Raw genomic sequence first — 57,671 nt, forward strand, 5'->3', positions numbered from 1 at the left:
GTTACCAACGACTGCACCACCATCACCGCGCCGAATGTTAGTTTCGGCAGCGCACCTTTGGTGGGCAGTTTCTCAACCGTGCAGCAGACGATTAACGTGGTGTGTTCGAAGGGCAGCACTTATACCGTGGGCCTGAGCAACGGCAGTTACTACAGCGGCACCACGCGGCAGATGGCGAGCGGAACCAACCGGTTGGCGTATGACATCTACAAAGGCACCACCACCACCTCGCGCTGGGGACCGACCGGCACCGATCGCTGGAGCAGCACCACCTCGACCTCGTTGAATGCGGATACCGTGACGCGCAACTTTACCTATACGGCGCAGATTTTGACGACGCAGAATACGCCAGCGGCGGGGAATTACACCGATAGCGTGGTGGTGGATGTGTCGTTTTGAGAGAGGAGGTCGCCATGAATGGCGACCCTACGGTTATGCGCTGACTGCCGCGGTATTATGTCGTGACTGATATTGCTTCACCATACGACCAATCAGCAGCGTACCGACCAGCCCGCACACTGCCGCAAATGACAGCCACACGCCCGGCATCGCTTTATCACCGGTGGCATGAATCAGGTAGCTCGACACCGCTGGCGTAAAGCCGCCAAACAGCGCGGTTGCCAGGCTGTAGGCGAGTGAGAAGCCCGAAGCACGCACTTCTGCCGGCATGATCTCAGCCAGATAAACCACCATCGCGCCGTTGTAGCTGGCATACAGGAATGACAGCCACAGCTCGGCCTCAACCAGACGGGCAAAGGTCGGCGCGCCCACCAGCCAATGCAGCACCGGCCAGGTGGTAAGAATCATCAAGATAGTGCAGACAATCAGCAGCGGACGACGGCCAACGCGGTCCGACAAAGAACCCATCACCGGCAGCCAGAACAGGTTGGAGATGCCGACAAACAGCGTCACCAGGAAGCTCTCCTTGTCGCTCATCATCAGCACCGTTTTGCCGAATGTCGGGGTAAACGCGGTGATCATGTAGAACATCACGGTGGTGGTGACCACCATCAACATCCCCGCCAGCACTAACGCCCAATTCTGCCCGACTGAACGCATAATCTGGCTCATGGAAGGATGATGTTTGCGCTGGCTGAAGGCTTCGGTCTCTTCCAGCATGCGACGAATGTAGAACAGGAACGGCACGATCATACATCCCACCACAAACGGAATACGCCAGCCCCATTCGGTGACGGCGTCTTTCGCCAACAGATGATTTAGACCCAAACCGAGCAGTGCAGCGAAGATTACCGCAACCTGCTGGCTGCCCGATTGCCAGCTGACATAAAAGCCTTTGCGCCCTTTCGGCGCCACTTCGGCCAAATAAACCGACACGCCGCCCAGCTCAACACCCGCTGAGAAACCCTGTAATAAACGACCGAGCAGAATCAGAATCGGCGCGGCAGCACCCAACGTGGCGTATCCGGGCACCAACGCAATGGTTAAGGTACCAATCGCCATTAAGCCGAGCGTTAACAGCAAGCCTTTACGACGGCCGTGATGGTCGATGTAAGCGCCGAGAATAATCGCGCCGAGCGGGCGCATCAGGAAGCCTGCGCCGAAGGTCATCAGCGTGAGCATTAAAGAGGCAAAGGGATCATCGCCGGGGAAAAAGGTTTTGGCGATCGCGGTAGCGTAATAGCCAAATACCATGAAATCGTACATCTCAAGGAAGTTACCGCTGGTAACGCTAAAGATGGTTTTGGCACCGCCTTGCGACGACTTTTGTAAAGAGTGACTCGAGCTCATATTGTCCTTCCTGGTTTTTCTTCCGTTTTAACGTGCCGGGCCAGGAATAAACGTGATCTTCTTCACCATTGCAGTTTACAAATGCATGACCAATAGTAACCAAAGATTAACAAATTCATTTAACTAGCAATAGGAATATGTTTAAAAAATTTATATATTTACTTATCAAAAACCTGATAATAATCAGCGATATTATATTTAAAAGTACTATTAATCATAATTTAACAATTTAAATACCAAAAAATGGTCAATTCATTCCCCACAGAAATAAGTTAACAAAACAAATGAATTCGAGACTTGTCTCGTTTGAGGTTATCCCTTCCACTTTTAAGCTTGAACCGCTCAACGGCAATTAGGCCGTGGCTAACTTAGGTGGAGAATATTTATGCCAACACCCCTCAGCCCTAATCCCCTCTCAGGTACTAATGCAACTCGCGCCAGTACGCCTAATCATTCAGCACCAAGGGTTCCCGCGACCATCAGCTATGCGCAGGACGATGTGGGCACCGTACAGGGTAAGCTGGCCTCCGGCGCAAGCACCGATGACTTCGCTCCGATGATTGTCGGAAAGGCTGAACCCAACAGCATCGTCTATCTTTATGCGCAGAATAACCACGGCGGTATCGGTTATAAAGGCAGCGTCATTGCAGATGCCAATGGCGACTGGTCGATTCAGTCACGCTCGATGATCAGTGGTGACGGTCTTTACAGTTTCCACGCGACCTACGTCAACAGCATCGCCGATTACCGCCCGGACTTTGTCCTCAATTTGCAGGCGCTGAAAGACATTCAGCCGGTGATTGATTTCGCGCGAGATGACAGCGGCGCGAACACCGGCCAGGTTTATCATCGCGGCACGACCGATGACAAAACGCCGGTGCTGGAAGGCAAAGGTGCGCCGGGCAGCATGGTAGAAGTGGAAATCAAACTCAGCAACGGCAGCTGGCAAAGCGTTGGGCGCGTACCTGTTGATGAGCAAGGCAACTGGCAGCTGAGTGCGATTGAGCTCAGCAATTACGGCGAATGGAGCTTCCGTGCACGTGGTGTCGCCGGTGAGCAAACCAGCGCCTGGAGCGAGAGCTTTCAGTTGGTGATGATCCCGGCGATACCGCTGGTTCCAACCATCAACTTTGCCAGCGACGATGTCGGCCTGGTGCAGGATCCGGTCTATCAAAACGGTACCACCGACGATGCCACGCCAACGCTGCAAGGCGCGGGAACGCCCGGTCAGGTGATTGAAATTGTGTTTGGCCTGCAGGGCGAAAGCCTGCGCAGCAGCGGCAGCGTTATGGTCGGCGAGGATGGCAAATGGAGCTTCACGTCGCCAGAACTTCATCAGCCAGGCGTCTGGGAATATCAGGCGCGCGCCTCTAACGGTGAGATGAAAAGCGACTGGAGCGACACATTCCTGCTCAACCTGGTGAGTGAAGACTTTGCCGGTTCTGAGCTGGACGTTGATGACGCGCCGCGGATCCCCGCCACCATCAGCTATGCCATTGATGATGTGGGCACCGTACAGGGCAAGCTGGCCTCCGGCGCAAGCACCGATGACTTTGCTCCGATGATTGTCGGAAAGGCTGAACCTAACAGCATCGTCTATCTGTATGCGCAGAACAACCACGGCGGTATCGGTTATAAAGGCAGCGTCATTGCAGATGCCAATGGCGACTGGTCGATTCAGTCACGCTCGATGATCAGTGGTAATGGCCTTTACAGTTTCCACGCGACCTACGTCAATAGCATCGCCGATTACCGCCCGGACTTTGTCCTCAATATGCAGGCGCTGAAAGACATCCAGCCGGTGATTGATTTCGCGCGTGATGACAGCGGCGCGAACACCGGCCAGGTTTATCATCGCGGCACCACCGATGACAAAACCCCGGTGCTGGAGGGCAAAGGTGCGCCGGGCAGCATGGTAGAAGTGGAATTCAAACTCAGCAACGGCAGCTGGCAAAGCGTCGGCCGCGTTCCGGTTGATGAGCAGGGCAACTGGCAGTTGAGTTCGATTGAGCTCAGCAATTATGGCGAATGGAGCTTCCGTGCGCGTGGTGTCGCCGGCGAGCAAACCAGCGCCTGGAGCGAGAGCTTCCAGTTGGTGATGATCCCGGCCATACCGCTGGTTCCAACCATCAATTTTGCCAGCGACGATGTCGGCCTGGTGCAGGATCCGGTCTATCACAACGGTACCACCGACGATGCCACACCAACGCTACAAGGTGCGGGAACGCCAGGCCAGGTGATTGAAATTGTGTTTGGCCTGCAGGGCGAAAGCCTGCGCAGCAGCGGCAGCGTGGTAGTCGGCGAGGATGGCAAATGGAGCTTCACGTCGCCAGAGCTTCATCAGCCGGGCATCTGGGAATATCAGGCGCGCGCCTCTAACGGTGAGATGAAAAGCGACTGGAGCGACACCTTCAGCCTCAACCTGGCTGAGGATGTACAGACCGACAGTATCGAGCTGAATGAGAGCAGCAACCTGGCATTGCAACATCTGTTGCTCGACGAAAGCGAAGGTTTCTTTGTGGTTGAGGAGGTTCAAAGTCTGACACCCGCAACTATAGAGCTGGAGGATATCCTGCCGGCAGGCACTGCAATTAGCGATTGGCTGCAGCAAACCGGCAACGTGACAACTGTCGGCGCGCACTATCAGGTTTACGCTCAAGACAGTAACGAGTTGCTGAAGGAAGAGATTACATCTCAAGCCTACTAGGGTTCGATAGGCCATAAAAAGGGTCGCCATAAATGGCGCCCCTACAAAACGATATTATTTTTTGACCGTTTCCATGCCCATCAGGCCAATCTTCAGATAACCGGCTTCACGCAGCTGATCCATCACTTCCATCAGGGTGGCGTAATCAACCGATTTATCCGCCTGGAAGAAGATGGTGGTGTCTTTCTTGCCTTCGGTTTGTGCCGTCAGCGCATTCACCAGCGTCTCTTTGGTGACCGCATCGTTACCGATGAAGATCTGCTTATCTTCCTTGATGGAGAGATAAACCGGCTTTTCCGGACGCAGCTGCGGCGCGCTGGTCGATGCTGGCAGATTTACGCGCACATCGACGGTGGCTAATGGCGCGGCGACCATAAAGATGATCAGCAGAACTAACATGACGTCGATAAACGGCGTCACGTTGATTTCGTGCATTTCACCATCGCCGACCGAGTCATCGTTTAAACGCATCGCCATAATACTTATCCTACGCGCAGTTTCTGTGCCGCCGCTGGACGGTTGGCTTCTTTCGCGGTATCGACGTTGCCGAGATCCAGGTCGCGGCTCTGCAGCAGCATGACCTGCGCGGCGACATCGCCCAGCGACGCTTTGTAGCTGGCAATCATACGTGCGAAGACGTTGTAGATAACCACAGCTGGGATTGCTGCAACCAGACCAATCGCGGTGGCCAGCAGCGCTTCAGCGATGCCCGGCGCAACCACGGCGAGGTTGGTGGTTTGCGTTTTGGCAATACCGATGAAGCTGTTCATGATGCCCCATACGGTACCAAACAGACCGATAAACGGCGCAACGGAACCGATGGTAGCAAGGAAGCCATTACCGCGACCGGCATGACGGCTGAATGCGGCCACACGGCGATCGAGACGGAAGCTGGTACGCTCTTTAATGCCATCCAGATCTTCGGTGCCGGCAGACAGCTCCAGCTCATTCTGCGCATCGTTAAGCAGCACAGCGCTGTGGCTGTTGGCTTTGAAGGTTTCAGCAGCACGGTAAGCATCGTTTAACGAGCGGGCTTCGCCCAGCGCTTGCTGCTCGCGTTTCAGGCGACGTTTCGCCCCGCTCAGCTCAGCAAACTTACCGAAGAAAATTGCCCAGGTGACAACGGAAGCCAGTAACAGGCCAATCATCACAATCTTTACCACGATATCGGCATGCTGATACATGCCCCAAACGGAGAGATCCGTTTGCATCAAATCACTGGCTACCACGCTGCATCTCCAACTTCTGTTGCACAGTTCACGATTGAAGCGCGGATCATAGCAAAAAAAACGACCGAAGTGATAGTGGTTCTCATTACTATTTACAAAGCAAAGAGGCCAGCAATTTCCACAATTTAGCTGATGTTATGCGCAATACTGGCCTCACTCTGATAATCCGCAATCAGGCTCAACCCACTACGCTGATTCGTGGTAACGTGGATGTTTTGTGGGAAATGTCAGGAAAGGCAGTGATGGCAACGAAGAAAATAGACACCACGCTTGTCAGCGCGGGACGCAGTAAACGTTACACTCAAGGCTCAGTTAACAGCGTAATTCAACGCGCTTCATCCCTGGTTTTTGACACGGTCGCCGACAAGAAACGTGCTACCGCCGGTCGCGCTTCAGGCGAGCTGTTTTATGGCCGTCGCGGCACCCTCACCCATTTCTCGCTGCAAGACGCCATGACCGAGCTGGAAGGCGGCGCAGGTTGCGCGCTTTATCCGTGCGGTGCGGCGGCGGTCTCTAATGCCATTTTGTCCTTTGTCGAAGCCGGCGACCATATTCTGGTCAGCGGCGCGGTCTATGAACCGACGCAGGATTTCTGCTCGAAAATTCTCAGTAAGCTGAACGTCACCACCACCTATTTCGACCACTGCATCGGCAGCGAAATTGGCGAGCTGGTGCAGCCGAATACGCGCGTGGTGTTCCTGGAATCCCCGGCGTCAATCACCATGGAAGTGCAGGATATTCCGGCGATTGTTGCCGCCGTGCGCGCCAAAGCGCCGGATGCGATCATCATGATCGATAATACCTGGGCGGCGGGCGTGCTATTTAACGCGCTGGAGCATGGCATCGATATTTCGATTCAGGCCGGCACCAAATACATCATTGGTCACAGCGATGCGATGATTGGCACTGCGGTAGCGAATGAACGTTGCTGGCCGCAGCTGCGCGAGAACTCCTATTTGATGGGCCAGATGGTCGATGCCGATACTGCCTATATGGCGAGCCGCGGCATTCGTACGCTGGGCACGCGTTTGCGTCAGCATGAAGAGAGCGGATTGCAGGTGGCCGAATGGCTGGCAACGCAGCCGGAAGTGGCGCGCGTGAATCATCCGGCGCTGGCGCAGTGTAAAGGCCACGAATTCTGGCAGCGTGATTTCAGCGGCAGCAGCGGTTTGTTCTCCTTCATCCTGCATGAAAAACTGAGTCGTGAGCAGTTGGCGAATTACCTCGATCACTTCCACCATTTCAGCATGGCGTATTCGTGGGGCGGCTATGAATCACTGATTCTGGCAAATCAGCCTGAAGAGCTGGCGGCAATTCGTCCGGCGGGCGGCGTGGATTTTGACGGCACTTTGGTGCGTCTGCATATCGGCCTCGAACATGTCGACGACTTGCTTGATGACCTTAAAGCCGGTTTTGCACGTTTAAGAAGTTAAACAGAAGATAAACCACGCTGTGGCGGCGATGAGAGATCAACGTATACGATGCCACAGAAGGTTAAAATTAGACTCCTTGTGACTCGATGGAATAGCTGATGGGTGTTTTACATGAGATTGTCCAGGCACTTTGGCATCAGGATTTTGCCGCGCTAGGCAATCCGGATGTCGTTTGGATTGTTTACGGCGTGATGTTTTTAACGCTGTTTCTGGAAAACGGTTTGCTGCCCGCGTCATTCCTGCCGGGCGATAGTCTGCTATTACTAGCGGGCGCGATGGTCGCCAAAGGTGTGATGGATTTCGTGCCGACGATTGTGATTTTGACCACGGCGGCCAGTCTCGGCTGCTGGCTCAGCTATCTGCAAGGGCGCTGGCTCGGCAACACCAAACTGGTGAAAAGCTGGTTACTGCATCTGCCCGCGCAATATCATCAGCGCGCGTGGAATATGTTTAACCGCCACGGTTTGATGGCGCTGCTGGTTGGGCGCTTCCTCGCTTTTGTACGCACCTTGCTGCCCACCATGGCCGGCATTTCCGGTTTGAACAATGGCCGCTTCCAGCTGTTTAACTGGTTGAGCGGCTTATTGTGGGTTGGGATTGTGGTGACGCTGGGCTACGGCATCAGCCATGTGCCCTTTATTAAACGGCACGAAGATCAGGTGATGGCGATCCTGATGATTCTGCCGATCGCGCTGCTGTTTATCGGCCTCGCCGGCAGCATTGTGGTGATCTGGAAAAAACGCCGCCAGAAAGTCTCCTGATTACTACGCGGCGTCAAACGGTAAGGTTTGACGCACGCGGCTCGCCTCTTCTCCCGGCGTCACGCCGAAATAGCGCTTAAACTCTCGCGAAAACTGCGACGGACTTTCATAACCGACGCGCACCGCCGCCGCGCTGGCTTTCATGCCATCCTGCAGCATCATCAGGCGCGCCTGATGCAGGCGATAGCGCTTGAGGTATTGCAGCGGCGAGGTTTGCGTCACCGCTTTGAAGTTGTGATGAAATGCCGAAACGCTCATGTTCACTTCGGCGGCCAGCATGTCGACGCTCAGGCTTTCCGCAAAGTGACTTTCGATGCGACGCAGCGCGCGCGCAATCTGGCTGAACTGCGTCTGCCGATTGACCAGCGACAGCAGCGCGCCGCCAATCGGTCCGGTTAAGACGTAGTAGATAATCTCGCGCACCAGCTGCGGACCGAGCACGCGGGCGTCGCGCGGATTGTTCATCACATCCAGCAAGCGTTCGGCCGCACACAGCATCTCTTCGCTCATAAACGCCGAATGGATGCCGGAGGTTTGCGCCTGCGGCTGGAACTGCTCGTCATCGCCGATATCCATCAGCAAATCCTGCAGGCTGGCGACATCCACGCTCAAACACATGCCGGCCAGCGGCTCCGTCAGCGTGGCTTCGGTTTCACACTCCACCGGCAGCGGCACGGTGAGCATCAGATATTTGGTGGCGTCGTAGTGAAAAACCGTGCTGCCGAGATAACCGGTTTTACGCCCCTGAAACAGAATCACAATGCCGGGTTGATACATCATCGGCGTACGTGGCAAGGTTTCGCAGGCGTAGATCAGCTTGACGTTTTCTACCGCGCACAGCGGCTTATGCAGGTCACTCATCAGCGCAACTACGCGCTGCGCCAGCTGGCGACAAAGGGCGTCGTTTGGCATGCATCTCTCTCGGGCAGCAAAAAAGTCAGTTTGCCGTAAGGCTGTGCAAAGCTCCACCATTCTGGAGAATCAGGCAAGATTCTTGCAGAAATCCATCAGGCAAAAGTGCCGTCCGCTTGCCACAATGATCCTGAGGTGAGGTTTGTTGACTAGACTTAAGCACATCTTTTCTACGGTAAGTCACTGCAACAGATAAGGAGCAACTATGGCAGAGCAACCCATTATTAAATTGCGCGACGGCAACATGATGCCGCAGCTTGGCCTCGGCGTGTGGCAAGCGAGCATTGAGGATGCGCGTAACGCCATCCTGGAAGCGTTGAAAGTCGGCTATCGCTCCATCGATACCGCCGCTATCTATAAAAATGAGGAAGCGGTTGGGCAAGCGCTGCAAGAGACCGACGTGCCGCGCGAAGATATTTTTATCACTACCAAGCTGTGGAATGACGATCAAACCAACTGGCAGCAGGCGATGGAAACCAGCCTGAAGAAGTTGCAGCTGGAGCAGGTGGATTTGTATCTGATGCACTGGCCGTGCCCGGAAAAAGATAACTACGTTGAAGCCTGGAAAGGCTTGATTGAGCTGCAGCAACAGGGCTTAACCAAGAGCATCGGCGTATGTAACTTCCACGAGGCGCACCTGAAGCGTTTGATCGATGAAACCGGTGTGTCGCCGGTGGTGAACCAGATTGAGCTGCATCCGATGCTGCAACAGCGCACGTTGCATGCGTGGAATGCGCTGCACCAGATTCAAACCGAATCCTGGAGCCCGCTGGCGCAAGGCGGCAAAGGCGTGTTCGATCAGGAAATTATCCGTGAGCTGGCGAAGAAGTACGGCAAGACGCCGGCACAAATCGTGATCCGCTGGCATCTGGATAGCGGCCTGGTGGTGATTCCGAAATCGATTACTCCGGAACGTATTCGTGAGAATTTCCAGGTATTTGATTTTAGGTTGGATAAAACTGAAGTGAGTGAGATCAGTAAGCTGGATAGCGGTAACCGTTTGGGGCCGGATCCGGAGGCTTTTAACGGGTAGTAATGTGAAAAGGTCGCCATGAATGGCGACCCTACGGTGCGCGGTTATGCGCACCGTTTTTATTAAGAGACCGAATTCACCAACAACTGCCCCGCCGTGCCGCGATCCGCCATCTCTAACGTCTGGCTGTAATAGACAAACGGGAAGTGATCCGATGAACTCTGCGGGAAGCTCACCAGCAACTCCACGCTGCCATCCACCCACACGGTATCTTTCCAGCCGCGATCTTCACCCATCGGCTGCGCACCGTTGACGTTCTTAATCAGGAACATCACGCCCTGAATATGCAGCGATTGTGGGCGATCGGCGTGGATAATCCAGCGCTCAAAGGTGCCCTGCTGCACGGTGGTATCGATGCGGTTCATGTCCCACAGCACGCCATTAATGCCCGGCTCGCTGTCGCCAATGCGGAATTCACGCGTACGTGTCGCTACGCCATCGAGAATCTGATCCGCCAGCAAACGCATCGGCAGATTGTCAGTTACCAGCGGCAACAAACCGGTTGGGCGTAGGCTCAGCACCAACGTATTGGTCAGAATCGATGACGGTTCAAACAGCCCGCGCAGACGATCCATCAAACCCGCCGCCGTTCCGGCCGTAATCGAGACTTCATCGCCCTGCGACATATCCACCAGCACTTCGCGACGCTCGCCGGGTGCCAGCGTTAGCAGCTGCACCGCCACCGGCGCAGGCAGGAAGCCCTGATCGCTGGCGATCACCGTAAAGGGACGATTATCGGAGAAGCTGAGATCGAAGCGACGCGCGTTCGAGCCGTTCAGCAAACGCAAACGCACCCAGCCGCGTGACACTTCGACATAGGGATTTTGCACGCCGTTTACCAGCAGCACGTCGCCGATAAAACCGCCGCTGGATGGCGGGTTATAAACCGGCGTGGCGAAGTTATCGAGGCGCTTGTCCTGAATAATCAGCGGGAAATCATCGACGCCATAATGCTTCGGCAGCGGCAGCGATTTACTGACGTCATCTTCCACCAGCCACATACCAGCGAGCCCGTTGTAGACGTGCGGTGCCATGCGGTTTGGCGTGTTGGCGTGATACCACAATGTGCCCGCGCCCTGACGAATCGGCAGCACCGGCGCCCAGTCAGCTCCCGCCGACATCATGCGCGGCGCACCGCCCATTAACGCGCCCGGCACCTGCAAACCGCTGACGGTCATCGATACCGGTTCGTTGAGGCGGTTGCTGTAGATCAGCTTCACATCGTCGCCGCTGTAAACGCGCACCGTTGGGCCGAGATACATGCCGTTAAAGCCCCACACCGGCACTTTATTGCTGTTGCCGCTGAACGACCAATGGCTGCGCTGCAAGGTGAGAAACAGCGGCTGACCGCGACGGGATTCAATCAGCGGTGGAATAGGAAGTGGCGTATCGCCCAATGGCGCGGCGGCGCGGGCGGCGAAAGGCATAGCACCGGAAGCCAGTGCGACACCGGCAGAAAGCTGAATAAACTGACGTCTGCTGCAAGACATAAAACTTCAGACCTTTTGAGCGTGGCGTGAGGACGCCGTGTCCATGTTGTTCTAATTAATTATTAGTTGCTGTGTGGCTTGAGAACGGGGCAGATGATCACCTGCCCCATTTTGGCTGGTCAGAGTTTACCGCTTTTTTCGCGTTCGGCGACTTCGGCGTTCAATTCTTCCAGTTTAGTCGACATTAATTCACGGCAGTGCGTGGCGAGCTTGCGCACCGAGGTGGTAGCGAACTGCGAGGTATCAACCGGCGGCAACATCTCGACAATCACCAGGCCGTTGTTCCAGCGGTTCAGCTTGATCTTGTCGTGGGTGTTAGAAACCACGATCGGAATGATCGGCACACCAGCCGCAACCGCTGCATGAAACGCGCCGGTTTTGAACGGCAGCAGACCACGTCCGCGACTGCGCGTCCCTTCCGGGAACATCCAGAACGAGATGCGCTTTTTGTTGAACTGATCCACTAACTCACCGATGGTGCCGTGCGCTTTGGAGCGGTTATCGCGGTCAATCAGCAGGTTACCTGTCAGCCAGTAGAGCTGGCCAAAGAACGGAATCCACAGCAGGCTTTTCTTGCCCACGGTCACCGTGGTCGGCTGCACGATTTTCGCTGCCGTGATCATGTCGTAGTTGTTCTGGTGGTTAGCGATATAGATCGCGTTACCGTAATGCGCGGCTTCCGCCGGTTTACGCAGTTCCACCTTGAGACCAAATACCGTCGACAGACGACCAAGCATATGGCCGAACGTCGCAACATGACGCGGGTTACGCGGTGAAAACAGACACCAGATACTGCCGAAGATGCAAACCAGAATCGAATAAACAATAACAATAATTGCTCGTAAAATTAGTAACATAGATTCCTCAAATTGGGCATTCCATCGCCTGAATAACAGCGTTACTCTTCACTCGCGTCGGCTTTCGGACGCGCTGGTGCATTCACTTCTACGCTATCGATACGTTGCAGGCCACGCGCCACGCTGCCGCGACGACCGCGATCGGCACGCACTTTCTGCAGATCTTCATCACGCATGATCAGCTTACGTTTACCGACATACACGGTGATCGACGCGCCTGGCGGCAGAATCAGCAACCATTGTAGTTTGTCGGTGCCCGCAGCGGCTTCCGCTGAAGGAATCGAGATGATCTTATTGCCTTTGCCTTTCGACATCTGCGGCAGGTCACCAACCGGGAACATCAACATGCGTCCGGCTTGGGTAATCGCCAGCAGCATATCATCGCCTGAGTGCACCGCCATTGGCGTCATCACTTTGGCATTTTCCGGCAGCGTCAGCAGCGCTTTACCGGCACGGTTGCGCGACACCAGATCGGCAAAGGTACAGATGAAGCCGTAACCAGCGTCAGAGGCCATCAACAGCTTCTGATCGTCGGGTTCCATCAGCACCTGTTCAATCACCGCGCCCGGCGGTGGCGTCAGTTTGCCGGTGAGCGGTTCGCCCTGCCCGCGCGCAGACGGCAATGACGTCGGATCCAGCGTGTAACTGCGTCCGGTGGAGTCGATAAAGGCCACCGGCTGATTGCTCTTACCGCGTGCGGCGGCCAGATAGCTGTCGCCCGCTTTGTAGCTCAGGCCCGCCGGATCGATATCGTGACCTTTGGCGCTGCGCACCCAACCCATCTGCGACAGCACGATGGTTACCGGCTCGGCGCTCACCAGCTCAGTTTCGCTCAGCGCTTTGGCTTCTTCGCGCTCGCGCAGAGGCGAACGGCGATCGTCGCCGTAGGTTTGGCTATCAGCCAGCAGCTCTTTCTTCAGCAGATTGCTCATCTTGCGTTCGGACGCCAGAATCGCCTGCAGTTGATCGCGCTCTTTTTCCAGATCCGCTTGCTCACCGCGAATCTTCATCTCTTCCAGTTTGGCGAGATGACGCAATTTCAGTTCGAGAATCGCTTCGGCCTGGGTTTCGCTGATGTCAAAGCGCGACATCAACACCGGCTTCGGCTCATCCTCGGTACGGATGATGTGGATCACTTCATCAATATTGAGGAACGCCACCAGCATACCTTCAAGGATATGCAGACGACGCAGCACGCGGTCTAAACGATAGTTGAGGCGGCGCGTCACGGTATCGCGACGATACACCAGCCACTCAGAAAGGATTTCCAGCAGGTTTTTCACCGCCGGACGGTTATCCAGTCCGATCATGTTCAGGTTAACGCGGTAGCTTTTTTCCAGATCGGTGGTGGCAAACAGATGATTCATCACCTGCTCGAGATCCACACGATTGGAGCGCGGCACAATCACTAAACGCGTTGGATTTTCGTGGTTGGACTCATCACGCAGATCTTCCACCATCGGCAGCTTTTTATTGCGCATCTGGTTAGCAATCTGCTCCAGCACGCGTGCGCCCGAAACCTGATGCGGCAGCGCGGTGATCACCACATCGCCATCTTCCTTTTTCCACACCGCGCGCTGGCGAATCGAACCACGTCCGCTTTCATAAATCTTACGGATTTCGTTGCGTGGCGTGATGATTTCCGCTTCGGTCGGGTAATCCGGACCTTGCACAATATCTAGCAGCTCATGCAGCGTGGTGTTCGGGTTGTCGATCAGCTTGACCGCCGCTTCCGCCACTTCGCGCAGGTTATGCGGCGGAATGTCCGTCGCCATGCCCACGGCGATGCCGGTGGTACCGTTCAGCAGAATGTTGGGTAGGCGCGCCGGCAACATCTTCGGCTCCTGCATGGTGCCGTCGAAGTTCGGGATGTAGTCGGACGTGCCCTGACCGAGCTCGCCCAGCAGGATTTCAGCGTATTTCGACAGGCGCGATTCGGTGTAACGCATCGCGGCGAAGGATTTGGGATCGTCCGGTGCACCCCAGTTTCCCTGGCCATCCACCAGCGGATAGCGGTAGGAGAACGGCTGCGCCATCAACACCATCGCTTCATAACAGGCGCTGTCGCCGTGCGGATGGTATTTACCCAGCACGTCACCGACGGTACGCGCCGATTTTTTGAATTTGGCATTGGAATTGAGGCCCAATTCCGACATGGCATACACAATACGGCGCTGCACTGGCTTGAGGCCATCGCCGATGTACGGCAGCGCGCGGTCCATGATCACGTACATGGAGTAGTTCAGGTACGCGTTTTCCGTAAACGTGTGCAGGGCAAGACGCTCTGCACCATCCTGCGTCAATTCGCTCATTCAGCTCGCATCCTCACTTCGTGGCCCGCAACGGCGGGACATCCGGCGGTCATTTGGCGAGGATATTACCTTATTCGTGCGGTTTAGTCACAGAGAAGCCCGTTCAGCAAACAGAAACGGCTTACATTTAATAACGTGATATTGGTTGAAAAATTAAAACGGAATGGGAGCCCTGTCACAGTGAATATCGCTAATAATATGTGAGCAACTTCGCAATTAATATCACGATGCGTTTAGCGTATTAATAGTGTCCGCAAGCTGGGACAACATTTAGTATTGTTGCTTACTGATTCCTCTCCTAAATTCATACTCCACAAGCACCACATTTTTGCGCTTCTGATTTCTGGCATGGAATAAATATAAACATCAATTAGCCATAAACGTTTTGCCAAAATAAGGGTGACCGAATGCAAATACTGACTTCGCGACAACACCGATTAGTAAAATTGCTGCTGCATCATGCCGCACCGCAGCCGATTAAAGCGTTAGCGACACAGCTTGGCGTGTCGGAGAAAACCATTCAGCGCGATTTACAGTGGCTGGAGAGCTGGCTGAGCGACTGGTCGCTGCAGCTGGAAAAAATGCCGGGACGCGGCGTGCGCCTGCGAGTGGACGATCTGCAACAGCGTCTGCAGCTAGAGCAGCAGCTTAACGGTGACGAAAGCAGCTCGGATGCGCTGAGCCACAACAGCCGACGGGTGAAGATTGCTTCGCAGCTATTGAGTGATGCACCACGCGCGACCTCAATCAGCAAATTGTCAGAGCGCTACTTTATCAGCCATGCGTCGATCGTGAATGACCTGAAAGTGATTGAAGAGTGGCTGCTGCCATTGGGTTTGGTACTGCAGCGCGGCCCCGGCGGCACGCACATTGAAGGCAATGAGCAGACGCTGCGCCAGGCGATGGTGTCGCTGATTAATGATGTGATGCAGCAGAACGTCGCCGGCACGCCGCTGCTACCGAGGCTCGATCCCGGCAGCCAGCAGGCCCTGGTGCACTATTTTGGCGATGAGGATGTGGCTTTTGTGCAGGCGCTGCTGCAACAGATGGAGCAGCAGCTGAGTTATCCGCTGGGCGATGCGTGGTACCTCAATCTCTGCACACATATTCTGATCATGATGCATCGCATGGCGCAAGGTAACGCGTTGGCGCTGGAAACGCTGACCAGCGCGCAGGATCTCGACCAGCGTATTCTCAACATTGCCCAGCAAATGGTGGTCCAGATTGAACAGCGCATGTGCTGCGCATTGCCAGCCGATGAAGTGGGTTTTATTTATCAATATATTGTCTCGTCCGGCATTGTGGTGGAAGAGCGTGGCGATAATGCGCCGCTGCATAATCAATTTTCCACCGCTGAATCGGTAAAAATAACCTGTGAATTAATCGATCGTTTCGCGTCATTTATTCAGCAGGACTTATCACAGGACCGATTATTATTTGAAGGGTTATTAGTCCATATAAAACCATTATTAAATCGACTCAAATATCACATTCATATTCGCAATCCGCTGCTGGAAGATATTCAGCAGGAGATGAAGGAAATATTTTCGTTAACTCAACAGGCGATGCAATTAACCGCGCGCAGCCAGGGACTTTCATCCGTCGCGGATGACGAAATAGGTTATCTGTGCGTGCATTTCCAGGCGGCGCTGGAGCGACAAATTGCCCACAAACGCATTCTGGTGGTGTGTTCAAGCGGCGTGGGGACTTCGCATCTGCTGAAAAGTCGCATTCTGCGCGCCTTCCCGGATTGGGCGATTGTCGGCGTGGTTTCCGCCAGCAATCACGCGGAGTTTTGCCAGCGAGAAACGGTGGATTTGGTGATTACCACTATTCACCTCAATGCCGGATCGGTTCCGGCGGTGTATGTCAGTGCCTTTTTTAACGATGACGATATTCGGCGGGTGACAGACGCCATGATTGGCAGCCAGCTGCCCGACGGCGCCTCCTGCGCTTTGGCTGAACATTAATTGAATGAGGATTGATCATGGATATTTCGCGCATTCTGACGCCACGCCGCGTTAACCTGGCGCTGACCGCCACCACCAAAGAACAAGCGATTAATGAACTGACCGATTTGCTCTACCACGACGGCGCCATCAGCGACCGCGCCGCCTTTATCGAAGACGTCTGGCTACGGGAAGCCGAAGGTTCCACCGGCTTCGAAAATCACATTGCCATTCCGCACGGTAAATCCGCCGCGGTGAAACAAACCACGCTCGCCATCGGCCGCACCCAGCACGACATTCCATGGGAAACGCTCGATGGCAGCCAGGTGCGCTGCATCATCCTGTTCGCGGTGCGACTGGAAGATCAGAACACCACTCATATTCGCCTGTTGTCGCAGGTGGCCAGTGCGCTGGCCGATGATGAGGTGATAGCCCAACTGCTGGTAGAAAACGATGCCAGCAATATCATCCGGCTGTTTAGTCAGTACGCCGAAACCGACCTCTGTTAACACCCTAACTCTCTGAGGTGACACATGAATATCGTCTGTGTAGCGGCCTGCACGGCAGGCATCGCGCATACCTATATTGCGCGCGAAAAACTGATTAAAGGGGCCCACGCGTTGGGCCACACCATCCACGTTGAAACCCAGGGCACCATCGGCACCGAAACGGCGCTGACGCAGGAAGACATCGCCGCAGCTGACGTGGTGATCCTCGCCGTTGACGTGAAGATAAAAGGTGAGGAGCGCTTTCAGGGCAAACCCATTGTGCGAGTGAAAACCGAAGTGGTGATCAAATCACCGGTGAAATTCCTCGAAAAAGTGGCGGATTCACTGGCGCGCGCCTGAGGAGATCCATCATGAGTGACAACAAACGTCAGTACGGCCAGGAGATCAAAGGGCATCTGCTCACCGGGATCTCGTGGATGATCCCGCTGATCGTCGCCGCCGGGATCTGCATCGCGCTCGGCCAGGTGATTGGCGGGCCGGATGTCGGCAAACAAACCGGCACTATCGCCTGGATGCTCAACCAGATCGGCGGCTGGGGCATGGGCTTGATCGTGCCGCTGATCAGTGCGGCGATCGCCTACTCAATTTCCGATCGTCCCGGCTTCGCACCTGGCCTGATCGTCGGTTTTATCTGCGGGCAGATCGGTACCGGCTTTATCGGCGGCATCTTCGGTGGCTTTCTGGTCGGTTACACGGTGTTGCTGCTGCGCCGCACCATTAAGTTACCGAAATCGATGCAGGGTTTGATGCCGATTATGGTGCTGCCGGTGCTGAGCACCATCATCGCCGGGCTGCTAATGATGACCTTTATCGGCCAGCCGATTGTCTGGCTGCAGAAGGCGCTGATTGCCCTGCTGGAATCGATGCAGGGCGGCTCAAAGTTTGTGATGGGCGCGATTCTCGGCGCGATGGCCACCTTCGATTTCGGCGGTCCGGTGAATAAAACCATGTCGCTGTTCGCCGACGGCATGCTGGTTGACGGGATTTACGGGCCGGAAGCGGTGAAGTTTGTCGGCTCAATGATTCCGCCGTTCGGCATCACGCTCTCTTATCTGCTGAGCCGCAACAAATACACCAAAGCGGAAAAAGAGGCGCTGAAAGCCGCCTTCCCGATGGGCATCTGCATGATTACCGAAGGGGTGATTCCGATTGCGGCGCGCGACCTGTTCCGTGTGGTCGGCAGCTGCGTGGTGGCCTCCGCCATCGCCGGTGGACTGATTATGGTGTGGGGCGTCGGCGCACCGGTGCCGCATGGCGGCATGTTTGTGGTGCCACTGTTCACCAAACCCTGGCTGTTCTGTCTGGCGCTCGGCATTGGCACCACGGTGTGCGGCGTGATGCTGTCGGTACTGAAAAAGCCAGTTACGCAGGCGGATGAAGAGTTCGATGACGTGGAGGCCCCTGGCGTCCGCGATGAAGAGATCAAATTCACTCTGGAATAAGGAGCCACCATGTTTGCCATGATGAACGACCTGATTCAGGCCGCCGCCCAACAGCGTTATGCGGTGCTGGCAATCAACTGCTTCAACCTGGAAACCGCGCGCGCCGCCATTCAGGCCGCCGAACAGCAGCGCGCCCCGCTGATCCTCAATGTGTATCAGGGACACAGCGCGCACTTCCCGCCCGCTGTCGCGGTGCCGTTAGTGCGAACGCTGGCTGATGCCGCCAGCGTGCCGGTGGCGCTGGCACTCGATCACGGCAAAGCCTTTCCGCTGATTGGTCAGGCGTTTCGCGCCGGTTTTACCGGCTTAATGATCGACGCTTCGTCTGAGCCGCTCGCCGAGAACATTCGCCAGACCGCCGCCGTAGTGAAAATGGCGCATACCGCCGGTGTGTGCGTCGAAGGCGAGCTGGGGCATATCGCCGATGCACCAACCTACGAGCTGACTGATGCCTCGGTGAAGATGACGCAGGTGGCCGATGTGCTGCCGTTTATCGAACAGACCAATATCGATCTGCTGGCGATCTCGGTTGGCACTGCGCACGGGCTCTATCCAGCTGGCGTGAAGCCGAAGATTGATTTTCAACGAGTTCAGGAGCTGCATGCGGTGTCCACGCGACCGTTGGCGCTGCATGGCGGATCGGGCACACCGGCCAAGGATATTCGCCGCGTCAGCGAGTTTGGTGTCGCCAAGATCAACGTCGGCGCTGCGGTGTTTGATGCCGGGAAAATGGCGGTTGAGCAGGCCCTGAAGCAGCATCCGCATGCTGAACTGGCCGACTTGCTTGGGCTGATGGAATCCGCCTGCCGTGAAGTGGTAGTCGAGTATCTGAGCTGGTCGGGATCGGCGGGCAAGGTTTAAGTGCGGCGTTAATTGGTGGTCGCCATGAATGGCGACCCTACAAAGCATTGTCAATTTCACATTCATATCCACTATCGGGTCGGCGCGTGCGTCGGCTCCAGTAAAACTCACGCTGAGGAAATATTAACATGTTGATTTCAATGAAAGAGATGTTGGCACCGACTCGTGAACACCGTTACGCGATTGGCGCATTTAACGTGGCGGACAGCTGCTTTATCCGCGCGGTAGTTGAAGAAGCCGAGGCCACCAATACGCCGGCGATCATCTCCATCCACCCGAGCGAACTGGAATTTGTCACCGATGAGTTCTTTGGCTACGTGCGCGAACGCACCCTAAAAAGCAAAGTGCCGTTCACCATTCACCTCGATCACGGCGCGTCTATCGCTCAGGTGCTGCGAGCCATTCAGTGCGGCTTTACTTCGGTGATGATCGATGGCTCGCTGCTGCCTTATGAAGAGAACGTGGCGCTGACCAAAGAAGTGGTGAAGCTGGCGCACGCGGTGGGCGTTTCAGTGGAAGGGGAACTCGGCACCATCGGCGATACCGGCACTTCAGTGGAAGGCGGTGTGAGTAAAGTGATCTACACCGAACCGGCGCAGGCTGAGGATTTCGTGCAGCGCACCGGCGTGGATACACTGGCGGTGGCGATTGGCACCGCGCACGGCATCTACCCGAAAAATATGAAGCCTGAGCTGCAGATGCATATCCTCAGAGACATTGCGCAGCGCACCACTATTCCGTTGGTGCTGCACGGCGGTTCAGCTAATCCGGATGCCGAGATCGCGGAAGCGGTAACGTTAGGCGTAGGGAAAATCAATATTTCCAGCGATATGAAGTTCGCCTATTTCGACAAGCTGCGTGAGATTCTGGCGCGCGAAACCTGGTGGGATCCGAACGTGATTTATCCGGATGCGATTGCTGCGGCGAAGTCAGTGATTCGTTACAAGATGAATCTGTTTGGTGGGCTGGGTAAGGCGAGTTTGTATCGCTGAGTTCTGCGGTAAGGTGCGCACTATTGCGCACCAGAAACACAGGTCGCCATGAATGGCGACCCTACTTAACGCCTAACCATTTCTTAGTAATCTGGGCGTATTCGCCGGTGGCGGTGCTGAGATGTAGCCACTGATCGACATACAGTTTCCAGCTCATATCATCGCGCGGGATCATGTAGGCCTTCTCGCCGTACTGCATCGGTTTATCCGGATTGATGGCGCACAGCGTTGGATAATGCTGCTGCTGGAACAGTGCTTCAGACGCATCGGTGATCATCACATCCGCTTTGTTATCCACCAACTGTTGAAAAATTCCGACGTTATCGGCCAGCTGCAGCGTTGCCTGCGGCAAGTGGCTGTGCACGAAGGCTTCATTGGTGCCGCCCGCCGGTTCAATCACCCGTACGCTGGCTTTATTGATCTGCTCAACCGTTTGGTATTTCGCTTTGTCACCGCAGCGTACCAGCGGGATTTTGCCATCGACGCCGAGCGGCTGCGCGAACCAGGCGATCTGCTGGCGCTTGAGCGTGACCGATACGCCGCCCAGTGCGATATCACACTGCTTCGCGACAAAATCATCACTCAGGGTTTTCCAGGTGGTTGGTACCCACTCGACTTTCGCGCCGAGGCTCGCCGCCAGCGATTGCGCCATGCTGATATCCAATCCTTCGTATTGGCCATCGCTGCGCAAATAGCTATAAGGCTTGTAATCGCCGGTGGTACAGACTTTTAAGGTCTTGCTTGCGCGGATGTCATCAAGATGGGATTGCGCCTGAGCAGCGCCAGTCACCAGAAGTAATACACTCAGTATCGCGGTTTTCATGGTTTCTTCTTTTTAGGGTTGATGTTGGTTTGCACGAGGATTGTTTCATAATCGTCCGCATTATTGCTTTATTAGCAAAAGTGTTGTGATCAATCACGCATTTTTCTCGCTCCTGCGCGCGCGTAGAGTGTGCGGCATCAACCAGAAACGGAGCGGATTAGATGAATTTTTTAATTATCGATGGCGGCAAAACCTTCGCCCATTCGAAAGGCGAGCTGAATCATACCTTAACTGACGTGGCTGCCAGCCAGCTGCGCGACCTTGGCCATCAAGTACAGGTGACTATCGCCGATAGCGATTACAACGTGACAGAAGAAGTGCAGAAGTATCTCGACAGCGATGTGGTGATTTATCAGATGCCGGGCTGGTGGATGGGCGAGCCGTGGACGGTGAAAAAATACATCGATGATGTCTTCACTGAAGGTCACGGTTCACTTTATGCCAGCGATGGTCGCACGCGTAGCGATGCCGGTAAAAAGTACGGTTCTGGCGGCCTGATTCAGGGCAAGAAATACATGTTGTCATTGACCTGGAACGCGCCGCTGGAAGCCTTTAACGATCCTGAGCAGTTCTTCGAAGGCGTGGGCGTGGATGGCTTATATCTGCACTTCCATAAAGCCAACCAGTTCCTCGGCATGGAAGGTTTGCCGACCTTTATCTGTAACGATGTGATTAAAATGCCGGACGTGCCGCGCGATATCGAACGTTATCGGACTCATCTCAGCCAGATCTTTGCTTAACTGTAAGCACCCAGGGAAAAAAGGAAGCGCTATGTTAACCGTCGTTGCAGAAATTTGTGTCAAACCGGGCCGCCGTCAGGTGGTGCTGGATGCGATTAATCAGCTGATTCCAACCGTGCTGGAAGAGGATGGCTGTCATCAATATGACGCATTAGTGGATCATCAGGCACAAGTGCCGTGGAAACAGAATTCACCCGATTCCATTTTTATGCTGGAACTGTGGGAATCACTGCGCCATCTGGAGCAGCATCAGCAGATGCCGCATATGGATGCGCATCGCGCGCTAATTAAAGATGAAGTAGTAGACGTGAAGATTCTGGTGCTGGAAGCGGCTAAATAAGTCGATTTCCTTTTTCGTTCAGCATGATGCATAAAAAAAGCCCCGATCTTGCGACCGGGGCTTTTGTTTAGCAGCTAATCAGGGATTAGTGCTGTTGTTCCTGCATCAGATGCTGTGGAACCATCACTTCAGCATCGCCACCGTTGTTCTGGTAAACGTTGTATTCAACGCCTGCCACGGTTACGGTGCCATTTGCCTGGCTCCAGTTGCTCACTTCTTCACCTTTCGGCAAGATGTCTTCCAGTTTCACCGCTTCGCCTTTATCAGCAACCAGCAACTGGGTTTTGCCGTTGTCGATGAACAGTGCTTCGTTACCCTGCGACAGAATGTCGTTCAGGGACATCTGCATCAAATCTTCATTCAGAGACATAACGCTGAAGAAATCGATGACTGGCGGTGGCGGCGGCGTGGTATCGATAACAATCGAGAAGGATGTATCGAGTGCCGTTTCATTACCCGCTGCATCACGGAAGCCGACATTAAACACGTACGGAATATCTGGATTTTCCGGGCTGTCTGGCAGCTCAGGAGTTAAGAAGCTCCACACACCATTGGTTACCACAGTACTACCAATCACATTGGTATGCGCTGCATCACCGTAAATTACTACGATGGTGCCGTTTACGCCTGTACCTTTCATGGTCAATGTGTTGTCATTTTCAAACGCAGCAGCTGGTCGTTCTCCGCCTTTATTATCAGAGAAGACGCCATCGAAGGTACCCACAGTTGGCGCAGTGGTATCAACGCTGAAGCTGATAGCATCGCTGATCGGGCCTTTAACGCCTGATGCGCTTTGCGGCTGAACGCTGATGTTATAGTTGCCTTCGGCAAGAGTAGGAACCTCGAAGCTGTATTCACCATTAGTAACAGTCACACGGCCGATTTCCACGCCATTTTGGAAAATGATGACCTGAGAACCGTTTTCACCGGTGCCACGTACGGTTGGCTTGGTGTCATCAGTCACATCGCCATCTTTGATCACATTCATATTCGGGCCGACGTCATCGTACAATTCAAAATCAGTCAGTGGCGCAGGCACTTTAGTATCAATGATCAGATCAATCGGATCCGATGGGCTTGAGGTGTTGCCAGCCGGATCGGTGATTTCCACAATCAGCTCGTAGCTACCGTCATCAATATCTTCGCCTGGCGTTACAGTCCAATCACCGTTTTCGTCAACGATACCGGTACCAATGACTTTCTTATCACCGTTCTCATCAATGATAACAATTTCAACGGTATCACCCGGACTAGCACCTTCACCACCGATAACTGGACGCTTGTCGTCAATCGGCGTGCCTGGGCTTACAGGACCCGGATTTTCACCTTGGTTATCTTCAATAGTTGGTACTGATGGTTTACCCGGCGGGGTAATATCTACTTTGATGATAATCGGGGTAGAACCTTCAGAGCGCTTATTTGAAACTGGATCTTCAACTTCTACCACCAGGCTGAGAGACTCCTCATCCTGTTCTTCAAGTTCGTATTCCCATTTGCCACCTACCACGACGGTGGAACCAACAACGTCGTCATTCACAATGATATATACGATATCACCATCGTTACCTGAGCCACGCAGTACTGGAGTAGTATCGTTGGTTGAATCACCATCCTTCAGAACACGTTCCTGATCACCATTGTTGGCAACCACTTCTTCAATCTGAATAGGTGGCAGAATGTTTGAATCAACGATCAGATTGAAGTTATCTGTTTTCTCAGAAACGGTGCCACCTAATGAGACGGAATCAACGCGCAGGTTGTGCACGCCATCTTCCAGATTCAGTTCGATGGTCCACTGACCACGGCGATCAGCCACAACGGATGCAATGATAGTGTCGCCATCCCAAATACGTACAATCGAACCAGAATCTGCGGTGCCTTTCAGCGTTGGTGTTTTATCATCAGTGGTATCTCCTGACTGCAAGAGTTCCTGAACACGACCTTCATTGTCTTCAACGGATTCCAGAGTCGGTTTGAATGGCGTGGAAGTATCCAGAATCAAGGTGAAGTTGTCAGATCTTGGGCTCTTAACCTTGAACTGATCCGTGTATTCTGCGCTGAACACATAGGTGCCATCTGCTGTTAAGGTCGGTGTGAAAGTCCAGCGACCATCATCACCCGCTACGACTGAACCGATTGGATCAGCACCGGTGTTGTAGATAAACACCAGACGTCCTGGCTGAGCAACGCCGCTCAGGCTTGGAGTATTATCATTGGTATATTGACCCAGGCTCAAATAATCTGTGCCGCCTACGTTGTCAACCACACGCATAATCTGAGGTGCATCAGGTGCCGAAGTATCAATAACAACAATAGTCTGGCGTGCATCGCCCCAGTTGCCTGCACGGTCCTGGGAACGCGTCTGGAAGGAGTACATACCATCAGCAAGTTCAGGTGATGTAAATGTCCATTCGCCTTTAGCATCTACGACATAAGTTGCTGACCAGTCGTTTATCACAACCTGAATAATTGAGCCTGGCTCTGCGCCTTTCTGTACTGTTCCTCCCAGAACGTTTGTATTACGGTAAGCGATGGGGGCACCTGCCGCCGCAAATGTTTCCAGGTCAGTTACATTGGCTGTCGGTGCAACTGCGCTTTCATTAACGTCAGAAACACCTTCATCAGCGGCAACAACTGCACCGCCTGAAATTGTCAGGTTGAAAGGTGCAGATTTAACGCTGGTATTTTTAGTGGCATCTTCAGAAACCACAGTCAGGCTATGTGTGCCATTGTCCAGTGTTGGGGTGATAGTCCATGCACCCATTTTGTCGGCTTTCACAGAACCGATTGCAGTGGTGCCCGCACCATCATAGAGATAAACAATCGAATGCGGCTCTGCTACACCTGACAGTACTGGTTTACGCTCATCAGTGGTAGCACCCGGATTCAGGTTACCTGTTTCGCTGCCAGTATTATCAACCACGCGCCAGATTTCTGGCTGTGCCGGTGGCGTTGAATCGACGTTGATAATGATGTTGAGCGGCACGCTGCGGTTACTGGCTTTATCAATCGTCACGAATTGCACCGTGTGCAGACCTTGCGCCCAGCCGTCTGGCGGAGTGAACGACCATTTGCCATCTTCACCAATGGAGGTGGTGTAGGTAATATCATCGATGATAATTTCATACTTACCACCGTTAGCACCTTGAGCTATTTTATCTATCCAGCTGAAATTGGTTGCCGTAGTATTAATTATTTGTGTTTCTTTTACAGTAGTAATGCTGTTGTTCGCCATGAGTGTATTCCTTTTCAATTAGGGAGTTTCAAGTCCGGATATCCCTCCGGAACGCATCCATTTTCTGTCAGTTAGCTGAATCCGTTACACAGGACACGTCTCAAAGAAACAGCATTAATAACGCTGCGAACTGGAATTAAAAGCCAAAAAAAATGGCTTCAGGAACATATCCTGAAGCCATGAGATAAAAATCAGCAAAAATGAGTTATTTATTTTCTACGCTAATAATTACGCGACGTTCACTGGCGTAGCAGGAAATCTGCTCTTTACGAGAACCCTGACAAACCGTTGAAACGCGACTTTCACCCATACTTTGAGAAAAAATATTGGCATCAGCAATACCATTATTAACTAATAGTTTCTTAATCGCATCCGCACGGCGCTGCCCTAATTTCATATTATTATTCTCTTCACCAATAGGATCGGTGAAGCCTGTAACAATAATGCGCGCTGCCATGTTGGATTTCGCTTGCAACGTCGTTACAAATTGATGAATAGCTGTACGGCCGTCTTGTGAAATATCATCACTGTTAGCACTACCAAAATTGAACAGTAAATCTGATGAGAATTCATAATTGTCATAAGACTGTGTGGTTCCTTGCTGGCAGGCTATCACTGCTGAAGCACGAGATAACAAGTGGCTTTGCTTTCGCGTACCCACCAGCTGCTGCTGTGCTTCAGCGGCACTACTGACCAACGGCCGCCCCGAATCATCCAGACTGGCACGAATGTAGTAGGTTTTACCTGCTGCGAGATTATCGCTCCACGGCTGCTGATGTTTTCCCTGATAGGTCGGTGCATCATTAGTAAAACTGCCCAATGAATGAATGCCGGGTTTTAAACAAAATACGCTATAACCGCCTGCTAGTAATGATGTCTGAAATTCACCATCAACATATATGTTGGCCGGTGAGGGGCCAGTTGCATCTACTGGGCGATAATAGACAACACGAACTTGATCTGATGAGGCTGAAGGCATGGTTCGCCAAGCCTGACCAAAATGATTGTTCGCCTGGGCGTTAAATATTGTCATCGCGGACAATGAAGCTAATGTAACGAAATTGAGAATAAATTTAGTAGTCATGATAATTCCAAAACAGGTGTCAAATGACACCTGCTTATATCCCTCGAGAAAAATTAATTATGTGATGACTGATTTAAATAATCATCGATAGCCGGAAAACTGTTAACGCTTTCGTTATTTTGCGTTAACAAACCGGTGGAGGATAATTTATTGACATCCGTAGTGAACGTGATGTCATTCAATAAAAAATCATGCAAATTATCTAATGAAACCGGCTCAACAGGTTCTGTTGTGAACAATGCGTCATTTTGATCTGAAAGTAATTCAGGCAGGTCTAACCCATTCAGGTCATAAGAGAAGAAATCAATGATCGGTTGTGGCGGTGGCATTGTATCAATTTCTAATTCAAACACCGAAGTTTTATCCGTTACGACACCATCGGCATCTTTGAATGCAGCTTCAATGTTATATTCATCATCAGGCAGCGCAGGTGTTTCAAAGCTCCATTTACCGTTGGCATCAACGACTGTTGAAAAATAGAAATTATGCGTTTTTCCTGTGAGCCACAGATATACGATATCCCCATTATTACCCGAACCTTCAATAATTGGCGTCGTATCGTTCACCGCGCCACCATTGCCAATCTCTGTTCTGAAACCTGCATCATTATTATCAATAATGACTTTATCGATTGTACCAGTGACCGGTACTTCCGGATTCGGGACAACTTCATCGCCCGGATCGACTGGTGCAAGTGGATCATCCACACCAATTGTCACCTTGTCAGATGCTGCAGATTCATTTCCAGCAGGATCAACTACGATGATCTGGAACTCATGTTCACCATTGCCAACAGATTTCTCCGGCGTGAAGCTCCATTCGCCTTTATCATCAACAATCGCTGTACCAATAACTTTACCATTATCAATGATTTTGATGATATCGCCTTTTTCGCCAGTACCAGTAAAGGTTGGTTTACTGTCTTCGGTCTCGCTACCAGCAGCGATTGGATTGCCTTCGCTATCTACTATCTGACCAATGCCTTTATTTTCCGGCGCTACTGTATCAACTTCAACAATCCATGCGTCAGACGGCAGAGATTTGTTACCAACTTGATCTACTACGACGATACTGAAATCGTGTTTACCATCTTCTAAAGTCGGGCTGGTGTAACTCCATTTACCTTCGCTATCCACTTTTACCGTGCCTTGCAGCTTGCCATCTTTCCAGATTTCAATGGTAGAGTTTGCTTCTGCGGTGCCGGAAAGCGTTGGTGTGCTGTCTTTAGTTACGCCGCCTTTAGTGATTTCTTTTGGCGGGTTCTCACTGTCATCAAACAATCCACCAATGGTTCCTTTTGCAGGTGCCGTCAAATCAACGACAAAGTCCCAGGGATCACTGTACTCGCCTACGACACCATTTTCGTTCCGCTCGCGTGTGATGATGCTATGGCTGCCTGCAGTAAACGCTTTGCCTGGCGTGAATGACCAGGTGCCATTTTCGCCGACGGTGGTTTCACCAATTTTGGTCGCACCATCCCAAATTTCGATGATATTACCTTTTGTACCCATGCCATTTAACGTTGGCGTGGTGTCATCAGTCCTGCCACCTTTAGCAATCAATCCCGTGATGCTGCCTACGTCATCATACAGCCCGTTTACCGTTGGGACTTTTACATCACGGCCGCCTGTATCACCACCGCCCTCACCACCATCGCCCCCCTTACCATTGTCACCGCCACCGCTGCTGTTGCCATTGCTGCTGTTTTTATCCTGGTATTGATCTTTTGCCGCCACATAACCAAGGCCCGCTGCAGCCGCGATTGCCGCTAAGCCACCCAACGCAATCAATGCTGGTGACCATTCAAAACCTGATGCCAGCGTAAAACCTGAATCGGTCTCAACGACACCTTCACCTAAAGCTAGTGCAGCAGTTTCGCCATCAGCAAGTGCAGCAGCATCGTGATCTGAACGGCCATCAGTCGCAACATATTCATGCATTTCGCCATCTTCGGCTTTACCCACCAATGAGCCTGACTTAGTGAAAAAGTCTTCAATGATCAGATCAGGCTGGCTGGCTGTGGAACCTTCCAGCATTACCAGCAAATTTTTGCCTACGCGCTTAACAGTAATATTTTCTGGCGCTACGCCATCATTACCTTGCGTGAGCATATATTTGCCATTGGTGATCGCTTGAATTTTTGCTGCTTTGCCGTTTTTATCAGCTCGCAGTACTTCCGCTTTAGTAATGGTTTTTTTATCAATAACCGCAACACTTACGGGCGAAACGTTCATGATTAATCCCTTCCGTCATTTAGATTTTGATTGCGCGATTGCGTACAAGCGCAGCAATCTCCCTGGCTCAACCCACCTCCGTGGGCTCAAAGTGAGCGACATAATCAGGAAAGAGAGATTTCCGAGACATAAGAAACGTCCCGTTAGGAAAGAAAAAATTTCCCAACATTGTCAAAAAGCCAGTTAGTTAATTAACTACCTGAATTAACAAACCTTTATGGGAAACAAAACGACCAGAGAAGGGAAATAATTAAACCATAACAGGACTATAACAGATGATTTTCCTGAATTTTTTCGCGCAAAAAATCCAGAAAACAGGTGATGCGGGAGGTAAGAGATTGGTTGCGATAGTAAACCGCGTGGATAGGTAGGCGCTGCTCGCGCGTTTCAGTTTCCAGAATCTGAACCAGACGTCCATTGATGCGATCTTCACGGCTGACAAAATCAGATAAACGCACAATGCCTTGCCCAGCCAATGCCAGTTGACGAAGCGTTTCACCACTCGAAGCAGATAACGTAGGTTTGATGCGCAGGAACTCTCCTTCTCGCTGCCAAACCGGCCAAATGTTATGCGCATCAAGTTGACTAAACCCCAGCAGTTGATGATTCACCAGCGCATCCACGCTTTCTGGAACGCCATATTTCTCCAGATACGCCGGACTGGCCAACAGACGTATCACGCTGCTGCCAAGGACGCGCGCGCGCAGCGTGGAGTCCCGCAACTCACCGATGCGGATGGCAATGTCTGTTTGCTGCTCCAGCAGGTCGATGACGATGTCGTCAGTGTTCAGTTCAAGTTGAATGTGCGGATAGCGCTGACTGAACTCTGCAACAAGCGGCACAATAACGTGCAAAGTAAAGGGTGTGTTGGCATTAACGCGTAGCCGCCCTGAAGGAGTGTCTCTGCGCTGAGCAATATGTTCTTCCGCTTGCTCGACTGAAGCGAGAATCTGCCGCGCGTGATCGAGGAAAATAAGCCCTTCTTCGGTCAACGCCAGACGACGAGTTGTGCGGTGCATTAATGTGGTTTGCAGCTTGCTTTCTAAGCGACTCAACGCACGACTAATACCGGAGCTGGTTTGTTCCAACTGTTCTGCCGCAGCAGTGATTGAACCGGTATCCACAACCGTCACCCAGGCACGCAATTCTTCCAGTGTAATTTTCAAAATTCTCATCCTCAGAGAACGGTTCAAGACCTGTCCTGGCGTTGTTTCCGCAATATCTGTTGTAAATTACGCCACCTCAATCAGCGGCAGGATATCATAATGCGTCATAAACCTCGGATGGGTAACGACTTACGTCAGCAGCAAGCTGTAACTCAGTTGATCCAACGAGGAAAGCAAGATGAAGCCTGGCGCAAGGTTCGTGCTCATCTCACACTGGCTCCCTATGATGGCTGGTTCCTGCATGAAGCCGCGCGGTTGGCACGGCGCGCTGGTGATGTCGATACGGCGCAGCGCTACTATCAGCGTGCTTTAACGCTTTCACCACAAGATGCCGGGCTGCTCAATGGCCTTGGTTTAACACATTATGATGCGGGCCGCTTTGCTGAGGCAGAGCAGCATTATCGAGCCGCTCTGCAAGCGCATGACCGCTATGCAGCTTGCCACAACAACTACGCTATTTTGCTGCACAAACAGCATCGTTATTCTGCAGCATTGCATCAGTACCGCCATGCAATGCGTATTCAGCCAGATTATACCGAAGCGCGTTATGGTATGAGCACCTTGCTGGCACACATGGGGCAACTGCAAGAAGCAGAAAGCCAGATGCAACGCGTGATGCATGAGCGTAATGGCGACCGTCGCTGCCAGAATGCGCTCGGCATGGTCCAGTTACAGCAAGGTAACTTTGCTGCTGGCTGGCGCAATTATCAGGCACGTTACGCAACAGATAATCCTGAGCGCTTTTTTACCTTACCTGAGCTACCTATTCGTTACTGGCAAGGTGAAGACTTAGTTGGTATGACGCTGCTGGTGCGAACGGAACAAGGACTGGGTGATGAGATTCAGTTTTGCCGTTTTCTCTCACGGGTAAAATCGGAAAAGCATGCCGGTAAGGTAATCATGATCGGCAACGCCGCCTTGAAACCCTTAATGGCAAGCTTGAAAGATGTCGACAGTTATTTAATCAGGGAAGATAAACATCAGGCGCTGCCGCAGGCCGATTATTGGTGTTCACTGCTGGATTTGCCGCAACATTTTCTCAACTCGCCGCAGCCATTTAATGCCGATGTTCCTTATTTATCTGGCGCACCTGAGTATCAGGCGAAATGGCCGATTGCTGGCACAGGTAAAAAAATTGGCATTGTGTGGAAAGGTTCCAGCGCACACAAAAATGACAGCCAGCGTTCGCTGTCACATCTGTCTGAACTGGCAACTCTATTTTCTGTACCAGACACGCATTGGGTTAGTTTGCAAAAAGGGGCTGGAGAGGAAGAAGTAAATCATTTTCCTCACCTTCAGCCATTGGGCGCCCAATTCGCTGATTATCAGGATACCGCCGCCGTTATTTCACAACTGGATTTAGTGATTGGTGTGGATACGTCGGTAATCCATTTGGCCGGTGCGCTGGGGAAACCTTGCTGGGTAATGTTGCCTGCCTGGGCGCGAGACTGGCGCTGGTTAGAAAATCGCGATGACTCGCCGTGGTATCCGCAGATGAGATTATTTGCGCGCGGGCAGGATGAAGAGTGGAGCGCGGTAGTTGCGCGAATTAAGCAGGCGCTGCAGCAGCAATAAAAAGGGACGCCGTGGCGTCCCAATTTTTACACTTCGAGGTCGGCTAAATCGCCTTTCTCTTGCAGCCAGTTTCGACGATCTTCCGAGCGTTTCTTCGCCAGCAGCATATCCATCACACGTAGCGTTTGATCGACATCCTCATCGCTGATCGTCAACTGAACCAGACGACGCGTGTTCGGATCGAGCGTGGTTTCGCGCAGCTGCAGCGGGTTCATTTCACCCAAGCCCTTAAAGCGCTGCACGTTCGGCTTACCTTTCTTGCGCTTCAGCTGATCCAGCACGCCCTCTTTCTCGTCTTCGTCTAAGGCGTAGTAGACTTCTTTGCCGAGATCGATGCGATACAGCGGCGGCATCGCCACATACACATGGCCGTGCTGCACCAGCGAGCGGAAATGCTTCACAAACAGCGCGCACAGCAGCGTGGCAATGTGCAGACCATCGGAGTCCGCATCCGCGAGGATACAGATCTTGCCGTAACGCAGCTGGCTCAGATCTTCGCTGTCAGGATCGATACCGATCGCCACCGAAATATCATGCACTTCCTGCGAGGCCAGCACTTCGTCTGAAGAGACTTCCCATGTGTTGAGGATCTTACCTTTCAGCGGCATGATCGCCTGATAATCTCGATCGCGCGCCTGCTTGGCGGATCCGCCCGCAGAATCTCCTTCGACGAGGAACAGTTCAGTTCTATTCAAATCCTGCGCGGTGCAGTCAGCCAGTTTGCCCGGCAGCGCCGGTCCGCTAGTAAGCTTTTTACGTACCACTTTCTTCGCGGCACGCATACGGCGCTGTGCGCTGGAGATCGCCAGCTCGGCCAGCATTTCAGCCGCCTGCACGTTCTGGTTCAGCCACAGGCTGAAGGCATCTTTCACCACCGCTGAGACGAATGCCGCACACTGACGCGAAGAGAGGCGCTCTTTAGTCTGACCGGCAAACTGCGGATCCTGCATCTTCACCGACAGCACGTACGCACAGCGATCCCAGATATCTTCCGCCGAGAGCTTCACGCCGCGCGGCAAAATATTGCGGTATTCGCAGAACTCACGCATGGCATCAAGCAATCCCTGACGTAAGCCGTTAACGTGCGTGCCGCCTTGCATGGTTGGGATCAGGTTGACGTAGCTTTCCGTCAGCAGCTCACCGCCTTCCGGCAGCCACAGCAGCGCCCAATCCACCGCTTCCACATCGCCGGCAAAACTGCCAACAAAAGGTTTTTCCGGCAGCGTCGGCAAACCGTCAATCGCTTCACACAGGTAATCGGTCAGGCCATCCTGATACATCCAGGTTTGTTCGGTGTCGTTGACCTTGTCTTTAAAGACAATTTCAACGCCCGGACAGAGCACGGCTTTGGCTTTTAACAAATGTGATAAGCGGGAAACGGAGAAACGCGGGCTATCAAAGAAGCTTTCATCTGGCCAGAAATGCACGCTGGTGCCGGTGTTGCGTTTACCGACGGTGCCAGTAACGGTAAGATCCTGCACCTTGTCGCCATTTTCGAAGGCAATCTGGTAGATTTCGCCGTTACGACGCACGGTAACTTCGACGCGCTTTGATAAGGCGTTAACCACCGAGATCCCGACGCCGTGCAAGCCGCCTGAGAACTGATAGTTTTTATTGGAGAATTTGCCGCCCGCGTGCAGGCGACAAAGAATCAGCTCAACCGCAGGTACGCCTTCTTCCGGATGGATATCCACCGGCATGCCACGACCGTCATCAATAACTTCCAATGACTGATCGGCATGAAGAATCACTTCCACACGTTTGGCGTGACCGGCCAGCGCCTCATCGACGCTGTTATCGATCACTTCCTGGCCCAGATGGTTTGGACGCGTGGTATCGGTGTACATCCCCGGACGACGACGCACCGGTTCAAGGCCGGTCAGGACCTCAATGGCATCGGCATTATAGCTAGATTGGCTCATCGTAAATGTCTGATTAGCAATAGGAAAATGGCCCCACCTCGCAAAGTTACTGGGCGTTTAATCCCAGAAAATCAACTATCTGTGCGAAATGGCGTTCGAATCCGATATAGGCATGATTGCCGCCCTCTTCAACCGTCTGGCGGCATGCGCTGTAATACTCCAGCGCCTGGCGATAATCGAGTATCTCATCGCCGGTTTGTTGCAGCAGCCAGAGTAAATCGGGCGCTTCAAGAGGGTCAATCTGCATTACTTTCAGATCGTAAATGTGGCGAGACTCTAACACATATTGCTGGCCGGTGTAGGGATTACGGTTTTCGCCGAGGTAATCCACCAGCAGCTCAAACGGCCGCACGGCGGGATTGACCACCACCGCTGGCAACATAAAACACTGCGACAGCCAGGTAGCAAAATAGCCGCCCAGCGACGATCCCACTAATCCCAGCGGTTCACCGGAATACTGCATCACCAGCTCTTCCAGCATGCTGGCGGCTTCGGCCGGAAACGTTGGCAGTTGCGGCACCATCACATTGATGTGTGGATGCTGCTCGTTGAGCCATTGCTGCAGCTGGGTGGCTTTCGCCGATTGCGGGGAACTGTTGAAGCCGTGCAGATAGATCAGCGCCGCCATTGCTTAATAGCCCTCGGAATCAAGATCGGGGCGGAACATATCGCTTTGCAGGCGGTTCACTTCGGTTTGCAGCACGCCGTCTGGCTGCAAAGTGAACCAGCGCCAGCCTGGCGACAGCGTATCAATAGTGAAGTTAGTGCAATGCGGTTTGAACTGGACACAGGTCGATGGTGAAGCCATTACGCGGCGACCATGCCAGTCGAGATCGAGTTCCTGATGAATATGGCCGCACACCAGATTGCGCGCACGCGGGAAGTGTTGCAGTACTGCTTCCAGCTGATGTGGATTACGCAAGCTGTGCTGATCTAACCAGGTACAACCGGAAGCCAGCGGATGATGATGCAGCAACACTAAGGTATGACGTTCCGGATACTTACTGAGCGCGGTGTGCAGCCACTCAAGCTGGTATTCGCTCAACATGCCGTGCGGTACGCCAAATACCTGGCTATCGAGTAGCACCAACTGCCAGTGATCGCCTAGCAGAACATGCTTGTCTGACTTAATACCCGCATCGGCCAGTGTATCCACCATCGCCGGCTGAAAATCGTGATTTCCCGGCAGCCAGACACAAGGTTTCGGCAGACGGTTAATGCCCGCTACAAAATGTTGGTAAGCTTCGACGGTGTGATCCTGAGCGAGATCGCCGGTGGCGATAATCAGATCATAATGCTGCTGTTGTGCCTCAATGGCATCCAGCACCGCATCAAAACTCGACCAGGTATTCACCCCAAGCAGCGATTGATGTTTTCCAGCAAAAAGATGGGTATCCGTGATTTGTAAAATCCTGATATCAGACCCATCTCGCGCAGGAAGAGTTAGCAGGCTATCCAAAGCGTTTCCTTAATCTCCACGCCATCGTTGCGTTTTTTACGCTATCAGCAAACCGGTACTGCCACAGCGCCATGCGCTAAGCAGTAACGCAACCAATCCGCAAGGAACTGGTTAATCTGATGTTTTTCATCGCGCTGATGCAATTTTTTATTAGGATAATCATAGCGCGCTTTAAATCGGTAGATCTGTTTAGTGGAACACACTTCAGCGACCATCGCATCATGGTAGAGCCGCACAGACATAGAAGGCAGGCTCCAGTAACTCACCGCAGGCGCCACCTGACGCACTTCCACCAACGTGGTGTAACGGGTCGATTCTTCGATGGTGAGCTGATAGCTGGCGCCATTCACCTGATAAATCACCGATGCGCCTGCCTCATCATTGCGTGGCAGCAGGCGACGCAGCTGGGCAAAATTGGTTTCGCACAGGCGCATCATTTCGAGAAAGTCAGGGGTGTAGCGCTGTTTCATTTTAGCTTCCACTCTTCTCGTAGTTTTTCATGGTGCAACGCCAGCCATTGCAAGGCGATGACAGATGCCGCGTTATCAATAATCCCCTCTTCCACCCAGCGATAAGCCTGTTCGCGGCTCACCACATGGACAAGAATATCCTCATTCTCTTCCTCCAGCCCGTGATTTCCCTCTGCCAGGCTGGCATCCACTTCGCCCACCAGCACCGACAAACGTTCAGACGTTCCGCCGGGGCTGGCTAAGTAATTCACTATCGGTTTGACGCGACCAACCTTGAGGCCAGCCTCTTCTACCGCCTCACGTCGTGCGACATCTTCTGGTGTTTCGCCAGGTTCGATGATGCCAGCCACCATTTCCAGCAGCCAGGGCGTTGGGCTGGAATCAAAAGCGGGAATGCGGATCTGTTCGATCAGCACCACTTCATCGCGTAAGGGATCATAGGGTAGCAGCACGGCGGCGTGTCCGCGCTCAAAAACTTCGCGCACCACTTCACCACTCATTTCGCCATTAAAACGACGGTGACGGAAACGGTAGCTGACGATGGAAAAAAAACCATCGTAACGCGTTTCGCGTGCAATAATTTCTACATCGTTTTTTGTGAAAGTCACAGGGGATTTTTTTGCACTCGCCATCGTCTGATTCCTTATGCAGATTGGGATGGAGCAAAGAAAAGCCAAGTCTACCGCTCCGTCCGAGTGGTTCTTTTTGAATTATTTACGTAAATTAGGGGAAGAAGGCACGTTCAGCCAACTTATCTCTGACGCCGCCTCTGTAGAATCGGCGATTATTTTTTTGGCTTACCTGCAGCACTACCAGTGCATTTTGCTGCAACAAAAGGAATGCAAATGAAAAAACTGCTCCCACTTTTTATTGGACTGAGCCTGGGCGGATTCAGCCTTGCCAGCCAGGCAGAAAACCTGTTGCAGGTCTATCAGCAGGCGCGCCTTAGCAACCCCGATCTGCGCTCCTCTGCCGCTAATCGCGACGCAGCATTTGAGAAAATCAATGAAGCGCGTAGTCCTTTATTGCCGCAGTTAGGCTTGGGCGCAGATTACACTTATAACAACGGCTACCGTGACAGCAGCGGACTTCATTCCAACACGACCAGCGCCTCTCTGCAATTAACTCAAACTATTTTCGATATGTCGAAATGGCGTGCGCTGTCGCTGCAGGAAAAACAAGCCGGTATTCAGGACGTCACTTATCAGGTTGCTCAGCAAGATCTGATTCTGAATAGTGCAACTGCCTATTTCAACGTGTTGAAGGCGATCGATACGCTTTCTTATACCGAAGCACAGAAACAGTCGATCTACCGCGAATTGGATCAAACCACTCAGCGCTTCAACGTAGGTTTGGTCGCGATCACTGACGTGCAGAACGCCCGTGCACAGTATGACACCGTGCTGGCCAACGAAGTGACCGCACGTAACAACCTCGATAATGCTGTGGAATCGCTGCGTCAGATTACCGGCATGGATTATCTGTCGCTGGCTTCTCTGAATATCGATCGTTTCAAAACCGCACGTCCAGATGCCGTTGCCAGCCTGCTGAAAGAAGCAGAAAGCCGCAACCTGACCTTGCTGTCTGCGCGTCTGAGCCAGGATCTGGCACGTGAGCAGATTCGTTCAGCTGAAACCGGCCACATGCCAACGCTGGACTTGACTGCGTCAACCGGTATGTCGAACAGCAAATATGGCGGCAGCCGCGCCAATCAAAGTAGCGGCAGCACCGACTCGATCACCGGTTCTAACCAGGTTGGTCTGAGCTTCACCATGCCACTGTACAGCGGCGGTTCGGTGACTTCACAGGTAAAACAGGCGCAGTACAACTATGTCGCGGCCAGCGAGCAGCTGGAAGGCGCACATCGTAGCGCGGTTCAGACGGTGCGTTCTTCATTCAATAACGTGAATGCCTCCATCAGCAGCATCGATGCTTACAAGCAGGCGGTTGTCTCTGCACAAAGCTCATTGGATGCGATGGAAGCGGGTTATCAAGTTGGTACGCGTACCATCGTTGATGTGCTGGATGCAACCACCACGCTGTTCAACGCTAAACAGCAGCTTTCTGATGCGCGTTATAGCTATCTGATTAACCAGCTGAATATCAAATATGCGCTGGGTACGCTGAACGAGCAGGATCTGCAGCAGCTGAACAGCACGCTGGGCAAAGAGATCACCACGACACCAGAAGTGGTGGCGCCGGAAAATAACCAGCAGGCCGCGCGTGTGGATAACGGTCCGAAAGCGTCATCGCCTTCAGCCGCCGCACAAGCCCGTCCAGCTGCCGCACGCAGCAGCGGAAATCCATTCGGTAATTAATTCCCCAAGGGGCCGCATGCGGCCCCTTTCGCATTCAATCGTATAGCTACGTAAAGATGCTTTCCCCATCTGGCTTCGCGCTTCATTTTCCACCGCTCATCCCCTATCCTTTACCGCACCTTTGGGCACAGGATGAAAATAATGAAACGGACGAAAAATATTCGCCATGCCGCTTTTCGTAAAAGCTGGCAGGCACGCCACTTAACGCCAGTCGCCTTTGCCGTTAGCGCAGTGTTTATGCTGGCAGGCTGCGAGCAGAGTGATGAGACGGTGTCGCTCTATCAAAACGCAGATGATTGCGCCAAAGCCAATCCAGGCCAGAGCGCGCAATGTACCACTGCGTATAACAACGCACAGAAAGAAGCTGAACGTACCGCGCCAAAATACGCCACGCGCGAAGATTGTGTGGCTGAGTTTGGTGAGAATCAGTGCCAGCAAACGCCTGCACAAGCGGGCGTTGGAACGACCGCTAATAATGCCGAAGCACAGCAAAGCGGCAGCTTCTGGATGCCATTGATGGCCGGTTACATGATGGGACGTATGATGAGCGGCGGCGCAGGCTTTGCCCAGCAGCCGTTGTTCTCACCAAAAAATCCGAACAGCCCGGCAAACGGAAAATTTGTCGACGCGTCGGGTAAAAACTACGGCAATGCGACATCAGGTCGTACCATCAACGTGCCGAAAACAGCCATGGCGCCGAAACCTGCCACCACTTCCACCATCACGCGTGGTGGCTTTGGTGACAGCGTGGCAAAACAAAACACCATGCAGCGCAGCAGTGCCTCTGGTACTGGCAGCCGCTCGCTGGGAGGCTAAGCCGCAGCATGCAACGTATTGCAATCCCTGAACGTCCAGACTGGCGTGAAAAAGCAGCGGAGTATGGTTTCCAGTTTCACACCATGTATGGCGAACCTTACTGGTGTGAAGATGCGTACTACCAATTCACGTTAGCGCAGGTTGAACAGCTGGAAGATACCACCGCCGAGCTACACCAGATGTGTTTGCAGGCGGTGGAGAAAGTGGTGAACAGTGACGAGCTGCTCACCCGATTCTGCATTCCTAAGCACACGTGGGATTTTGTGCGCGACTCCTGGAAGTTGCGCCAGCCATCGCTCTATTCGCGCCTTGATCTGGCATGGGATGGCAAAGGTGACGCTAAGCTGCTGGAAAACAACGCCGACACGCCAACCTCGCTGTATGAAGCTGCCTTCTTTCAGTGGATTTGGCTGGAAGACCAGGTCACAGCGGGTAACCTGCCGCAGGGCAGTGACCAGTTTAACAGCCTGCAAGAGAAGCTGATCGAGCGCTTAGCCACGCTGCATCAGCAGTTCGGTTTCAACTGGCTGCACTTCTCCTGCTGTCGTGATACCGAAGAAGATCGCGCCACGGTGCAATATCTGCAGGACTGCGCCACCGAAGCCGGATTGCCGAGCGAGTTTCTCTATATAGATGAGATTGGACTGGGTGAAAGAGGCCAGTTTACCGATGTAAACGATCAGGTCATCAGCAATCTGTTCAAGCTCTATCCGTGGGAATTCATGCTGCGCGAAGTTTTCTCCACCAAGCTGGCAGACGCGGGCGTACGCTGGCTGGAGCCTGCATGGAAAAGCATCATCTCTAATAAAGCGCTGTTACCGCTGCTTTGGGAAATGTTCCCCAATCATCCCAATTTGCTGCCCGCCTATTTTGCCGATGATAAAAACGCGCCGCAGATGGATAAATACGTGGTGAAACCGCTGTTTTCACGTGAAGGTGCCAATATTCGCATCATTGAGAACGGTCAGGAGATCGCGCGTGCGGATGGTCCGTATGGCGAAGAAGGCATGATTATTCAGCAGTTCTATCAGCTACCGAAATTTGGTGATAGCTATACCTTAATCGGTAGTTGGCTGATTGACGATCAACCTGCCGGTATTGGCATACGTGAAGATCGTGCCTTGATCACTCAGGATCTGTCGCGCTTCTATCCGCATACCTTTATTGAGTAAACGCTGCGCCGCCCGCAATCTTCGGGCGGCCACGCGAATTAACCAATCTGCACCGACATCATGCTGATCGCGCCCATCTCCATACCTTCTACGGGAATAGAGATCGCTTCATCAGCAGCACGCGCCCCAAGAATATAAAGCAGCGGTAAATAGTGTTCAGGCGTTGGGTTTGCAAGCTGTGCATCCGGATGCTGCATAAAGTTCACCAAGGGATGATCCGCTGCTTCGCCCTGGAAATCCAGATTCTCACGTACAAAATGGTCAAAACTCTCCGCCCACGGATACGCGGTTTCCGCCCCCTGCCAGCGCAGCATACGCAGATTGTGCACCACATTACCGCTAGCCACGATCATCACACCTTCATCTCGCAATGACGCCAGCTTTTGCCCCAATGCATAGTGCCATTCGGCAGGTTTAGTACCGTCGATACTCAATTGCACAACCGGAATGTCGGCCTCGGGATACATTTTTGCCAGCACGCCCCAGGAACCATGATCAAAACCCCACTCCTCATCGGCATGAACGGCGACTGGCGCGAGCAGATCAATCACTTGCTGGGCCAGCTCTGGCGATCCCGGCGCGGGATAACGCACATCAAACAGCGCCTGCGGGAAGCCGCCGAAATCATGGATGGTGCGCGGATTACTCATCGCCGTTACTGCCGTGCCGCGTGTGTACCAGTGCGCCGAAACCGCGAGAATCGCGCGTGGACGCGGCAATGTTGCGCCCAAATACTGCCAGGTTTGGGTATAACGATTATCTTCCAGTACGTTCATCGGGCTGCCGTGGCCAAGGAACAGCGCAGGCATGCGTGTAGTGCTCATGTTTCATCCTCTGACGAAGTGTCGCTTTGTTAACCGTTACGATACGCGCTTTCGCGGGGGGATTAACGCTGATAAGTATGATGATCTCTGTCAGGGAATTTGAATGATATTCAACAGGGAAATTCGAGACCGGAAAGGTCTCAATAGTGCGCGCGCTCCTTTTACATATCAGTGATATAGCCCGCACCTAAGACCGAGCGAGACCGGTCTTGTTACGTCCAATGATTCAACTTCATAAACTCCACCCGGTTTTAGAAACATGAGTTGGAATTTATGTTAATTCAGGGAGCAATATTGTGCCTGGCGATGAATATCTACCATGAAGCGCGCGGCGAACCGATTAAAGGACAAATAGCGGTTGGCACGGTGACCATGAACCGGGCCAATTGGGATGTCAAAGAGATCTGTCCTGTGGTGTACGCACCTAAGCAGTTCTCCTGGACGTCTCTCAAAAAGAATCCTTATCGTTATCCACCCAAGGAAGATAAAAGCTGGCAGCGCGCCAGAGAGTTGGCAAAAAAGATTGTTGAAGGAGAATTACAGGACGTAACCAAAGGCGCAACGTTCTTCCATGCGCACCACGTTAAACCGGCCTGGCGCCATGCTTTTGAACGTACCGTGGTGATTGGTAATCATGTGTTTTATGCCAATCGCTAAAACATAAAAAGAGGCCGAATAGGTAACTATCCGGCCTCTTTCTTCTACATCAATTCAGTTAGCTGGCGTGACGCGTCTCACGCTGACGGCGATACGCCACCAGGTCTTCAATGGTGACGACCGGCATATCGTGTTGCTTAGCAAACACAATCGCTTCTGGCGCGTGCGCCATGCTGCCATCATCATTGGTCAATTCGCACAGTACGCCCGCAGGTTTAAATCCTGCCAGCGTCACCAGATCGATAGTCGCTTCGGTATGTCCACCACGAGACAGAACTCCGCCTTCACGCGCGCGCAGCGGGAAGACATGGCCCGGACGGTTAAGGTCTGACGGCTTAGCGCCATCAGCGACTGCAGCGCGAATGGTGGTGATACGATCGGTAGCAGAAACGCCGGTGGTGACACCGCTTGCGGCTTCAATCGTCACCGTAAAACCGGTGCCGTATGCGCTGGTGTTGGTTTCCACCATCATTGGCAGCTCAAGCTGCTGACGGCGTTCTTCGGTGATGCAGAGGCACACAATACCGCTGCCGTGACGGATGGTTAATGCCATCTGCTCAACGGTCATGGTTTCTGCCGGGAAGATCATGTCACCTTCGTTTTCACGATTTTCATCGTCGAGCACCATTACACCGCGGCCGTTGCGCAGCGCATCAATGGCGCGCTCTACACGCTGTTCAGGCGTGCCAAATTCAGAAAGAAGCGTCTGATTCATGGTAAAAAAACCTTATAAAATATGAGTTACCAGAACCAGGGCGTGCTTAGGAGTGCGTACAAAACACATGGCAAAAACGTGACGCGGGCAAAGCCCGGCTGATGTCGTTACCCTCTCCCATCCGGACTCTAACCGTCGGCTCCGGAATTACACCGGATCTGCTGACCTTTCACATTGCTGTCAAAGCGCTCGCGGGCTTTCAGCTATAGCTGATTTACCGCCGGTGGGGAATTTCGCCCCGCCCTGAGAATAAGCGAACAAACTATAACGCCAATCATCTGGACGGGCAATCGACAAAAGTGCAAATGCTTTTGCATTTCCTGCGTTGCGGATTTCAGGTTTAACCTTTTCGTTTCAGGCATTACACTTAATAGCTATTGAGTCCGAACACGCGCAGCTATCGGCCACCGTAACCAGGAAATAATCATGATCGACACGAAAAAAATTGAACAACTGGCTCGCCAGGTACATGAAGCTATGCCGAAAGGGATTCGCGATTTTGGCGATGATGTCGAAAAGAAAATCCGTCAGGTTTTACAGGCGCAGTTGACGCGCATGGACCTGGTTAACCGTGAAGAGTTTGATGTGCAGACGCAGGTTCTGCTGCGTACGCGCGAGAAATTAGCTGCGCTGGAACAGCGTTTGGCGAAGTTGGAAAGTGAAAGTCCAGCGGCACCGGCGCCAGCGATTATCACGCCAGATCCTGCTGGGAAAATCGATACTCCGCAGTAAGCTAATCGGCGGGAGCATAACTCCCGCCGATTTACACTTAATGACTGCGAATCGTTTTGATAATGTTGCTGGTTGAGATGCCATCTTCAAAGTTAAGCACGCGCACGTCACCGCCGTTAGCCCACACTTCTTTACTTCCCGCGATATCTTCTGGCTTATAGTCGCCGCCTTTTACCAACAGATCCGGCAGTACGCCAGCAATAAGACGCTGTGGCGTATCCTCTTCAAACAGTACAACCCAATCCACCGCTTCCAGCGCACCCAAAACAATCATGCGATTTTCTTGCGGATTGACCGGACGCGTTTCGCCTTTCAGACGCTTAGTCGAGGCATCACTGTTAACGGCCACAATCAGGCGATCGCCCAGCTTGCGCGCATTCGCCAGATAAGAAACATGGCCAGCGTGCAGGATGTCAAACACACCGTTGGTCATCACCACTTTCTCACCGCGCTGACGCGCCAGCGCAACAGCGGCTTTCAGCTCTGCTTCGGTCATCACACCAAATCCCGTTTCCGGACGGGCATGAATGGCATTTTCCAGCTCAACCGTGCTGACTGTAGAAGTACCCAGCTTGCCAACGACGACGCCTGCAGCAGCATTAGCAAGGAAACAGGCTTCTTCCAGGCTGTCACCCGCCGCCAGCACCGCAGCCAGCACGCCAATTACGGTATCGCCCGCACCGGTCACATCATACACTTCCTGCGCCTGCGTAGGCAGATGCAGCGGTTCTTTGCCCGGCTGCAGCAGCGTCATACCGTTCTCTGAACGGGTGACCAGCAGCGCGGAGAGCTCATAATCAGCGATTAACTGCATGCCACGGCTGACAATCTCTTCCACGGTTTTGCATTTACCCACTACCGCTTCGAATTCAGACAAATTCGGCGTTAACAGTGTCGCACCGCGATAACGTTCAAAATCAGTGCCTTTGGGATCAATCAGCACCGGCACATTAGCTTCACGCGCCAGTTGAATCATAGTCTGCACGCTGTTCAGCGCGCCTTTGGCGTAGTCAGACAGCACCAGCGCACCCGCTTGCGTCAGCGATTGACGCATACGATCGTGAATCGGCTGCGGATCAATCTGCTCAAAACCCTCTTCGAAATCGAGGCGAATCAGCTGCTGATTGCGCGACAGCACGCGCAGCTTGGTGATGGTTGGATGACTTTGCACCGCAACAAAATCACAGTCGACATTGACCTTTTGCAGGGTTTCACTCAATACGCGCGCGGCATCATCGGCGCCCGTCAAGCCAATCAGCCGTGATGCTGCACCGAGCGCAGCAATGTTCATGGCGACGTTTGCCGCTCCGCCTGGACGCTCTTCAATGGTATCCACTTTTACCACCGGCACCGGCGCTTCCGGGGAAATACGGCTGGTTGGGCCATACCAATAGCGATCTAACATTACATCGCCGACGACCAGCACAGTGGCCTTGCCAAAAGTGGGCAGTGTTACTTTCATTCAGAGACTCCAACACGGTCAAAATAATGCGCAGGATATTACCACATAAGCCATCAGGCTCACTGTTCCGCGCTGTCAGATTCGGTGCCGCTTAACCAACGCTGCCAACTGTTGTTGACCACCGCGCGCTCAGCGACAAAGGCTTCAGATGCCACATGGCCCGGCAGTTCCTGCAGCGCCAGATGGTGCAGCGCATCACGTAACGTGACGTAAGCATGCGTTAAAGCCTGCGCCTCTTCATCCGGCATAATGCCGTGACGCGCCATTAACTCGAAAATGCGGACGTTATCCGACCAACGCGTCAACGCTGGCTGATGTGCCGCGTAGCCTAAGACAAGATATTGCGCGATGAATTCAATATCGGTGATACCGCCCTCATCGGTCTTAATTTCCCAGCGACCTTTGTGTTTATTGCTGAGATGCGCACGCATTTTTTCACGCATTTCACGCACTTCTTTTTGCAACGTATCGACTTCACGCGGCAGGCAAAGAATGCCACGCCGAATTTCATCAAAGCGTTCACATAGCGCAGGTTCGCCAAACACAATGCGCGCGCGCACCAGCGCCTGATGCTCCCAGGTCCACGCCTCGCTGCGCTGGTATTCGTTAAAGGCAGCAAAAGTACTGACCAGCATGCCCGCCGCGCCAGAAGGACGCAGACGCGCATCCACTTCATACAAAATGCCGGACGACGTGCGCGTGCTAAACAGATGCATCACGCGTTGCGCCAGGCGTAAATAGAACTGACGACCATCAATGACCCGCTCACCATCGGTTTCTGCATCATCTGGACAATCATGCAGGAACACCAAATCAAGATCAGAGCTATAACCCAGCTCCCAACCACCGAGCTTGCCGTAACCGACAACCGCAAAACCGCGCTCGTTGTCGCTGGTGAGATGCGATGGGCGACCATAGCGCTGCACCATCATCTGCCAGGCTTGCTGTACCACCGATTCGATAATCGCTTCTGCCAGCCAGGTTAAGTGATCACTCACTTTCATCACGGGCAGCGTTTCAGCAATATCGGCAGCGGCGATGCGCAGATGCTGCGCCTGTTTAAACTGGCGCAATGCTTCCAGTTGCTGCTCTTCATCATCGGTGGGAATACGCAGCAGATATTGGCGCAGTTCGTCACGATAAGCGTCGGTCGCGGTAGGTTGATACAGCGTTGCGGGATCGAGCAGTTCATCCAGCAGCAGCGGATAGCGCGCTAGCTGGCTGGCAATCATCGGTGATGCGGCACACAGGCGAATCAGATGACGCAGCGCGCCATGATATTCGGTGAGTAATTCCAGATAAGTGCTGCGCGTCAGCACGCCCAGTAACAGCGGTGTCAGGCGGTTCAGCAGCACATCCGCATCTTCGCGCGGGCAGACTTCACTGAGCAGACGCGGCATCAACTGATCAAGCGCCAGACGACCGCGCGGACCAATGGTGCGGCGGCTCACATCCTGGCGGAAGTTGTTCAACGCGTTGTAAAGCGCATGACGCTGCGCATCGTCCAACTGCGGCACAACCGGGACGAGATCGCTCTCTTCAAGTGCGTCCTGCCACAAACCAGCAAATTCGGCCAACTGCGGCTGGTCGTCGACATCCGGCGCATCGTCGCCAATCAGCTCATCAAAGATGGCGCGCACACCGGCCATTTGCAGCTCCAGCTGCGCCATCAGAGCGCTCCAGTCTGCCGCGCCCATCGCCCAGGCTAAGCGCTGGCGGTCGAGTTCGTTCTCTGGCAGCGTTTGCGTTTGCTCATCATTAATACTTTGCAGTAGGTTTTCCAGCCGACGCAGGAATAGATAGGCTTCACGCAGATGCTCGATCTGTTTTTGACTTAACAAAGCCAGCTCGCCAATTGCTTCAAGCGTAGGGAGCAAGGAACGCAGTTGTAGTGAGCGCTCACGTCCACCGCGAATTAGCTGGAAGACCTGCACAATGAATTCTGTTTCACGAATGCCGCCGGCACCGAGCTTGATATTGTCTTTCAAGCCGCGTCGACGCACTTCGCGCGCGATCATGCCCTTCATGTTACGCAGCGATTGAATCACGCTGAAATCGATATAGCGCCGATAGACGAAAGGCCGCAGCATTTGCTGCAATTCCTGGCTCCAGTGACCGTGATCGTCGCCCATCAGGCGGGCTTTGACCATCGCATAGCGTTCCCAGTCGCGGCCCTGCTCCTGATAATAATCTTCCAGTGCTGCAAAGCTCAGCACCAGCGGACCACTATCACCGAACGGGCGCAGACGCATATCCACGCGATAGACAAACCCATCCACCGTTGGCTGATCGAGCACTTTGATCAGGCGCTGCCCCATGCGCGTGAAGAATTGCGCATTGTCGAGCTCGCGCCGTCCACCTTGCGTAACGCCGTTTTCCGGCCAGGCAAAAATCAGATCGATATCAGAAGAGAAATTGAGTTCACAGCCGCCGAGTTTACCCATGCCGAGAATCAGCATCGGTTGGGCTTCACCGGCTTCATTGCATGGCGTGCCAAAGTCGCGGCTGCAATCCTGCCAAACCCAGTCGCGAGCAGCCGCGATGAGAATTTCCGCCAGCGTACTGAGTTGCTGCAAACTTTGTTCGGTAGTGGCGTGTTGCAGCGCCTGCATCCAGGCGATGCGTACCAGCATGTGACGACGGAACAAACGCAGTTCGCGCATCAGGGAGGTTTCGTTATCAACGGCTTGCAGCGCGTCCTTCAGCCAACTGGCATAGTGCTGCCACTCATCTGGCGCAGGCGCTTGCTGTTGCAGATGCTGCCACCATTCGGGATGCTGCTGCAGGTTATCGAGGATAAAGTCACTAAAGGTCAGCGCGCCCGCCTGTTCTGGCGTGAACGCTAAGGGTGGCAAATTAAGTCGCTCTGCCACATTAGCCAACTGCGCCTGCATTAGCGCCGGTAACGGTAACAACATCTTCTCTCCCTGATTGGATTTTTCGTTAGCGTTTGATTCCGCTATTAAGCCAGAACGGCGCTGGTTTAATCGCCAGATTCACCAGTTGCATTAAGCCGTGATTCTGTTTGACGCGAATGGCGTGCTGTAACTCCAGCCAGCCTTCCAGCCAAACATTCACCTCTTCCGCCGGATAAGCGCCCGCCAGCAGATTCACCGCCAGCAACTGACGATTCAGGCGCGTCGCTTTATCCTGAAACTCATAGAACAGTTGCACGTCCACGAAGGTTTCACGGAGATCGGCTGAGATGCGGCTCAGCATAATATCGCTGAAGCGCTTAAACGATCCCTGCAGCTTACTTTTGCTCTTGTCGTCGAGCCAGTTTTGCCACTGCGACTCCACCAGCCAGTGAGTAAGCGCTAACTGGGCTTCAACGGAGGTCAACGAGAAACACGTGGTTTCTGCATTATTCTCTTCATCGGCCAGCAACTCTTCCTGACGGGTTAACTTCTGGCGCAGATCGCTGCTGGCCTTGCGAGGCACCAACGCGCCAAACAGTGAGAACGCCTGACGCAGCGTTTCCAGCGCATCAACCACCGCCGCTTTGGCCTCTTTATTACCACGCAGCCACACTTCTTCATGGTATTGCCAATGATTCAGTGCCGCCGTCATCGCGTTAATCATGCCCTGCTCAACCGACGCTTTCGCGGCGATTTTCTGCAACGGCAACGTACGGATTGGACGCGGTAAATTACCCTGCGCCAGCTGGTAGCCGCGCGCGGCTTTGCTCAGGCTGCCGAGACGCAAGCCACCCATCGCAACCAGCGCTTCAGCGAATTTCAGCATGTCATCGCGCTGCCCACTTTTGAGCTCCAGCTCAACTTCATAAAGCGGTTCGCTAAATTCACCGGCAGCGACTTCGCCGCGGTCAAATGCCACTTCAATTTCACTGTCGCCAAATTGCACCAGCCAGGCTTCGCGCTGGAAATGGGTGCTGAACAACGGCTGCAGGTGCGATTGCAGTGCGGCGATATCGGTGTTCTGCGGCCAGATCTCGGCCGGCAGGCGCGCGATATCCAGCTGCGGCTCGGTGAGATCAACATTATATTCAGGACGCTGATGCAAGCCCCCGACGGTTTTACCTGCAGCTTTCAGTGTCATTTCATAGCGTTGGTCAACGCCACGAATACGCAGGCCCATGTCCCAACGACGCAATTGGTTGTCGTCGGTTTCATAATAGATATTAGTCAGCTCGCGCGCGGCGAAGTGCTGATGTGGCCACGCGGCAAGCTTTTCAGCCAGTTTTTCGGCGGCTTGCGGTGTAGCAATGAACTTTAATTCGATTTCGATGGTCATAATTTTTTATTCAATACGCTGCTGGCACTTACGAGTTTAATCTGGCGAAGAGTAATGCACCGGAAGCCCGCTGTCTCCGCTTTCTTGTGCTTTTACGACCCTTTTCGCACCGGATTGAGACCAGGATAGTTCTCATTCAGATTTTTGAGAAGCGTCTCCAGACTGTGCCGGTAATTTTACGCCATTAAGAAAAAACGACATCGAATGAAAAAAATCACACTTGCTGCCCTTTCTTTGCTGGCTTTCAGCGCCATCACGCCTGCTCATGCTGCTGACGAAAAGCGTTACATCTCCGATGAATTGTCCACTTGGGTGCGCAGCGGTCCGGGCGATCAATATCGCCTGATCGGTAAGCTGAACGCCGGAGAGGAAGTCACCTTGCTGCAGACCAACAACGATTCTCAATATGGCCAGATTCGTGATGCAGAAGGCAAAACCAACTGGATTCCACTGTCGCAGCTGAGCGCCAATCCCAGCCTGCGTACCCGCGTGCCGCAACTGGAGCAGCAGGTTAAAGACCTGACGGCTAAGCTGGCGAATATCGATAACAGCTGGAATCAGCGCACGTCCGAGATGCAAAACAAAGTCGCCAACAGCGACGGCACCATTGATGGCCTGAAAGCCGAGAATCAGAAGCTGAAAAATGAGCTGATTGTCGCGCAGAAGAAAGTGAGTGCCGCCAACGTGCAGCTGGATGACAAGCAGCGCACCATCATCATGCAGTGGTTTATGTATGGCGGCGGCGTGTTGGGCGTTGGTCTGCTGTTGGGTCTGTTGCTGCCGCATATGGTGCCGCGTCGCAAGAAAAACGATCGCTGGATGAACTAACGCGCCACGCAGATTTGTTCTTTTATTCAAGGGGATCGTAAGATGCCCTTTTTGGCGTGCCCGATATTTAGCCAAAGTATGCAACAATAAAGTAACAAGCGTGTTCAGCACGCAATTTCTGATTTGCCTCTGGAGTGGTTGAGTGAAGACGTTTCTGGTCGGTGGCGCAGTGCGCGATGCCTTACTGCGTTTGCCGGTAAAAGATAGAGATTGGGTGGTTGTTGGCGCGACGCCAGATTCGATGCTGGCGGAAGGTTATCAGCAGGTTGGCCGGGATTTTCCGGTTTTTTTGCATCCGCGCAGCCGTGAAGAGTATGCGCTGGCGCGTACGGAACGCAAAAGCGGCAACGGTTACACCGGTTTTGTGACGCAGTTCGCGCCGGATGTCACGCTCGAGCAAGATCTACAGCGCCGCGATCTCACCATCAATGCCATCGCCCAAAGCGACAGCGGCGAGCTGATTGATCCTTATGGCGGTCAGCGCGATTTGGCGCAACGCCAGCTGCGCCATGTTTCCGCCGCCTTTAACGAAGATCCGCTGCGCGTATTACGCGTGGCGCGTTTCGCCGCCCGCTTTGCCCATCTAAATTTCCGTATTGCCGATGAAACCCAGGCGCTGATGGGTGAAATGGCGATCAGCGGCGAACTGGCGCATCTCACCGCAGAACGCGTGTGGAAAGAGACGGAAAAAGCGTTGCTGACGCGCAATCCACAGGTCTATTTCCAGGTGCTGCGTGACTGCGGCGCGCTGCAGGTGCTGTTCCCGGAAATCGATAACCTGTATGGCATTCCGGCACCGATCAAATGGCATCCTGAAATTGATACCGGCATCCATGCGCTGATGACGCTGGCGATGTCCGCCGCGCTCTCGGATCAACTTGATGTGCGTTTCGCTACGTTGTTCCACGATGTCGGTAAAGCGCTGACGCCACCGGAAAAATGGCCGAGCCATCATGGTCATGGCCTCGCGGGCGTGCCGATTGTTGAAGCGCTGTGCCAGCGCCTGCGCGTGCCAAATCAGGTGCGTGATTTGGCATTAGTGGTGACTGAATTCCATGACGTAGTGCACACCATTGAGCGCCAGTCAGCGGACGCATTAATCGCGCTTTTTGATCGTATCGATGCCTGGCGTAAGCCTGATCGCGTGGAGAAAATGGCGCTGACCAGCGAAGCGGATGCGCGCGGGCGTGCGGGCCTGGAAAGCATGGCTTATCCGCAAGGCGATTATTTGCGTCTGGCGTTTGCGCTGGCGCAAGCGGTACCCACCAAAGATGTGGTTGCAGCAGGCTTTAAAGGGGCAGAAGTGCGGGAAGAGTTGACGCGTCGGCGTGTTGCGGTGCTGCAGTCGGAATTGATTAACGCGCGGCCAGTGTAACCGGCCGCGCGGGATGACTTACATAAAGATGGCGTAAACCACGGCCGCAACAATGAAGCGGTAGATAGCGAAAGAGACAAACGAAATACGCTTGATCAGCTCAAGGAACACTTTGATTGCCAGCAGCGCCACAACGAAGGCGGTGACAAAACCGACGGCAAACATCGGGAAATCCTGCATTGTCAGGAAGCCGAGGCTCTTGTAGAGATCCAGTCCGGTTGCACCAATCATCATCGGCACCGCCAGAATGAACGAGAACTCCGACGCCGCATAACGGCTCACGCCCATCAGCATACCGCCAGAAATCGTCGCACCTGAGCGCGAGAAGCCCGGCCACAGCGCCAGACACTGGAAGCAGCCAATCATAAACGCTTGCAGGTAAGTGATATCGTCAACGCCAACTGCTTTAGGTTGCTTAGGCTTGAAGTATTCCGCCACCAGCAGCAGCACACCGCCGACCACCAGCGCATACATCACGTTGATCGGGTTAAACAGCGTTTTAATTTGATCGTGCAGCAGCAAACCAATCACCACCGCCGGCACCATACCCAACAAAATATGAATCAGCGTCAGACGACCTGTACCGACACCTTCATGTTTGACCTCACCGAAATGAATGCCGATCAAACCAAACAGGCGGCGCCAGAACATCACGACCACAGCGAGGATGGAACCGAGTTGAATTACAACTTCGAAGGTTTCAGCGGTCTGGCCTTCAAAACCCAACAGATGACCAACAATAATCATGTGGCCCGTGGAAGAGACCGGCAGGAATTCCGTGAGGCCTTCTACAACCCCCAGGATTGCAGCTACCCAAAGCTGGTGAATGTCTGCCATCAAAATATTTCCTCTATCCGTTTTAAACAGTAAAAAGGCGGTCGCAAAGGGCTACCGCCTGAAATTATGCCTGCGTCACGCTGAAGGAAACCTTAAGAAATTCGGTCACTTCCTGCTCGTTAGCGCAACGGCCTCAAGTGAGACACACCATAATTTGGTTTGGTTTCATTGTGATGGCAATCACGGAAGTTTTATTTCGGAATAGTCCCGCGCTCAATACGCACGCCAACGCTGGCCGCCTGGGCTACAGCGCCCGGTTTGCCTACCTTTATACGTACTCCAGGGGTTTTGAAACGATTCATCAACAGATCGGCGATTTCTTCTGCCACCCTTTCAACCAGGGCAAAACGCTGGCCTTGCAGATGATTGAGGATCACTTCGGTGACATCGGCGTAGCTCAGGCAATCATTCACATCGTCGCTGGCCGCGGCCTGACGGTTGTCCCACGCCATTTCGACATCGAGCACCAGCTTCTGCTGCATACCCTGTTCCCAGTCGTAAACGCCAATAGTCGTGAACACGGTAAGCTGCTCGATAAATACGATATCCATGATGTCAGTCTCTGTTTTTGGCTAAGCCGGATACCACTTCCGGCGGATTATGCGTATTATCCACGCTTATCGAGAACAAAACGACCCAAAAGGAACGGTACGACGCTATGAGTGCTATCGCGCTTGGTATGATTATTTTCGCGTATCTTTGCGGCTCGATTTCCAGTGCGATACTGGTCTGTAAACTGGCTGGTTTACCCGATCCGCGTTCGCAAGGCTCAGGCAATCCTGGCGCGACCAACGTTTTGCGCATTGGTGGCAAAGCCGCCGCTGCGGCGGTGCTAATTTTCGATGTGGCAAAAGGCATGCTGCCAGTGTGGATCGCTTATTTGCTGCACGTTGCCCCGCTCTATCTTGGCCTCACGGCGATTGCTGCCTGTCTGGGCCACATCTATCCGGTGTTCTTTCGTTTTCGCGGCGGTAAAGGCGTGGCGACCGCCCTTGGTGCGATTGCGCCGATTGGCTGGGATTTGACGGGATTGATGACCGGCACCTGGCTGCTGACGGTGCTGCTGAGCGGCTATTCATCGCTCGGCGCGATTGTCAGTGCGCTGATCGCGCCGTTTTACGTGTGGTGGTTCAAACCGCAATTCACTTTCCCCGTTTCGATGCTCTCGTGCCTGATTCTGTTGCGGCACCACGACAACATCCAGCGCCTGTGGCGCGGTCAGGAAAATAAGATCTGGAAGCGGAAAAAGAAGAAATAAAAAAACCGGCGCGAGGCCGGTTTTTTCGTTTTAGATGGCGGGTAATTCTGCCAGCGGCCAGCGCGGCCGCACGCTGACGCCGAGCCCACCACTTGTGCCGCCTTTGAGACGCACCATGCCCGCATAAGCAATCATCGCGCCGTTATCGGTGCAAAACTCAGGGCGCGCGTAAAACACTTCGCCACCACGCTTTTGCATCATCTCAGCCATGCGCTCACGCAGAGTGCGGTTCGCGCTGACGCCACCCGCAATCACCAAACGTTTGAAGCCGGTTTGCTCAAGCGCACGTTTGCACTTAATCATTAAGGTATCAACCACCGCATCTTCAAACGCGCGAGCGATATCCGCACGGGCTTGCTCGTCGCCCTGATGCTCGCGAATGGTGTTCGCTGCAAAGGTTTTCAGGCCGGAGAAGCTAAAATCCAGCCCCGGACGATCGGTCATTGGCCGTGGGAAGCGGAAACGGTTTGGCGTGCCCTGCTGCGCCATACGCGACAACATCGGTCCGCCCGGATAATCCAGCCCCAGCAGCTTGGCAGTTTTATCAAACGCTTCGCCTGCCGCATCGTCAATCGATTCGCCCAGTAAGGTGTATTCACCAATACCGGTCACGCTGATCAATTGTGTATGTCCGCCGGAAACCAGCAGCGCAACAAACGGGAATTCCGGCGGATTTTCTTCCAACATTGGCGCCAGAAGATGCCCTTCCATGTGATGCACCGGCACCGCCGGCACATTCCAGGCGAACGCCAGCGCACGACCAATGGTGGCACCAACCAGCAACGCGCCCACCAATCCGGGTCCGGCAGTGTAGGCAACGCCATCAATCTGTTGTGGTTCAAGGCCTGCTTCTTTCAGTGCCGCCTGAATCAGCGGCACGGTTTTACGGACGTGGTCACGCGATGCCAGTTCCGGCACCACTCCGCCGTAATCGGCATGCAGTTTCACCTGGCTATATAGTTGATTTGCCAGCAGACCGGACGCATCGTCATAGATCGCGATGCCGGTTTCATCGCAGGACGTTTCAATACCCAGAACTCGCATAGCTTTTATCACCCTCTTCGTGCGGCGCGCAGTGTAACACAGGCAATTCTCACGCCAGAGAGTTTGCCCCTGAAAAAGTGTTTTTCTGTCGCACAAAGAGTGCGCTATACTCCACGGCCTGAAAAAACCGGCAGCCGCGATGGCATTTGCCCCTGTTGGTTCTAAATTATACATGGTGCTTTACAAGTCGGCCGCGGCTGGAGTAAAATGCTGCACCATTTTGAAATGTGCTGGCGCCGCAGTCAGCAGCAAAAACCGAATTTTATCGAGGTAAGAGTTACATGCCGGTAATTAAAGTACGTGAAAACGAGCCGTTCGACGTAGCACTGCGTCGCTTCAAGCGTTCATGCGAGAAAGCAGGTGTTTTGGCAGAAGTTCGTAGCCGTGAGTTCTACGAGAAGCCTACCACTGAGCGTAAGCGCGCTAAAGCATCTGCAGTTAAGCGTCATGCCAAGAAACTGGCTCGCGAAAACGCACGCCGCACTCGTCTGTACTAATTTCTTGCGGAAGCTTGCTTCCGCCGCGTGATAAACGCAGACAGAGTCAAGTAAAAGGCCGTGCTTTCCGAAAGGAAGCGCGGCTTGTTGTCGTTTATGAGCTGAAAAATCGGGGCTTATGGCTGGACGAATTCCACGCATATTTATCAACGACTTACTTGCCCGCACGGACATCGTGGATATTATCGATGCCCGCGTTAAGCTGAAAAAGCAGGGTAAGAACTATCACGCGTGCTGTCCTTTCCATAACGAGAAAACCCCCTCTTTCACCGTAAGCGGTGAGAAGCAGTTTTATTACTGCTTCGGCTGTGGCGCCAAAGGTAACGCCATCGACTTCCTGATGAATCACGATCGTCTGGAATTTGTTGAGAGCGTTGAGGAGCTGGCCACGCTTCATGGCTTAGAAGTGCCGTATGAAGCGGGCAATGGTCCTAGCCAGATGGAGCGCCATCAACGTCAAAGTCTTTATCAGTTGCTGGATGGCCTGAACGGCTTCTATCAACAGAGCCTGCGTAATCCACAAGCGCAATCTGCACAGAATTATCTCGCCACGCGTGGTCTTAGTCAGGAAGTGATCGATCACTTCGCTATCGGCTATGCGCCTGCCGGTTGGGATAATGCTCTGAAGCGCTTTGGGCAGCAAAAAGACGATCGCGAATCACTGATGGAAGCGGGCATGTTGGTCAGCAATGACTCAGGCCGCACCTACGATCGCTTCCGCGATCGCGTGATGTTCCCTATTCGCGATAAGCGTGGCCGCGTGATTGGTTTTGGTGGCCGCGTGCTGGGCAACGATACGCCAAAGTATCTGAACTCGCCTGAAACGCCGATTTTTCATAAAGGCCGCCAGTTATACGGACTTTATGAAGCGCAGAAAAATCATCCGCAACCCACGCGTTTGCTGGTTGTCGAAGGTTATATGGACGTGGTGGCGCTGGCGCAATTTGGCATCGATTATGCCGTTGCATCGCTGGGCACCTCGACCACTGCTGAACACGTTCAGCTGCTTTACCGCTCAACGGATACCGTGATTTGCTGTTACGACGGCGACCGCGCCGGACGTGAAGCGGCATGGCGTACGCTCGAAACCGCATTGCCTTACATGAATGATGGCCGTCAGCTACGCTTTATGTTTTTGCCCGATGGCGAGGATCCGGACACGCTGGTACGCAAAGAGGGCAAAGAAGCCTTTGAAGCGCGGATGGAGCACGCTACACCGCTCTCCACGTTTCTGTTCGACAGCCTGATGCCGCAAGTGGATTTGAGTACACGCGATGGCAAAACCAAGCTGGCGACACTGGCGTTACCGCTGATCAGTCAGATTCCCGGTGAAACGCTGCGTATTTATATGCGTCAAACGTTGGGTAATAAACTCGGGATTCTTGACGATAACCAGTTAGACAAGCTGATGCCGAAGCTGGCGGAAAGCGGAGTGCTGCCAACTGCCCCACCGTTGAAGCGCACCACCATGCGCGTATTGATCGCGTTATTAGTGCAGAATCCGCAATTTGCCTCCATCGTGCCTACACTGGATGGACTGGAGCAGTCAAAAATGGCGGGTTTACCGCTATTTGTGGAGTTAGTCAGTCGTTGTACAGAGAATCCTGGCCTGACCACCGGACAGCTACTAGAGTTATATCGCGGAACAAATTTTAGCCAGCCCCTTGAAACACTGGCCACCTGGAACCACATGATAGTGGATGAAGAGGCTGAAGAAGTGTTCCAGGATTCACTGGCAAGTATTTACGATGCCGCGCTCGAACAGCGCCTTGAAGCGCTTATCGCACGCGAGCGAACGGAAGGCTTAAGTGCCATCGAACGCCGCGAGTTCTGGGCTCTAAGCCAGGCATTAGCGAAAAAATAAGATTTTTACTTGGTTAGATCAGTTAGCGCTCTTTAAGCTCCTTTTCTGACTCATTCTCCGGACAAGGCTTGTATATAAGCGAAACCGGAAAAAGGACCGTAGGCGTCGAAGTCAGTTTCGTTACCGCCAGCGCGCAGCAACCGGAGCGTACTGAAGTACGTGAGGATTGCGAGCACTGCCGGGGACGAAAATGACGAGTGAGCCAGGTCCGAACAGAATTCAAGCGGCTTAAGTGCCGATTATAGAAGGGCAAAGGCCCTGGCCGCGATGTAGGCAGCGGCAAAAACACAACGCCTTCACTGTTATTGTTGGCTTTCGCCGCCGACCGACACCAATCTAATTAACAGAAGTGTGGATACCGTCTTATGGAGCAAAACCCGCAGTCACAGCTTAAGCTACTTGTCACCCGTGGTAAGGAGCAAGGCTATTTGACCTATGCTGAGGTCAATGACCATCTGCCGGAAGATATCGTCGACTCCGATCAGATCGAAGACATCATCCAGATGATTAACGACATGGGTATTCAGGTTGTTGAAGAAGCGCCTGATGCTGATGATCTGATACTGAATGAAAACAGCTCCGATACTGACGAAGATGCCGCAGAAGCCGCCGCTCAGGTTTTATCCAGTGTTGAATCTGAAATTGGCCGTACCACCGACCCGGTGCGCATGTACATGCGCGAAATGGGTACCGTTGAACTGCTGACGCGCGAAGGCGAAATTGACATCGCTAAGCGTATCGAAGACGGTATCAACCAGGTCCAATGCTCTGTAGCCGAATATCCGGAAGCGATCACCTATCTGCTCGATCAGTACGATCGCGTAGAAGCGGGCGATGCTCGCCTGTCTGACTTGATCATCGGTTTCATCGATCCGAACGCAGAAGAAGATATCGCGCCGACCGCCACCAACGTCGGTTCTGAGTTATCACAGGAAGACCGTGATGACGACGAAGAAGAAGATGAAGACGATGACGACAGCTCTGATGACGATAACTCAATCGATCCAGAACTGGCTCGCGAGAAGTTTGGCGACCTGCGCACGCAGTACGAAACCACGCGTACCGTCATCAAAGCCAAAGGCCGCAGCCATGCTGACGCCGTAGCCGAAATCCAGAACCTCTCTGAAGTGTTCAAGCAGTTCCGCCTGGTACCGAAGCAGTTCGATTACCTGGTAAACAATATGCGTGAAATGATGGAGCGCGTGCGTACGCAAGAGCGCCTGATCATGAAGCTGTGTATTGAACTGTGCAAAATGCCGAAGAAAAACTTCATCACGCTGTTTACCGGCAACGAAACCAACCCAAGCTGGTTCAAAGCCGCGCTGGCGATGAACAAGCCGTGGTCTGAGAAGCTGCTGGAAGTTGAAGATGATGTGAATCGTTCGCTGTACAAACTGCAGCAGATCGAAGAAGAAACCGGCTTGACCATCGAGCAGGTGAAGGACATCAACCGTCGCATGTCTATCGGCGAAGCGAAAGCGCGTCGTGCGAAGAAAGAGATGGTTGAAGCAAACTTACGTCTGGTTATCTCTATCGCGAAGAAATACACCAACCGTGGTCTGCAGTTCCTCGATCTGATTCAGGAAGGCAACATCGGCCTGATGAAAGCCGTTGATAAGTTTGAATACCGTCGTGGTTATAAGTTCTCAACTTACGCCACATGGTGGATTCGTCAGGCTATCACCCGCTCTATCGCTGACCAGGCGCGCACCATCCGTATTCCGGTGCATATGA

At 53.2% G+C, this 57,671-nt stretch carries 50 protein-coding genes and 1 riboswitch (2 of these 51 only partly in view); of the genes, 25 read left to right on the plus strand and 25 right to left on the minus strand.

Annotated elements, in window-relative coordinates:
- On the plus strand, positions 1-399 hold the final stretch of the coding sequence (locus NR302_RS16150; protein WP_154192636.1) for a spore coat U domain-containing protein. The gene continues 567 nt to the left of window position 1, outside the view; the window shows 399 of its 966 coding nt (coding positions 568-966); its start codon lies beyond the left edge, outside the window; it ends in the stop codon at positions 397-399.
- A 33-nt stretch (positions 400-432) separates the two neighbouring features.
- Here the strand turns inward: NR302_RS16150 and NR302_RS16155 are convergent, their stop codons facing one another.
- On the minus strand, positions 433-1,749 hold the full coding sequence (locus tag NR302_RS16155) for an MFS transporter (protein WP_154155126.1): 1,317 nt from the start codon (positions 1,747-1,749) through the stop codon (positions 433-435).
- Between the two features lie 385 nt (positions 1,750-2,134).
- On the opposite strand from NR302_RS16155, the gene NR302_RS16160 reads away from it, so the two are divergent.
- Entirely contained in the window at positions 2,135-4,456 is a 2,322-nt protein-coding gene (locus NR302_RS16160) for an Ig-like domain-containing protein (RefSeq protein ID WP_258143938.1), read from the plus strand.
- A 54-nt stretch (positions 4,457-4,510) separates the two neighbouring features.
- Here the strand turns inward: NR302_RS16160 and exbD are convergent, their stop codons facing one another.
- Positions 4,511-4,933, minus strand: coding sequence for a TonB system transport protein ExbD (exbD, locus tag NR302_RS16165; protein WP_258143939.1), 423 nt, complete (start codon positions 4,931-4,933; stop codon positions 4,511-4,513).
- A gap of 5 nt (positions 4,934-4,938) precedes the next feature.
- Complete coding sequence (gene exbB / locus NR302_RS16170) at positions 4,939-5,667, minus strand: tol-pal system-associated acyl-CoA thioesterase (RefSeq protein WP_071531643.1); 729 nt, start codon at positions 5,665-5,667, stop codon at positions 4,939-4,941.
- A gap of 260 nt (positions 5,668-5,927) precedes the next feature.
- Here exbB and metC point away from each other — a divergent pair, with 260 nt between their 5' ends.
- Both metC and NR302_RS16180 read left to right on the plus strand, forming a co-directional pair.
- Complete coding sequence (metC, locus tag NR302_RS16175) at positions 5,928-7,118, plus strand: cystathionine beta-lyase (RefSeq protein ID WP_061720573.1); 1,191 nt, start codon at positions 5,928-5,930, stop codon at positions 7,116-7,118.
- A 98-nt stretch (positions 7,119-7,216) separates the two neighbouring features.
- Positions 7,217-7,879: a DedA family protein gene (locus NR302_RS16180; RefSeq protein WP_061720572.1), complete on the plus strand. Its 663-nt coding sequence runs from the start codon at positions 7,217-7,219 to the stop codon at positions 7,877-7,879.
- 3 nt (positions 7,880-7,882) lie between these two features.
- Here NR302_RS16180 and NR302_RS16185 read toward each other — a convergent pair whose 3' ends face one another.
- Positions 7,883-8,791 carry an AraC family transcriptional regulator gene (locus NR302_RS16185; protein WP_258143940.1) on the minus strand — a complete coding sequence of 303 codons (909 nt, stop codon included), beginning with the start codon at positions 8,789-8,791 and terminating at the stop codon, positions 7,883-7,885.
- A gap of 205 nt (positions 8,792-8,996) precedes the next feature.
- On the opposite strand from NR302_RS16185, the gene dkgA reads away from it, so the two are divergent.
- Positions 8,997-9,824 (plus strand): 2,5-didehydrogluconate reductase DkgA, encoded by an 828-nt coding sequence (gene dkgA / locus NR302_RS16190; protein WP_061720570.1) that lies wholly within the window; start codon positions 8,997-8,999, stop codon positions 9,822-9,824.
- Positions 9,825-9,886: 62 nt separating this feature from the next.
- On the opposite strand, the gene ftsP is transcribed toward dkgA, so the two are convergent.
- The 3 genes from ftsP to parC all read right to left on the minus strand — a co-directional run bounded on the left by ftsP (position 9,887) and on the right by parC (position 14,483).
- Positions 9,887-11,314: a cell division protein FtsP gene (gene ftsP, locus NR302_RS16195; RefSeq protein ID WP_154155114.1), complete on the minus strand. Its 1,428-nt coding sequence runs from the start codon at positions 11,312-11,314 to the stop codon at positions 9,887-9,889.
- 119 nt (positions 11,315-11,433) lie between these two features.
- Positions 11,434-12,171: a 1-acylglycerol-3-phosphate O-acyltransferase gene (locus NR302_RS16200; RefSeq protein WP_061720484.1), complete on the minus strand. Its 738-nt coding sequence runs from the start codon at positions 12,169-12,171 to the stop codon at positions 11,434-11,436.
- A 41-nt stretch (positions 12,172-12,212) separates the two neighbouring features.
- Positions 12,213-14,483 (minus strand): DNA topoisomerase IV subunit A, encoded by a 2,271-nt coding sequence (gene parC / locus NR302_RS16205; protein WP_008103365.1) that lies wholly within the window; start codon positions 14,481-14,483, stop codon positions 12,213-12,215.
- Positions 14,484-14,890: 407 nt separating this feature from the next.
- On the opposite strand from parC, the gene NR302_RS16210 reads away from it, so the two are divergent.
- The 6 genes from NR302_RS16210 to NR302_RS16235 all read left to right on the plus strand — a co-directional run bounded on the left by NR302_RS16210 (position 14,891) and on the right by NR302_RS16235 (position 20,236).
- Positions 14,891-16,453, plus strand: coding sequence for a transcription antiterminator (locus NR302_RS16210; protein WP_258143941.1), 1,563 nt, complete (start codon positions 14,891-14,893; stop codon positions 16,451-16,453).
- A gap of 17 nt (positions 16,454-16,470) precedes the next feature.
- Positions 16,471-16,941, plus strand: coding sequence for a PTS sugar transporter subunit IIA (locus tag NR302_RS16215; RefSeq protein ID WP_008103369.1), 471 nt, complete (start codon positions 16,471-16,473; stop codon positions 16,939-16,941).
- Between the two features lie 24 nt (positions 16,942-16,965).
- Complete coding sequence (locus NR302_RS16220) at positions 16,966-17,280, plus strand: PTS fructose transporter subunit IIB (protein ID WP_008103372.1); 315 nt, start codon at positions 16,966-16,968, stop codon at positions 17,278-17,280.
- Between the two features lie 11 nt (positions 17,281-17,291).
- Positions 17,292-18,383 carry a PTS fructose transporter subunit IIC gene (locus NR302_RS16225; RefSeq protein ID WP_258143942.1) on the plus strand — a complete coding sequence of 364 codons (1,092 nt, stop codon included), beginning with the start codon at positions 17,292-17,294 and terminating at the stop codon, positions 18,381-18,383.
- 9 nt (positions 18,384-18,392) lie between these two features.
- Positions 18,393-19,244, plus strand: coding sequence for a class II fructose-bisphosphate aldolase (locus NR302_RS16230; protein WP_258143943.1), 852 nt, complete (start codon positions 18,393-18,395; stop codon positions 19,242-19,244).
- Between the two features lie 128 nt (positions 19,245-19,372).
- Positions 19,373-20,236, plus strand: a complete 864-nt coding sequence (locus NR302_RS16235; protein ID WP_154155099.1) for a ketose-bisphosphate aldolase — start codon at positions 19,373-19,375, stop codon at positions 20,234-20,236.
- A 61-nt stretch (positions 20,237-20,297) separates the two neighbouring features.
- Here the strand turns inward: NR302_RS16235 and NR302_RS16240 are convergent, their stop codons facing one another.
- Positions 20,298-21,059, minus strand: coding sequence for a transporter substrate-binding domain-containing protein (locus NR302_RS16240; protein ID WP_258143944.1), 762 nt, complete (start codon positions 21,057-21,059; stop codon positions 20,298-20,300).
- Positions 21,060-21,220: 161 nt separating this feature from the next.
- On the opposite strand from NR302_RS16240, the gene NR302_RS16245 reads away from it, so the two are divergent.
- Positions 21,221-21,799, plus strand: a complete 579-nt coding sequence (locus NR302_RS16245; protein WP_258143945.1) for an NAD(P)H-dependent oxidoreductase — start codon at positions 21,221-21,223, stop codon at positions 21,797-21,799.
- A gap of 31 nt (positions 21,800-21,830) precedes the next feature.
- Entirely contained in the window at positions 21,831-22,139 is a 309-nt protein-coding gene (locus tag NR302_RS16250) for a putative quinol monooxygenase (protein WP_008103384.1), read from the plus strand.
- An 85-nt stretch (positions 22,140-22,224) separates the two neighbouring features.
- Here NR302_RS16250 and NR302_RS16255 read toward each other — a convergent pair whose 3' ends face one another.
- The 4 genes from NR302_RS16255 to NR302_RS16270 form a co-directional block, all read right to left on the minus strand.
- Positions 22,225-25,374 carry an Ig-like domain-containing protein gene (locus tag NR302_RS16255; protein WP_258143946.1) on the minus strand — a complete coding sequence of 1,050 codons (3,150 nt, stop codon included), beginning with the start codon at positions 25,372-25,374 and terminating at the stop codon, positions 22,225-22,227.
- A gap of 205 nt (positions 25,375-25,579) precedes the next feature.
- Positions 25,580-26,458 carry an OmpA family protein gene (locus NR302_RS16260; RefSeq protein ID WP_258143947.1) on the minus strand — a complete coding sequence of 293 codons (879 nt, stop codon included), beginning with the start codon at positions 26,456-26,458 and terminating at the stop codon, positions 25,580-25,582.
- 53 nt (positions 26,459-26,511) lie between these two features.
- Positions 26,512-28,692, minus strand: a complete 2,181-nt coding sequence (locus NR302_RS16265) for an Ig-like domain-containing protein (RefSeq protein ID WP_258143948.1) — start codon at positions 28,690-28,692, stop codon at positions 26,512-26,514.
- Between the two features lie 266 nt (positions 28,693-28,958).
- Positions 28,959-29,858: a LysR substrate-binding domain-containing protein gene (locus NR302_RS16270; protein WP_258143949.1), complete on the minus strand. Its 900-nt coding sequence runs from the start codon at positions 29,856-29,858 to the stop codon at positions 28,959-28,961.
- A 99-nt stretch (positions 29,859-29,957) separates the two neighbouring features.
- Here NR302_RS16270 and NR302_RS16275 point away from each other — a divergent pair, with 99 nt between their 5' ends.
- Positions 29,958-31,433: a tetratricopeptide repeat protein gene (locus NR302_RS16275; protein ID WP_258143950.1), complete on the plus strand. Its 1,476-nt coding sequence runs from the start codon at positions 29,958-29,960 to the stop codon at positions 31,431-31,433.
- 26 nt (positions 31,434-31,459) lie between these two features.
- On the opposite strand, the gene parE is transcribed toward NR302_RS16275, so the two are convergent.
- Genes parE through nudF form a run of 5 tightly spaced genes read right to left on the minus strand, consistent with a single transcriptional unit; the run spans position 31,460 to position 35,916 of the window.
- Positions 31,460-33,355 (minus strand): DNA topoisomerase IV subunit B, encoded by a 1,896-nt coding sequence (parE, locus tag NR302_RS16280; protein WP_061720471.1) that lies wholly within the window; start codon positions 33,353-33,355, stop codon positions 31,460-31,462.
- Positions 33,356-33,401: 46 nt separating this feature from the next.
- A complete protein-coding gene (gene yqiA, locus NR302_RS16285; RefSeq protein ID WP_154155078.1) occupies positions 33,402-33,983 on the minus strand; it encodes an esterase YqiA in 582 nt (193 codons plus the stop codon).
- 3 nt (positions 33,984-33,986) lie between these two features.
- Positions 33,987-34,814 (minus strand): 3',5'-cyclic-AMP phosphodiesterase, encoded by an 828-nt coding sequence (cpdA, locus tag NR302_RS16290; protein WP_008103398.1) that lies wholly within the window; start codon positions 34,812-34,814, stop codon positions 33,987-33,989.
- A gap of 44 nt (positions 34,815-34,858) precedes the next feature.
- On the minus strand, positions 34,859-35,284 hold the full coding sequence (locus NR302_RS16295; RefSeq protein ID WP_258143951.1) for a DUF1249 family protein: 426 nt from the start codon (positions 35,282-35,284) through the stop codon (positions 34,859-34,861).
- Positions 35,281-35,916, minus strand: coding sequence for an ADP-ribose diphosphatase (gene nudF / locus NR302_RS16300; protein WP_008103402.1), 636 nt, complete (start codon positions 35,914-35,916; stop codon positions 35,281-35,283). The genes NR302_RS16295 and nudF overlap by 4 nt, the downstream gene beginning before the upstream one ends.
- Before the next feature lie 213 nt (positions 35,917-36,129).
- Here nudF and tolC point away from each other — a divergent pair, with 213 nt between their 5' ends.
- The 3 genes from tolC (at position 36,130) to NR302_RS16315 (ending at position 39,590) form a co-directional block, all read left to right on the plus strand.
- Positions 36,130-37,602: an outer membrane channel protein TolC gene (tolC, locus tag NR302_RS16305; RefSeq protein ID WP_258143952.1), complete on the plus strand. Its 1,473-nt coding sequence runs from the start codon at positions 36,130-36,132 to the stop codon at positions 37,600-37,602.
- A 141-nt stretch (positions 37,603-37,743) separates the two neighbouring features.
- Positions 37,744-38,418 (plus strand): DUF1190 family protein, encoded by a 675-nt coding sequence (locus NR302_RS16310; protein ID WP_008103408.1) that lies wholly within the window; start codon positions 37,744-37,746, stop codon positions 38,416-38,418.
- An 8-nt stretch (positions 38,419-38,426) separates the two neighbouring features.
- Positions 38,427-39,590: a glutathionylspermidine synthase family protein gene (locus tag NR302_RS16315; protein ID WP_258143953.1), complete on the plus strand. Its 1,164-nt coding sequence runs from the start codon at positions 38,427-38,429 to the stop codon at positions 39,588-39,590.
- A 38-nt stretch (positions 39,591-39,628) separates the two neighbouring features.
- On the opposite strand, the gene ygiD is transcribed toward NR302_RS16315, so the two are convergent.
- Positions 39,629-40,414 (minus strand): 4,5-DOPA dioxygenase extradiol, encoded by a 786-nt coding sequence (gene ygiD, locus NR302_RS16320; protein ID WP_258143954.1) that lies wholly within the window; start codon positions 40,412-40,414, stop codon positions 39,629-39,631.
- A gap of 273 nt (positions 40,415-40,687) precedes the next feature.
- Here ygiD and NR302_RS16325 point away from each other — a divergent pair, with 273 nt between their 5' ends.
- Positions 40,688-41,071: a cell wall hydrolase gene (locus NR302_RS16325; protein ID WP_008103414.1), complete on the plus strand. Its 384-nt coding sequence runs from the start codon at positions 40,688-40,690 to the stop codon at positions 41,069-41,071.
- A gap of 58 nt (positions 41,072-41,129) precedes the next feature.
- On the opposite strand, the gene ribB is transcribed toward NR302_RS16325, so the two are convergent.
- Positions 41,130-41,786, minus strand: coding sequence for a 3,4-dihydroxy-2-butanone-4-phosphate synthase (gene ribB / locus NR302_RS16330; protein WP_258143955.1), 657 nt, complete (start codon positions 41,784-41,786; stop codon positions 41,130-41,132).
- 105 nt (positions 41,787-41,891) lie between these two features.
- Positions 41,892-42,041, minus strand: a riboswitch (FMN riboswitch).
- A gap of 171 nt (positions 42,042-42,212) precedes the next feature.
- Between ribB and NR302_RS16335 the strand changes: the two genes are divergently transcribed.
- A complete protein-coding gene (locus NR302_RS16335; RefSeq protein WP_008103418.1) occupies positions 42,213-42,518 on the plus strand; it encodes an accessory factor UbiK family protein in 306 nt (101 codons plus the stop codon).
- 37 nt (positions 42,519-42,555) lie between these two features.
- Here NR302_RS16335 and hldE read toward each other — a convergent pair whose 3' ends face one another.
- The 3 genes from hldE to NR302_RS16350 are packed head-to-tail and all read right to left on the minus strand — an operon-like array spanning position 42,556 to position 48,234.
- The gene (gene hldE / locus NR302_RS16340) at positions 42,556-43,980 is read right to left on the minus strand and encodes a bifunctional D-glycero-beta-D-manno-heptose-7-phosphate kinase/D-glycero-beta-D-manno-heptose 1-phosphate adenylyltransferase HldE (RefSeq protein WP_008103420.1); all 1,425 of its coding nucleotides are present in this window, start codon (positions 43,978-43,980) and stop codon (positions 42,556-42,558) included.
- A 59-nt stretch (positions 43,981-44,039) separates the two neighbouring features.
- Positions 44,040-46,898 (minus strand): bifunctional [glutamate--ammonia ligase]-adenylyl-L-tyrosine phosphorylase/[glutamate--ammonia-ligase] adenylyltransferase, encoded by a 2,859-nt coding sequence (gene glnE, locus NR302_RS16345; protein ID WP_258143956.1) that lies wholly within the window; start codon positions 46,896-46,898, stop codon positions 44,040-44,042.
- A 25-nt stretch (positions 46,899-46,923) separates the two neighbouring features.
- Positions 46,924-48,234: an inorganic triphosphatase gene (locus tag NR302_RS16350; protein WP_258143957.1), complete on the minus strand. Its 1,311-nt coding sequence runs from the start codon at positions 48,232-48,234 to the stop codon at positions 46,924-46,926.
- Positions 48,235-48,438: 204 nt separating this feature from the next.
- Between NR302_RS16350 and NR302_RS16355 the strand changes: the two genes are divergently transcribed.
- Both NR302_RS16355 and NR302_RS16360 read left to right on the plus strand, forming a co-directional pair.
- Positions 48,439-49,062, plus strand: coding sequence for a TIGR04211 family SH3 domain-containing protein (locus NR302_RS16355; RefSeq protein ID WP_008103426.1), 624 nt, complete (start codon positions 48,439-48,441; stop codon positions 49,060-49,062).
- A 142-nt stretch (positions 49,063-49,204) separates the two neighbouring features.
- Positions 49,205-50,437 carry a multifunctional CCA addition/repair protein gene (locus NR302_RS16360; RefSeq protein ID WP_258143958.1) on the plus strand — a complete coding sequence of 411 codons (1,233 nt, stop codon included), beginning with the start codon at positions 49,205-49,207 and terminating at the stop codon, positions 50,435-50,437.
- Positions 50,438-50,455: 18 nt separating this feature from the next.
- On the opposite strand, the gene bacA is transcribed toward NR302_RS16360, so the two are convergent.
- Together bacA and folB are read right to left on the minus strand one after the other, a co-directional pair.
- Entirely contained in the window at positions 50,456-51,274 is an 819-nt protein-coding gene (gene bacA, locus NR302_RS16365) for an undecaprenyl-diphosphate phosphatase (RefSeq protein ID WP_008103429.1), read from the minus strand.
- A gap of 191 nt (positions 51,275-51,465) precedes the next feature.
- Positions 51,466-51,825, minus strand: coding sequence for a bifunctional dihydroneopterin aldolase/7,8-dihydroneopterin epimerase (gene folB, locus NR302_RS16370; protein ID WP_008103431.1), 360 nt, complete (start codon positions 51,823-51,825; stop codon positions 51,466-51,468).
- 107 nt (positions 51,826-51,932) lie between these two features.
- On the opposite strand from folB, the gene plsY reads away from it, so the two are divergent.
- A complete protein-coding gene (gene plsY, locus NR302_RS16375) occupies positions 51,933-52,532 on the plus strand; it encodes a glycerol-3-phosphate 1-O-acyltransferase PlsY (protein ID WP_258143959.1) in 600 nt (199 codons plus the stop codon).
- Positions 52,533-52,562: 30 nt separating this feature from the next.
- Here the strand turns inward: plsY and tsaD are convergent, their stop codons facing one another.
- Complete coding sequence (gene tsaD, locus NR302_RS16380; RefSeq protein WP_008103434.1) at positions 52,563-53,576, minus strand: tRNA (adenosine(37)-N6)-threonylcarbamoyltransferase complex transferase subunit TsaD; 1,014 nt, start codon at positions 53,574-53,576, stop codon at positions 52,563-52,565.
- A 281-nt stretch (positions 53,577-53,857) separates the two neighbouring features.
- Between tsaD and rpsU the strand changes: the two genes are divergently transcribed.
- The 3 genes from rpsU to rpoD form a co-directional block, all read left to right on the plus strand.
- Entirely contained in the window at positions 53,858-54,073 is a 216-nt protein-coding gene (gene rpsU, locus NR302_RS16385) for a 30S ribosomal protein S21 (protein WP_008103436.1), read from the plus strand.
- Positions 54,074-54,191: 118 nt separating this feature from the next.
- On the plus strand, positions 54,192-55,937 hold the full coding sequence (gene dnaG, locus NR302_RS16390) for a DNA primase (protein ID WP_258143960.1): 1,746 nt from the start codon (positions 54,192-54,194) through the stop codon (positions 55,935-55,937).
- A 365-nt stretch (positions 55,938-56,302) separates the two neighbouring features.
- On the plus strand, positions 56,303-57,671 hold the 5' portion of the coding sequence (rpoD, locus tag NR302_RS16395) for an RNA polymerase sigma factor RpoD (RefSeq protein WP_008103440.1). The gene runs 473 nt beyond the window's last position; 1,369 of the gene's 1,842 nt are visible here — the first part of the coding sequence; it begins with the start codon at positions 56,303-56,305; the stop codon falls past the right edge of the window.

The sequence above is a fragment of the Pantoea sp. SOD02 genome, from assembly GCF_024707505.1.
Classification (GTDB): domain Bacteria; phylum Pseudomonadota; class Gammaproteobacteria; order Enterobacterales; family Enterobacteriaceae; genus Pantoea; species Pantoea symbiotica.

Bases quoted from the DNA above. Each gene is read 5' to 3' on its own strand.
- NR302_RS16155 (WP_154155126.1), bottom strand. From the start codon at position 1,749: ATGAGCTCGAGTCACTCTTTACAAAAGTCGTCGCAAGGCGGTGCCAAA.
- NR302_RS16160 (WP_258143938.1), top strand. From the start codon at position 2,135: ATGCCAACACCCCTCAGCCCTAATCCCCTCTCAGGTACTAATGCAACT.
- exbD (WP_258143939.1), bottom strand. From the start codon at position 4,933: ATGGCGATGCGTTTAAACGATGACTCGGTCGGCGATGGTGAAATGCAC.
- exbB (WP_071531643.1), bottom strand. From the start codon at position 5,667: ATGCAAACGGATCTCTCCGTTTGGGGCATGTATCAGCATGCCGATATC.
- metC (WP_061720573.1), top strand. From the start codon at position 5,928: ATGGCAACGAAGAAAATAGACACCACGCTTGTCAGCGCGGGACGCAGT.
- NR302_RS16180 (WP_061720572.1), top strand. From the start codon at position 7,217: ATGGGTGTTTTACATGAGATTGTCCAGGCACTTTGGCATCAGGATTTT.
- NR302_RS16185 (WP_258143940.1), bottom strand. From the start codon at position 8,791: ATGCCAAACGACGCCCTTTGTCGCCAGCTGGCGCAGCGCGTAGTTGCG.
- dkgA (WP_061720570.1), top strand. From the start codon at position 8,997: ATGGCAGAGCAACCCATTATTAAATTGCGCGACGGCAACATGATGCCG.
- ftsP (WP_154155114.1), bottom strand. From the start codon at position 11,314: ATGTCTTGCAGCAGACGTCAGTTTATTCAGCTTTCTGCCGGTGTCGCA.
- NR302_RS16200 (WP_061720484.1), bottom strand. From the start codon at position 12,171: ATGTTACTAATTTTACGAGCAATTATTGTTATTGTTTATTCGATTCTG.
- parC (WP_008103365.1), bottom strand. From the start codon at position 14,483: ATGAGCGAATTGACGCAGGATGGTGCAGAGCGTCTTGCCCTGCACACG.
- NR302_RS16210 (WP_258143941.1), top strand. From the start codon at position 14,891: ATGCAAATACTGACTTCGCGACAACACCGATTAGTAAAATTGCTGCTG.
- NR302_RS16215 (WP_008103369.1), top strand. From the start codon at position 16,471: ATGGATATTTCGCGCATTCTGACGCCACGCCGCGTTAACCTGGCGCTG.
- NR302_RS16220 (WP_008103372.1), top strand. From the start codon at position 16,966: ATGAATATCGTCTGTGTAGCGGCCTGCACGGCAGGCATCGCGCATACC.
- NR302_RS16225 (WP_258143942.1), top strand. From the start codon at position 17,292: ATGAGTGACAACAAACGTCAGTACGGCCAGGAGATCAAAGGGCATCTG.
- NR302_RS16230 (WP_258143943.1), top strand. From the start codon at position 18,393: ATGTTTGCCATGATGAACGACCTGATTCAGGCCGCCGCCCAACAGCGT.
- NR302_RS16235 (WP_154155099.1), top strand. From the start codon at position 19,373: ATGTTGATTTCAATGAAAGAGATGTTGGCACCGACTCGTGAACACCGT.
- NR302_RS16240 (WP_258143944.1), bottom strand. From the start codon at position 21,059: ATGAAAACCGCGATACTGAGTGTATTACTTCTGGTGACTGGCGCTGCT.
- NR302_RS16245 (WP_258143945.1), top strand. From the start codon at position 21,221: ATGAATTTTTTAATTATCGATGGCGGCAAAACCTTCGCCCATTCGAAA.
- NR302_RS16250 (WP_008103384.1), top strand. From the start codon at position 21,831: ATGTTAACCGTCGTTGCAGAAATTTGTGTCAAACCGGGCCGCCGTCAG.
- NR302_RS16255 (WP_258143946.1), bottom strand. From the start codon at position 25,374: ATGGCGAACAACAGCATTACTACTGTAAAAGAAACACAAATAATTAAT.
- NR302_RS16260 (WP_258143947.1), bottom strand. From the start codon at position 26,458: ATGACTACTAAATTTATTCTCAATTTCGTTACATTAGCTTCATTGTCC.
- NR302_RS16265 (WP_258143948.1), bottom strand. From the start codon at position 28,692: ATGAACGTTTCGCCCGTAAGTGTTGCGGTTATTGATAAAAAAACCATT.
- NR302_RS16275 (WP_258143950.1), top strand. From the start codon at position 29,958: ATGCGTCATAAACCTCGGATGGGTAACGACTTACGTCAGCAGCAAGCT.
- parE (WP_061720471.1), bottom strand. From the start codon at position 33,355: ATGAGCCAATCTAGCTATAATGCCGATGCCATTGAGGTCCTGACCGGC.
- yqiA (WP_154155078.1), bottom strand. From the start codon at position 33,983: ATGGCGGCGCTGATCTATCTGCACGGCTTCAACAGTTCCCCGCAATCG.
- NR302_RS16295 (WP_258143951.1), bottom strand. From the start codon at position 35,284: ATGAAACAGCGCTACACCCCTGACTTTCTCGAAATGATGCGCCTGTGC.
- nudF (WP_008103402.1), bottom strand. From the start codon at position 35,916: ATGGCGAGTGCAAAAAAATCCCCTGTGACTTTCACAAAAAACGATGTA.
- tolC (WP_258143952.1), top strand. From the start codon at position 36,130: ATGAAAAAACTGCTCCCACTTTTTATTGGACTGAGCCTGGGCGGATTC.
- NR302_RS16310 (WP_008103408.1), top strand. From the start codon at position 37,744: ATGAAACGGACGAAAAATATTCGCCATGCCGCTTTTCGTAAAAGCTGG.
- NR302_RS16315 (WP_258143953.1), top strand. From the start codon at position 38,427: ATGCAACGTATTGCAATCCCTGAACGTCCAGACTGGCGTGAAAAAGCA.
- ygiD (WP_258143954.1), bottom strand. From the start codon at position 40,414: ATGAGCACTACACGCATGCCTGCGCTGTTCCTTGGCCACGGCAGCCCG.
- NR302_RS16325 (WP_008103414.1), top strand. From the start codon at position 40,688: ATGTTAATTCAGGGAGCAATATTGTGCCTGGCGATGAATATCTACCAT.
- ribB (WP_258143955.1), bottom strand. From the start codon at position 41,786: ATGAATCAGACGCTTCTTTCTGAATTTGGCACGCCTGAACAGCGTGTA.
- NR302_RS16335 (WP_008103418.1), top strand. From the start codon at position 42,213: ATGATCGACACGAAAAAAATTGAACAACTGGCTCGCCAGGTACATGAA.
- hldE (WP_008103420.1), bottom strand. From the start codon at position 43,980: ATGAAAGTAACACTGCCCACTTTTGGCAAGGCCACTGTGCTGGTCGTC.
- glnE (WP_258143956.1), bottom strand. From the start codon at position 46,898: ATGTTGTTACCGTTACCGGCGCTAATGCAGGCGCAGTTGGCTAATGTG.
- NR302_RS16350 (WP_258143957.1), bottom strand. From the start codon at position 48,234: ATGACCATCGAAATCGAATTAAAGTTCATTGCTACACCGCAAGCCGCC.
- NR302_RS16355 (WP_008103426.1), top strand. From the start codon at position 48,439: ATGAAAAAAATCACACTTGCTGCCCTTTCTTTGCTGGCTTTCAGCGCC.
- bacA (WP_008103429.1), bottom strand. From the start codon at position 51,274: ATGGCAGACATTCACCAGCTTTGGGTAGCTGCAATCCTGGGGGTTGTA.
- folB (WP_008103431.1), bottom strand. From the start codon at position 51,825: ATGGATATCGTATTTATCGAGCAGCTTACCGTGTTCACGACTATTGGC.
- plsY (WP_258143959.1), top strand. From the start codon at position 51,933: ATGAGTGCTATCGCGCTTGGTATGATTATTTTCGCGTATCTTTGCGGC.
- tsaD (WP_008103434.1), bottom strand. From the start codon at position 53,576: ATGCGAGTTCTGGGTATTGAAACGTCCTGCGATGAAACCGGCATCGCG.
- rpsU (WP_008103436.1), top strand. From the start codon at position 53,858: ATGCCGGTAATTAAAGTACGTGAAAACGAGCCGTTCGACGTAGCACTG.
- dnaG (WP_258143960.1), top strand. From the start codon at position 54,192: ATGGCTGGACGAATTCCACGCATATTTATCAACGACTTACTTGCCCGC.